This is a genomic window from Arthrobacter gyeryongensis (assembly GCF_039543785.1).
Lineage (GTDB): Bacteria > Actinomycetota > Actinomycetes > Actinomycetales > Micrococcaceae > Arthrobacter > Arthrobacter gyeryongensis.
In genome coordinates this window covers 113,577-169,435 of the sequence record NZ_BAABKK010000032.1, presented here as the reverse complement: position 1 = coordinate 169,435, position 55,859 = coordinate 113,577, and the positions used below count along the sequence as shown (strand labels likewise).

Below are 55,859 nucleotides of genomic sequence, written 5' to 3'. Positions count from 1 at the left end.
GTTCCCGCGGAATTGGTGGGCACGATCACCGCCGACGGGTTCACCACCAAGGAACCGCGGCCAGGAATGCGCCGCGGGATAGGCCTTGCGCTGGTGAGCCGGATCGTTCACCGTGCAGGAGGAACTATGGATGTTTTCCCCGGACCCGGGGGGCGCTTTGAAATCTGGTTGCCGGAACCGCGCTTGGGATCCGAAACCCCGGTCATGACAGGAAAGTCGATCGAATGATCCGCACCTTGGTGGTCGACGACGACTTCCGCGTAGCGCGCATCCACGCCAGCCGCGTGGCCAAAATCGAGGGATACGAATGCGTCGGCGAGGCGCACACCGCGGCGGAGGCCAGGGAAGCGGTACAGCGGCTCAAACCGGACCTTCTTCTCCTCGATGTCTACCTTCCCGATGAAGACGGCATCAGCCTCTTGAGGTCACTTCAGGGAGCCGGCGAAAAGCTCGACGCCGTCATGATCACCGCCGCGCGGGACCTTGAGACCGTGCGGGCCGCCATGCGCGGGGGAGCGGTGTACTACCTCGTCAAACCGTTTGGCTTCGAGCAACTGCAAACCCAGCTCGAGGCCTATCGGCGCTGGCGGCAGGAGGCGGAGTCCCGGACGGTGGCCGACCAGGCGACCGTGGACCAGCTCTTCAGTCTGCGCCGTACGGCTCCGCCTGCCAAAGGACCCCGGCGCCTGCCGCCCACGATGCAAAAGGTCCTCGACATGGTGGTTCACTCCACCGAGCCCTTGGGCGCCTCCGAAATTGCGGGCAGCGTTGGCATCAGCCGCCCGACGGCCCAGCGCTATCTCAGTGAACTCGAACGCAAAGGACTTGTTGACCTGCATTTGGCCTACGGTTCCACCGGTCGCCCGGTGAACACGTATCTGCCACGCAAGGGTTGAGGAATCTTATCTGCAACCTAGGGGTTGCTCTTTCTTTTGGTTAATGCAACCCTGTAGTTGCAGTAACTCACTGAAAGGAACAGAATCATGACTATGACTGCAAACCAGGCCTCTGTCGTCGATGCCGGCGAATTCACCGTGAGGCGCACCATCACCATAGCGGCACCAGTCGAGAAGGTTTGGGCCGCGATCACCGAGGCCGAGCACATCGCGCGCTGGTTCGGACAGGCCGCCGTCCTCGACGAAGTGGCCGTCGGCGCCGGCGGTGTCTTCTCTTTCGAAGGCTACGGCGCCTTCCCGGTGCGGATCGAGGAGCTCGACCCACCGCGAATGATCGCCTACCGCTGGAGCAACGACGACGCGCGCGGCACCCAGCCTGCCGAGGTTGATCCTGACCACTCGACCGTGTTCCGCTTCACGCTTGAAGCGCTCGACGGCGGAACGCAACTCACCGTCGTCGAGACCGGATTCGACACGACGAGCGATCCCGCGTTCAACATGGAGAGCCACCGCCAGGGCTGGGACTCGGAACTCGACGAACTGGCCGCGTATGTCGAGGGTGGATCGTGACCGCGAGCACCCTGGTTCCAGTGTTCGCCGCGCTCGGCGACGAGACGAGGTGGAGCATCCTGGCTGCCCTCGGCGAGGGCGACGCATCGGCGTCGGCCCTCGCCGGGCGGCTCCCGGTCACCCGACAAGCGATCGCCAAGCACCTCGCTGTGCTGCAGGAGGCCGGGCTCGTTGAATCGGTGCGCGTGGGCCGCGAACTGCGCTACAGGGTGCTCGGCTCGCAGCTGAGCGAAACGGCACGCAGCCTCGATCGCATCGGCGCAGAGTGGGACCGCCGCCTGGCCGCGATCAAGCGCATCGCGGAGGGGCTGTAATTCTTTGAAAACGGGCGCGTCTAAGTTGAGCGTCGGTTGCGCGCTTGGTGCGCCAGCTGGATGAATCCGTAGATGAAGGCGGCCTCGATGAGGACCATCAGTCCGAGCCACAGCAACTCGCCCGTGCCGATGAAGTCAATGATCCCGACAAGCACGAGTACGGTTCCGAGGACCAGTGTGTAGACGGCGAAACCGAAGGCCACCCTTGCGCTCCGCACACCCGTCTGGAAGCCAAATCCCAAGGGTTCTCCTCCGGGATAGCCCTGGACGCGATCGTGTCCAGCGGGCTTGAGCCTGTCGAACTCATCCCAAGGATCCTGATCCTGTTCGGCCATAGTTCCATTATCCCGCGGATCAGACCGGTTGCTTGAGGGCTTCGCAGCCGTTTCAGGGCGCGGTGCCCGAGTGTCACATTCGGGAAACGCTCGGGATAGCCATGAACAATGGGGTCCATGATGCCCGAAGAACTCACCGCTAGCCCGCGGACCAAGGACGCCGTAGCTGTTGGCGATCAACTGCAAATCGCCGTCTCCCGAGCCTCCGCCTCGAAAGTACCCGAGGTGACCGTCCTGTTCTGGGTAGTGAAGATCCTTACTACCGGGATGGGCGAGACTACGTCGGATTTCCTGGTCCACCGCTTTGAGCCCGAGATCGCTTTGGGCCTCGGTTTCGCGGCATTGGTGATTTCGTTGGTCCTGCAGTTCCGGGTCCGCAGGTACATCCCCTGGGTGTACTGGACCGCCGTCGCGATGGTCAGCGTGTTTGGGACGATGGCTGCGGACGCCGTCCACGTCGGACTTGGCGTCCCCTACCTGGCGTCGACCCTGTTCTTCACCGTGGCGCTCGCCGTCGTTTTCCTGCTTTGGCACCGGAGCGAAAAGACCCTCTCCATCCATAGCATCACCACCCGGCGTCGGGAGTCCTTCTACTGGGCCGCGGTGCTGACAACCTTCGCACTTGGCACGGCTACCGGAGACCTGACTGCCTACTCACTCGGCCTGGGCTACCTCGCCTCGGGAATCATGTTCGCGGTTGTCATCGCTCTCCCGGCACTGGCCCACTGGCGTCGCCTGCTGGCGGCGATCCCGGCCTTCTGGTTCGCGTACATCCTGACCCGGCCATTGGGGGCGTCCTTCTCTGACTGGACCGCTGTTTCCCCCGACCGAGGAGGACTCGACTGGGGCACCGGCCCCGTCAGCCTGGCCCTCGCCGCATTGATAGCCGTCCTGGTCACGTTCCTGACGATCAATTGGCGACGAGCCCTCAAGTAGCGCAATCCGGTACCGCTCAAGTTTTCGTACTGTTGTTCGTATGTCCTGACATATTTGCGTTAATTCTGTCTCCGGTTAACCCCGGATTCATGGGCCATGACCCGCTCCTTTACCTTGCCCTTGGATGGTAGTTCCTGCCCTTGGGGGACTTTTCGTTCAAGATGAAGGAACACCATGACCAACCGCTTTCTAGCAGCGGCCGCCGTCGCCGTTGTCGCAGCCACCGCTGTGACCGGCTGCGCTCAAAGCAGTACCGCTTCGGCTCAGAACAATGGCGCCAGCGCATCCCCGGACAAGACGATCACCGTCTTCATCAGCGGGGACACGAACGTCCAGAACCTGTGGGAGAAGAGCCTCGTTCCCGCCTTCGAGAAGGCGAACCCCGGCTACAACGTTAAGGTCACTCTCGATCTGCACGGCGAGCACGATGCCCAGACCCTGGCGAAACTGACCAGCGCCACGGAGCAGAACAAGGAACCCGAATTCGACCTCGTGGATGGCGGTTTTGTCTCCAAGGCCTCAGCAGCCAATCTGCTGACCTCCGTGAGCTCGCAGACGATTTCCGCCCTGAATGATGTCCCGCAGGACGTCATCAAGGCCGGCGGCACCGGTGGCATCCCGTACCGCGGCTCCGCAGTACTCCTGGCATATGACACCAAGACAGTTGCCACACCGCCGAAGACACTTGACGATTTGCTCGCCTGGATCAAGGCAAACCCGGGCAAGTTCACCTACAACTCGCCCAAGTCGGGAGGGTCCGGCGGTGCATTCGTTGCCACCGTTCTGGACAAGTTCGTCCCTGCCGACGCCCGCGCCAAGATGACGGTGGGCTATGAGAAGGACCTCGAGAAGTACTGGGACCAGGGCTTCGCGGCATTGAAAGACCTCAACTCGTCCGTCTTCCAGAGCGGCGTCTACCCCAACGGCAACCAGCAGACCCTTGACCTGCTCGCCAAGGGACAGATCTCCATGGCGCCGGTGTGGTCTGACCAGTTCATCACCGGCTTGACCAACGGCCAGATCCCGTCCACCGTGAAGGCCACCCAGATCAGCAACCCATCCTTCACCGGCGGTGCTGCCTACCTCGGCATTCCCAAGTCCTCGCCCCGCCAGGAAGCGGCGCTGAAGCTCGCCAACTTCGTTCTCTCGCCTGACGCGCAGACCATGATCATCAAGGTTATGTCCGGTTTCCCGGCCATCAGCCTGGACAAACTGCCGGCAGATGTGAAGGACAAGTTCAAGGACGCAGACACCAACAACCTGCGTAAGGGCTACTTCGACCAGATGGGCAAAGACCTGAACAACCTCTGGGACCAGAAGGTTCCCGGCCAGTGACAACCACGCTTCAAAAGCCGGCGGAACTGCAACAAACAGTTCCGCCGGCGGGTGCCCCGCGCCCCAAGCGCCTGGGCCAGCGCGCCGTCGGGTTCTTCATGGCCCTGCCGCCGATCCTGTTGATCGCGATCTTCGTTGGCTTCCCGATCGTGCTCGCCTTCGGCTTCAGCATCGGCTTGACCGGCGGGTTGAACCACACCATCGCCACCATCGGCCAGAACGTGCACGAGGCTGACGCCTGGTGGGGGACGCTGGCGGCCTACCAGGAGATGTTCACCAACAAGCGTTTCCTCGGGGACCTTCTGGTCACGGTCATCGTGACGCTCGTGAGCACGGCAACAGTCATCTTCCTCGCGCTGGGCATTGGGCTCTACCTCAAGCTCAAGGGCGGTCGAATGGCCCGGCTTCTCTCCGGACTGGCGATCGTGCCGCTTTTCATCCCCGTGGTCATCGCCTCGTGGGCGATCCTGACCTTCTACTCCGGCACGGGTTTCCTGCGGAGCGTCTTCGCTCTTTTCGGGCTTGACTTCCCCGTGTGGGCCTTCACTATGGTCACGGTCATCATCGGCTCGGTCTGGACGTCGCTACCCTTCGCTGTGCTCATGGTCTCCTCCGGACTGCAGTCCGTGCCGAACGCCATGATCGAAGCAGCCCGCGACGCCGGTGCCGGCTCCTTGCGCACGATCGTCTCGGTGATCGTTCCCATGGCGGCAGTTCCCATCATTATCGCGACGACATTTACGGCCATTGGAATTGTTGGATCGTTCACGGTCCCGTACTTCACCGGGCCCAATTCACCGAACATGCTCGGAGTGGACATGTCCAACTACTTCTCTGCCTTCAACCAACCCCAGCAGTCCGCCGTCATGGCCTTCACTGTCTTCCTGATTGCCTCCGGAATCGCCGCGCTCTACGTGTGGGCGAACTTCCGTTCCGCCAAGGAACAGGGGAAAGTCTGATGGCTGTCACCACCGCTTCCCCTGCTGTTTCCCGCGCCCGCCGGCCGCTCACGCTGGACTCGATTGTCCGTAGTGCGCTGGTGGGCCTGTTCGTGGTGCTCATGGTCGTTTTCATCCTGGGACCCCTGCTCTGGCTCGGTGTCCGCGCCTTCGCCGGTAACTGGACCTTCCCCAATCTCCTTCCCGATGACTGGACATTGCGCTGGTGGCAGGTTGTCGTCAACGACGGCGCGCTCGGCATCGCGGTGCAGAATTCCTTGTTCTTCGCCCCGCTGACGGTCCTCGTGTCTGCGATCATCTGCTTGCCCGCGGCCTACGCCTTCGCCCGCTTTGATTTTCCCGGACGCCGCTTCTTCCTGATCAGCCTGTTCGCGACGAACGCCTTTCCGAAGATGGGCTTGTTCGTTACCCTGGCGGCTCTCTTCTACGCGTTGAACCTGATGAACACCATTTTGGGAATCCTCGTGGTGCACGTGCTGGGCACAGTGGTCTTCATGACATGGATCCCCGCGGCAGCGTTCGCTGCCGTGCCGCGGAACCTGGAGGAAGCAGCCCGCGACGCCGGAGCCTCCAAATTGCGCGTGTTCGCCTCAGTGACGCTCCCCATGGCGCTGCCCGGGATTATCGTCGCGGCCGTGATGTCCTTCCTGGCGTCCTTCGACGAAGCACAAGGAACGTACTTGGTGGGCGCGCCGGCCTTCATGACCATGCCCACCCAGATGTACAGCCTGGTGCTGAACTACCCCACCCAGGTGGCTGCCGTCTTTTCGATCCTGCTGGCCATCCCCTCCGTTGCCCTCATGCTCGCGGCGCACAAGCACATCCTCGGCGGCCAGCTCGCCGAAGGCTTCCAGATCAAATAGCGCCCCGCGCTCAACGTCAGACAGAGAACCCATGACAATTCATGAACCATTGACTGAACCACCCGCCAGCACAACAAAGCCGGGAACTCCGGCGTCGGGCGGTGGGCTGGCTATCCGCGGCCTCCACAAGATCCTCGGCGGCCGCACCATCATCGACAACCTCGATCTGTCGGTCGAGGAGGGCGAACTGGTGTCCCTGCTGGGGCCCTCCGGCTGCGGAAAGACGACGACGCTGCGCATGATCGCCGGCTTCCTGGAGCCGGACTCCGGCTCCATCGAGGTGGAAGGCCAGGAGGTCTCGCACCTTGGTGCGGAGAATCGCCCCAGCGCCATGGTGTTCCAGAACTACGCGCTGTGGCCCCATATGACCGTGGCCAAGAACGTCGGCTTTCCGCTGAAGCTCCGCAAGATGTCCAAGGCCGAGATCAAGGACAGGGTGGAATCCGTCCTGGAGTTGGTCAGCCTTTTGCATCACAAAGATTCCAAGCCCGCCCGCATCTCCGGCGGCGAGCAGCAACGCGTGGCTTTGGCCCGGGCACTCGTCCAGGAGCCGAAGCTCTTGCTCCTCGACGAACCCTTGAGCAACCTGGACGCGAAACTGCGCGTCAAAGTCCGTGAAGACATCCGCAAGATCCAGCAGGAACTGGGCATCACCACGGTCATCGTCACCCATGACCAGGAAGAAGCGATGTCCATGTCGGACCGCATCGCCGTCATGAATGCGGGCCGGATCGAGCAATACAGTACCCCGGAGGCGCTGTATGCCCGCCCGGAAACCGAGTTTGTGGCCACCTTCATCGGCAGCATGAACCGCCTGGAGGGCTCACTCAACAACGGACTCATCACCGCGGGCCCGGACATTCTCGGGATCCGGCCCGAGGACGTCATCCTGGCAGACGCGCCCTTTGCGGGTGCGGTCCCGGCGACAGTCGAGAGGGTCGTCCCCCGCGGACACTTCCAGGAAGTGTACGTGCGCAGGGCCGACGCCCAGCTCCGCAGCTTTGTGAGCGGTGAGCTCATGCAGCCAGGCCAACAGACGTATGCGGGCATCCGCAAGGCCATGACCTTCCGGGACGGACGCCTGGTAGCAGAGGGAAGTGCCGCACTTTGAGCAACATCGTTGACACCAAAAGGACCCGCGCCACGGCCCATCGGGGCGACTCCAGTAAATATGTCGAGAACACTTTGCCCGCGATCGCGTCAGCCATCGACGCGGATGCGGACCTCGTGGAAGTGGACGTCCGGGTAACGAAGGACGGGCAGGTGATCCTGCTCCACGATGCCTCGCTGCTCAGGATCTGGAGCCTCGACGCCGACGCTGCAGACATCGACTATGCCCGCATCAGGCAACTGGGCGCCGGCGAGGAGCGGATTCCCCTGCTTTCCGAAGCCCTGGAGCTTTTCCGCGGCCGCCGGTCAACCTTGCTCATCGACATGGACGAGCCCGGCCCCGCAGAGGCGGCTGCCGCCGTCGTACGCGAAAGCGGCATCGAAGTGGCCTGGTGCGGGAACCTCGATGGAATGCGGACCATCCGCGCCCTCGATGAGGATGCCCGGATCTGGCTGCCCTGGAGCAAGAGGATCGCGCCGCCGGAAAGCCTCCTGGCCGAACTGAGTCCCGAGTTCGTCAATTCCGAGCACGTGGTTCTCAGCAAGGACATGGTCGAGCAGATCCATGCCGCGGGGGCTAAAGTTGCGTGCTGGACCATTGATGATCTCGAAACAATGCGCTGGGCCTTGGGACTCGGCGTGGATTCGATCACGAGCAATCAACTGGATCTGTTGCAAAGCGCCATCGCCGAAGACCCGCAAGTGTGGGCTTCGGCCCAGGCTCCCGGCGGGCTCGCCGGCGATGAGGTTCTTGAGTCCCGGAAAGTCGCCTTTGAGCTGGCCGAATGGGCCGTCGGGTACATGCGCGACGCCGATCGGGGCCAGATCTCGACCAAGGCGCACCCTGCTGATCTGGTCACGGAAGTCGATGTCGCCGTCGAGCGCCATGTCCGCGAAGTGATTGCCGCCCGCCTTCCCGGCCACACGGTGGTGGGCGAGGAAATGGGCGGAGTCTCCGTGCCCGGCGCACCGTGTTGGTACCTTGATCCGGTCGACGGAACCACCAACTACGTGAACCACATTCCCTGGACGGCGTTCTCGCTTGCCTTGGCTGTTGACCGCAAGCCGGCGGTGGCCGTCGTCGCAGATCCTTGGCGCGGCGAGATTTTCGAGGGGTGGTCCGGTCATGGTGCCTGGCTCAACGGAAAGCCGCTATCGCTGGCTCCGGCGGGAGTTTCGACGGCGGCCCTGGCCGGAACCGTGGTGGCAACCGAACTCGCGGGGCACTTGCCGTGGCCCGGAATGCTGGAACTGCTCGCGGAGCTCGGCGAGCGGCACAGCATCATGCGGATCATGGGATCGGCGACCATGACGGTGGTGGGCGTAGCAGCCGGGCGTGGCGCGGGGGCAATCATCGGGAGTTTCAGCCCGATCGATCACCTGGCGGCGATGCTCGTTGTTCAAGAGGCCGGAGGCATCGTCCTCAATGCCGAAGGCGAGATGGACACGTTCCCGGAACAAGGCGGAGTGCTTGCGGCCCGTCCGGAATATGCCGCCGAACTCTACGAACTGTGGAGGCAAGCACATGACGACGCGGGGGACTGAGCTCCTCAGCGACGCCGTATCCGCCCTTGACCGGCGGAGCCGCTTCGAACTGGTTGAGGAGATCCGCCTCGACTTCCCGACGTACCACCCGCAGGGCATGGCCTTCGCCAAGGGTCTGACGTTCTTGTCGTCCGTTGAGATCCTCGAAGCGCCGCGCCCTGCGGCGGATCCGGCGCTGCGCACTCCCGGACGGGGGAGCGGACACGTGTTTGTCCTTGACGCAGGCGGGCTGCTACGCGATATCCCCGTGGGCGACGGCTTGGCGTATCACCCCGGTGGTATCGACTTCGACGGCGACCACGTGTGGGTTTCCGTCGCCGAGTACCGGGCCGGGAGCAGAAGCATCGTCTACACGATCGATCCGGGCACCTTCGAGGTCCGTGAGCGGTTCCGTGTGGACGACCACATCGGTTGGATCGCCCGCGATCCCGGGCTGGACCTGGTGTTCGGCGGGAACTGGGGGTCCCGGCAGCTCTACACCTGGGACACGGAAGGCCACCTGGTGGATCAGTGGGAGAATCCAAGCCACTTCGTCGACTACCAGGATGCCCAGCTCCTTGGTCCGGGTCTGCTGCTGTGCAGCGGGATTTCACTGCTGCCGCAGGTTGATGGCGGTGTCGTTGAACTCGGGGGACTCGCCTTGGTGGAGCCGCTGCGGCAAAGAATCAGGCGGGACGTGCCCGTCAGCTTGTTCAGCGGTGCTGGTCACGTCATCACACGCAACCCTGTCACCGTCACCGTGGATGAATCCGGGCTGTTGATTCACGCGGCGCCGGATGACGGCGACGACGACGGCGGCACGCGGATACTGAGCTACAGGATCATTTAACACGGCCGTGACAGACCGGAAACCGGTCCTGAACGGGGCCCCGATAGCGTGGCCGCATGATCGTATCCATCATGTCCAAGGTCAGTGCCTGGATCGAAGCCGCCTACTTCTACGACGCCGCCGAACTGGGGGCCTCGGGAGCCACTGAAACTACCCGCTACGGCTGGCTCCCGGCCCTCAGCGGTGTGGCCATCGCCGACGCCCAGGCGCGGAAAATCCGGGCCGCGGAGTAGCTAAAACCCCGGGATTCCGGGGTTCTTGAATTGCTAGATGTCTTGTTGAACACACTATTCGTTGATGGCGTGTACTATGCCCTAAACTGCTTCACTGAGGTGCCTGAAATGGCGCTATGCAGCAACGAAAGTGAACCAATCAATGGCTACCGATTACGACGCCCCACGCAAGACCGAAGAAGAGTCTCCCGCCGAATCGCTCGAGGCCCTTCAGGCGTCGCGCGGCTCCGGTGCCCAGACTGCTGTCATCGACATCGACGAGAACGACACAGCCGAGGGCATTGACCTTCCGGGCGCCGATCTGTCCGGCGAAGAACTGACCGTCATCGTTGTCCCGGAGCAGTCCGATGAATTTACGTGTTCATCGTGCTTCCTGGTCCGTCACCGGTCGCAGATCGCGCTGGAAAAGAACGGCCTCAAGTACTGCCGCGACTGCGAAGGCTAAACCCGCACGCAAAGCAGCCCCTCTCGACTGGAAACCAGCAACGCCAAACCAGCCGGGTGGGGCTTTTGCATGCCTATCCGGCGTCGTTATCCGGGATAACGAACAGAGGCGCGCGACGGCGCCGAAACCGCGGAAAGCCGCGGAAACCAGGCCGTTGAATCACGTCCCCGTGACCCTTCTCGAGGTCCGCTAACAGTTGGGCGCCGAAGCGGATACGAAGCTCCTGAAAGGGCCCCGACGCCCCTACGCTTGAGGTATCGGATCGCTCAAGCACTCAAGGGGATGGGCCCAAGTGAGAAAGTTTCATGCGTGGTTCGCGGCTTTGGTAGTAGCCGCCGGGCTTGGTCTCGTGGCACCAGGGGAGGCGTCCGCAGCACCGTATTGCGGAATCGGCTGGGGATCGTTGGCGAAGTCCAACCCGGCGCTGACCCAGGCACAAGTGGTCAATGTCCGGACGGGCCAGCAACCCTGCTATGACCGCCTGGTGATCGACCTGAACGGCGCTGTTGCCGGTTATTCAATCCGCTACGTTCCACAAGTATTGCAGGACGGTTCGGGCCTTCCGGTCGAGCTGAGGGGCAATGCGTTCCTGCAGATCACAGTCAACGCCCCCGCATACAACTCCAACGGCAATGCCACGTACAACCCGGCCGACAAGAACCAGCTAACTAACGTCTCGGACTACAAAACCTTCCGACAAGTGGCCTTCGCGGGAAGCTTCGAGGGATACACGAGCATTGGCCTCGGTGTCCGCGCGCGGCTCCCCTTCAGGGTCTTCACGCTGGCCGGCCCGGCAACAGGCTCGCGGCTGGTGATCGACGTCGCCCACATGTGGTGAAGCAATCAACACAGAAGCCCTGCTCCGGGTGATTCCGGACCAGGGCTTCTGACATGTTGAGTTTTACTCCGGTACCACGAGGGCCGGCGTGTCCTTGCGGAGGGTTTCGCCGCGGAAGAAGCCGGGCCGTACGCGAGCCATGATCACCATGACCACCGCTCCGAGGGCCAGGATGCCCACGCCGATGATGAACACGAGGCCGACGCCGAAGATCTCGGAACCGCTGCCGAAGTCCGGGGACCAGCTGTCCACCGCCGTCTGGATGAAGACCAGCGTCAGCACGATGCCGCCGACCACCGGGAAGAGCAGGCGCATGAAGAAGTTGCGGACGCTGCTGAACACGCTGTGCCGGAAGTACCAAGCGCAGGCAAAAGCGGTCATCCCGTAGTAGAAGCAGATCATCAAGCCGAGCGCCAGGATGGTGTCGTTGAGGACGTTCTCGCTGACCACCTTCATGATCGCGTAGAAGCCGCCGGAGATAGCTCCGGCCATGATGGTGGCGTATCCCGGGGAACCGAAGCGCTTGCTTACGGTGGAGAACTTCTGCGGGAGGGCGCCGTAGTGGCCCATGGCGAGAAGGCTTCGGGCAGGGGAGGCCATGGTGGACTGCAGGGACGACGCTGTGCCCGCGAGTACGGCCAAGGACATCAGGATGGCCAAGGGACCCATCACCGGGGAAGCCAAAGCGGCAAAGATATTGGACTGGTTGTCCGGGTTGTTGAGCCCGATGCCGTCGCCGCCAATGCCGGCAACCATCATCGTGGCTACGATCACTGCGACGTAGAGTCCCAGCACGGCGATCGCCGTCGTGGTTCCGGCCTTGCCGGCGGTGCCCTTGCCGCCTTTGGTCTCTTCATTGACCGTCAGGCAGACGTCCCAGCCCCAGTAGACGAAGACCGCCAGGGACATGCCCGCAGCAAACTGCTCGAAGCTGCTGATCTTCGTGGGGTCGAACCAGTCCCAGCTGAAGGCGATGGCCGTGGGGGTGTCGCCGGAGGAAGCGTGGGTGAGGGCCATGACGATGAAAACGCCAAGGACCACCACCTGGAATCCCACCATGGCGTACTGTACGAGTTTGGTGGCGTGCAGGCCCCGGTAGCTGACCCAGACAGCCAGTGCCACGAAGGCCAGGCACGTGGCGATGTTCAAGGCCTTGTTGGAGGTGAGGTCGGCAAGATCGGGATTGCCGAAAACCTGCGCGAGGAAGAGGTAGAAGAAGTCCACCGCAACGCCCGCCAGATTGGACAGGACGATGATGTTCGCGGCCAGCAGCCCCCAGCCGCCCATCCAGCCGATGAACGGGCCGAAGGCCTTGGTGGCCCACGTAAAGGTGGTGCCGCTGTCCGGGGAGTCTGCGTTGAGCTCCCTATAGGCGAACGCCACGAGGATCATCGGGATGAAGGCGACGATGAAGATCGCAGGCAGCTGAAGGCCCACCGCGTTGACCGCCGGGCCGAGTGAGCTGGTCAGGCTGTAGGCGGGTGCCACGGAGGAAATACCCAGGACGACGACGGCGAGGAGCCCCAGCTGCCCCGTCTTGAGTCCTTTGCCGCTGATGCCGTGTTCGGTGCCAGCGGGATCGTGGGCCTCCACGGTTTTCCTGGCGCTTGGGCGGGTTAATTGAGTCATGTGCTTGGCTCTTTCTAAATGGGCCGAAGGTTTGTTGCTGGGTGATGCCGTGAAGCCGTCAGCGGGGTATGAGACGGGAGTCACTAAATGAATGACGTTCATTTAGTATGGGCGCGGAGAAGCCTTGGCGCAAGTGGTTTGGCGAAACAATTTGGTTCGAAGCGGATCATCTGAGCGAGCATCCGCCGGAAACGGCCCAAAAGTGAGCGAGCGTCGGGGAGGCCCAGCGGGTTGAAAGAGCCGAGATCCCGCGGCTCAAGAAAGGACGCTCGCTCACATATGGGGCCAAAAGTGGAGACGCCCGCTCAGATCATCTGAGCGAGCGTCTGCCGGAAACGGCCCAAAAGTGAGCGAGCGGCGGGGATCGGGCGCCGCTTAGTCGCTCAGCTCGGCCCGGAGGGAGTATTCCTTGCTATCGAGGAGAAGCTGCGTGCAGCGTCCTGTTTCCGCGTTCAACACGATGGGGGCCGCGAGATTGACCGTGGTCTTTTCCGGAGCCGGGTTGACCACTACCAAGGTGGTTGCCAGCTCAGCCCGGTCCAGGCCGAGATCGTCCAGTGTCGAGCGGGGGATTGCGGGCGCGTAGCCCGGAATGTAAACGGCCGCCTCTGCCAGGAACATCCGGATGCGCGGACTGGCCGACTCCATCGCGTAGAGTCCGGGGGCGCCGTCGATTCCCCGCAAAGCGAAGCCGTCGGAAGCTTCAAGCCCCGGCATGGGCGCAGTGAAGCTCAACTCCCGGGAAGCCTGTGCCGTGCTCATTTGAGGAAGTCCATGAGCGTGGGCTGGAGCGTCTTGGCGGTGACCGCGAGGGCAACCTGGTAGTTGGTTTCCTGCAGCTTCAAGTCCATGACGACCTTTCCGATGTCTGCATCTTCAATTCTGGAGCGCTGTGCGTCGAGTGAGGCCTTGAGCCCGTCGACGGAGTCCTGGGCGCGCATGAGCTTGTTCTGCCTGGCGCCGACGTCCGCACGTCCGTTGACGACCGACTTGATCTTGTCACCGATCGCCGCCAATCGGGCGCTGACATCAGCACCGGAGCGGATATCGGCGACGACGTTGCCCACCAAAGCGAAAACCGAGCCGGCGCCGTCCCCGAAGATCGCACCGCCGTCGGCGTCTACCCGGAGGGTCTGGGCTGCGTCAATCCGCCGTTCCACGGTGCCGCCCGGGGTTCCGTTGTATACAGGCGGTGTGGCGTTGCTGAATGCGCCGGCGGAATCGGAACTTCCAGCGAAGACATTGCGGCCCACGTACTGGGTGTTCGCTTGGGCGAGGAGGTCCTTGTTGAGGCCTTCGATTTCGACAGCGATCGCCTCCTTGGCGGTGCTATTGAGAGTTCCGTTGGCAGCTTGGACCGTGAGGTCACGGACCCGGTTGAGGATGTTGGTGGCCTGGCCGAGGGCCGAATCGGCCGTGGTGAGCCAGCCATTGCCGTCGTTGATGTTGTTCGAATACTGTCCGGCGGCGCTGAGCTGGCTTTGCGTAGCGAGCAGGTTCGCCGTCGCCGCGGGATCGTCCGATGGCCTGGTGATGTTCTTGAGGTTGCTGGCCTTGTCCTGCAGTGCGGCGAGTTTTGCCTGCCCGGCCTGCAGGTTCAATTGCGCGGCCGCGGACATTGTCTGGTTCGTGACACGGTTCAGCATGGCTTACCTTCCCACCAATCCGGTGTGGTTGATCAGGACGTCGAGGGCTTCATCCACGGCCGTCATGGCCCGGGCCGCCGCTTGGTAAGCGTGCTGGTTGCTCAGGAGGCTGATGTTCTCCTCGTCGAGGCTGACGGACGCGCCGGAGGAACGCTGCCCGACGGCGGCAGTGCTCGCCGCGTCGGCGAGCTGCTGGTGCTGCTGTGCGGACTGGGACGCGGTGCCGATTCTTGTGACGATCCCGGACCACAAGCCATCAGGGGAACCCTGCCCGGTGCCGATTTGGGCAACTGCGTCAGCGATTTTGCCGTCGAGGGCGCCGGAACTCGGAGCGCCGGTCGCGATTCCCGCGGCGCTCGTCGGGACAACGCTGAGGGACAGGGCCGCCGGGGCGCCCGGGGTGGTTGTGAAGAAATCGAGGTTTGAGGCGCCGGTGGTGGACTGCCCGGTGCGGTGTACAGCATTGACATCGTTCATGAGCTTGGTGGCGAAGGCGTTGTACGATGCAGCGGCCTCGGAGATGGCCCCTCCCGCGCCTCCTGCGGCGGGCGCGAGAAGGGAGACCGCGCCGGCGAGCTTTCCGCCGTCGAGCGGAACCGCCACACCGGGGCGGTCTGCCCATTCCAACTGCACTGGTCCACCCGACGGCAATGTCGAGCCCGACGCGCCCATGCTTGCCTGGCCGCTCAGGGTGAGCGCGCGGTGGGAAGTACCCGAGACGATGGCGTTGCCGCCGACGAAGACATCCGCCGTGCCGTCGGCGTTGTCCCGGACAGTTCCACCAGCCAAAGAGGCGATGGTTTCAGTCACTTTGCTACGTGCGTCGATGATCTCATTGGCGGAACCGCCCGAGGCCGTGACGGAACGGATGGTTGCGTTAAAACCGGCCACCCGGGCGGCGGCGTCGTTCAGGGTGGCGACGGTGCTTTGGGCTTCGCCGCGAATCCGTGTCCACTGTGAATCCAAGGCCTTGTAGCCCGCCGACACTGTGTTGGCGAGGGTGGTGCCAGCTTGAAGCAGCACGCCAGCCGGGGCTGCTTCTCCCGGGTGGTTGGAGACGCCCTGCCACGAGGACCAGAAAGTTTGGAGCGCCGTCGATAATCCGGCCGGACCGGGCTCGTTCAGGGAGCCTTCGAGTTGCTGGAGTTCGGTGGACCGATAGCCCGCGAAGCCTGCCTGGGCCGCACCGGAACGCACCCCGGCATCGAGGAAACTGTTGCCCAGGCGGGCGATCCCATCCACCGACACGCCTTGACCTGCCTGTGCGCCCGCCGCGAAGAGGCCCGTGCGGGCGGGTGCGCCGACGGCCGATTGCTCGATCCGCTGCCTCGTGTACCCGTCAGTGCCGGCGTTGGCGATGTTCTGTCCGGCAACGTTGATGCCCTGCTGTGCTGCGGTGAGGCCCAGGTAGGCCGTATTGAGTCCGCCGAATGTGCTCACTGCTGTGTCCTTTGGTGATCCGGGCCTGAGTCGGTGCGGCCTTTGGTGGTCCGTCTACGTTTGATGAGTTTCGGTCAGAGTTGCTGGTCGAAAAGGCGGGACGGGGTTGAGTCTGCGGTCCTGCCCTGGGAACTGGTCCGCCCGTGGGAGTCGTAGGTCCCGGCCGCCGGCTTTAGATCCGCCATGGTTTCCTGGGTGGAACGGACGGCGGCGCGAAGGAACTGCTCGTTCGAATCACGCAGTTCCTTGATGGTGGCGGTCTGTTGCTGCATCGCGTTCAGGTGCGAGGACAGTACATCAGCCCAGGCTTCTTCGGGAGCGGACGAGGCCAGCTCGCCCAGTGAAGAGTCGGCAGGCAAGCCCCATTGCTCTGCCACCGCCGCCACTTCCACCGCCCTTGCAAGCCCGGCCTTGGACAGGTGCCCCAGGACCTGTTCCACTTCCCGGGTGCCATGCGGCAACCAGCGGGATTTGCCTGCCGTGAGGAGCAGTTGCTCTTCCTCCAGCTTGAATGTCAGCAGATCCAATAGCTCACGTTCTCGCCACAGCAGGGCCGACAGTTCATGGATGGCCATGGCGGGTCAACTCCAGTTCCGGGTTCGTTTTTCGGGTGCGTTGCCGCGGGAAAGCACTTCCCCTGTGCCTTTGCCGCGCTGAAAACAACTATCGGCTGCCGCGGCCCATGCGTTAGGCGTTGTTTATGCATGATTTATTCGCTTTGTCCAGTCAAGTGACGGATGCGGAGTTTTGCGGGCCGTTGCAAATTTTCCTGCGGCGTTTTGCTAACCAAAGAGGCCATTGTTCCGATAACCAGAAATGACAGGCCACGGACGGCCTGGGAGTACCAGCAGACCCAATCATGGAGGAATACATCATGGGCATGGCAATCAACACGAACATCATGGCGAACAACGCCTACCGCAACCTCAACAACACGCAGGACGCGGTGTCCAAGTCGATGGAGAAGCTCTCCAGCGGCCTGCGCATCAACCGGGCCGCTGACGACGCAGCAGGCCTGGCAATTTCGGAAGGCCTGAAGTCCCAGGTCAGCGGCTCGGCAGTCGCCGCCCGTAACGCCCAGGACGGCATCTCGGTCATCCAGACCACTGAAGGCGCCCTGACCGAAGTCCACTCCATCCTGCAGCGTATGCGCGACCTCGCTGTCCAGGGATCCTCGGACACCAACAACACCGCTGCTCGCACCGCCATCAAGGGTGAAGGTGACTCCCTGGGCCAGGAGCTGGACCGCATCACGAAGTCCACCAACTTCAACGGCATCGACCTGCTCAAGGGCTCCGGCGGTACCGGCGTTTCCGCTGCCGGCACCCTGAACCTGCAGGTCGGCGCAGGTGGCACCGCCAACGACACCATCGCCGTCAAGGTCGGCGACGTTGCCACAGCAGTCGGCACGCTTTCCAGCGCCACGACCGCGGCAGGCTTCGACGTAAGCACGAGCGCCAACGCTCAGACCACGATCGCGTCCGTTGACACCGCCATCGCCGCGATTTCGGCTCAGCGTGCGGGTCTGGGTGCCACCCAGAACCGCCTGGAACACGCCACCAAGACCCTCCAGGTCTCCGGCGAAAACCTGCAGGCTGCGCAGTCCCGCATCACGGACACGGACATGGCTGCGGAAATGGTCAAGTACACCAAGGCCAACATCATGTCCCAGGCCGGTACCGCAATGCTGGCTCAGGCCAACCAGTCCGGCCAGGGCATTCTCTCGCTCCTGCGCTAAGACCTTCCAGAAGCAGACCGGTAATAGGCGAATGGCGGCCAGGACGGGAACACACCCTTGGCCGCCATTCGCGTTCGGAGCCAGCCGCCATAACCAGCACGTTCGGAAGGACCAAAAGTGGGAAGCTCGATCGACGGCCTCGCCAGCGGCTTGAACACCACCTCCATCATTGATTCCCTCATGGCGGTGGAAGCACAACCGCAGACGCAACTGAAGACGAAGCTTGCGTCAGACCAGACAATGATTTCGACGCTTCAGTCGCTCAACTCGAAGTTGTCATCACTGAATGACCTCGCAAGTGGCGACTCGGCCGTGAACGCCTTGAACTTGTTTAGCGCCACCACGAGTTCGCCGTCGCTCAGCGCGACGGCGACCACCTCCGCGACCGCGGGCTCTATCGACGTCACCGTCTCCCAGTTGGCACAGGGCCAAGTGGACGTCACCGCGGCCATGAGCAGCTGGCCCACCGACGGCTCGGGTGCACCCGCACACCTGACGCTCGTCGACTCCACGGGAAAACAGACCGAGATTACGCCGGCATCCACCTCTCTTGACGACGTCGTGACGGCAATCAACTCGGCTTCCGGCCCGGCGCGTGCGGTGAAGGTTCCGGCAGGCAATGGAACCTATCGCCTTCAACTGACTGCGGCCACTTCAGGCGCAGTTGGAGCCTTCAGCGTTTACCAGGGCACGGCCGCGCAGGTGAGCGCGGGCACCGCGACAGACCTGATGGCCGACCCTTCCGCAGCCGTCGTCAAGGCCGCCCAGGATGCCAAAGCGACGCTGTATGCGGGGACACCGGCAGCACAGACAATCACTTCCGGAACCAACACCTTCACCGACTTGCTTCCAGGTGTGTCAGTAACGGCCGCCGCCGTCTCTACCGGACCGGTGACCGTAAACATTGCGAGCGACTCCGCAGGGATCACCAAAAAGGCCGGGGATTTGGTGAACGCGGTCAACGACGTCCTCGGCTTCGTATCCATCTACAGCACGGTGACCCGGACGACCGACTCGAACGGCGCCAGTGCCTCAAGCGGCGGGATCTTCACCGGCAACGGCAGCATCCGCGCGGTCAACGATGACGTCTTCGCCGCGATGTCGATGCCCGTGAACGGAAAGTCTCCATCCGAGTACGGAATCAACGTGACGAGGGACGGCAACTTCACGTTCGACGCAGCCAAGCTCCAGTCCTCTTTGGCCTCGGACCCATCCGGGACGCAGTCAGCACTCCAGACGATCGCGTCCCGGGTGTCTGACGCGGCAAAGAATGCAACCGACCCGTTCAGCGGCTCAGTCACCGCGCTCATCAAGGGACAGCAATCCGAAGTGGCTGACCTGGGCAGCCAGATCTCCGATTGGGATCAGCGACTGGCCACCCGTCGTGCAACGCTCCAGGGCGTCTATACCAACATGGAGGTCCTGCTCGGCGGGCTCCAATCGCAGTCTTCCTGGCTCACCGGCCAGATCGCCAGCCTTCCCAAGTCTTCAACAGGAGCGTAAAGCATGACCTCCACAGCCCTCCGCGCCAGCCAGCTTTCCCGGTACAACGACGACGCCGTCCTTTCGGCCCCGCCGGCCAGGCTTCTCACGATGCTGTATGACCGGCTGCTCCTGGACCTGAACCGCGCCCAATTCGCCCAGGAGAATGCCAACTGGGGTGTCGCAAGCGAAAACCTGCTGCATGCCCAGTCGATCGTCACGGAGCTGTCCTCTACCCTGAAGACCGATGCGTGGGATGGCGCGCCTGGGCTGCTGAGCATCTATCAGTACGCGATGGAAGCCATGATCGGGGCCAACATCTACCGCGACGTCAACCGGACCAAGGAATGCATAGCGCTGCTGGAGCCGCTTCGGCAAGGCTGGCACGACGCCGCCTCGCAACTGCCGGTCCAGGCCGCGGTATCCGGCATGGCAAGGACGGACGGCACTCTCGGTGTCGGTTGATCCGGTTGAGCAATGGTCCGGAGTCCTGGACCGGTTTGAAGCGGACATCGCCTTGGCCGTCTCCGGCGGCGAGCCAGTGCCATGGAATCCGCCCGTCGAGGCCGAGGCCGGACCACTTCCTGAGGAGCTGGCGGACCGGGCGCGCAGGATCCTGGACGCGCAACTGGAGTCGATGGCCATGCTCGGCAAGGTCCGCAACGACGCCCTCGCCCACTTGGACGCCCTCAGTGCCGTCCCGGACAGCCAAAGTTCAGCGGGCCCGCTTTTCCTCGACGTGCAGGGCTGAAGAGAGTACCGAAAACAATCTTGTAATCGGCTAACGGATGCCCCATGCCGGCCGATGGTGGAAGTTGAGCAGGGATTGCTCGATGCACGGCCACGGATCGGCCTCTTCATACTATTCGCGAAGGCGGGCCGTCGTGTTCGAGTCAGTGACTTCTGTTGCCCTTGGTAGCGCCCTGGACGGGCTCTCATTGCGCCAGCGCACCATCGCCAACAACATCGCCAACATCAACACGCCGAACTACCACGCCAAAAGGGTCCAGTTCGAGGACGCACTCGCGGCCTCGGTGAGCGCCGGAGACGGGCAGGCCGCGGCTACCGTCACCACCTCCCAGGAACCCACCCAGCCCAACGGCAACAACGTGAACCTGGATACCGAAACCCTCTCGAACGTGGACACCGTCTTGCGCTACCAGTTCGCCTCCCGGGCCATCGGCGAGCAATTCACCGCACTCCGCACGGCCATGAGGACCAGCTGATGACTTTCGACGCGATCGGGATTGCCGGCTCCGCCCTGACTGTCCACCGAAAATGGCTCGACGCCGTTTCCGACAACCTGGCCAACATGAATACCGCCACGCGCACCAGCGGCAAGGCGTTCCAAGCCCGCTACATTGAGGCCGCCGAAGGCAGCAACGGAAACGGGGTGTACGTGAAAAGCACTCCCCAAGGCAGCGCGACCGGCAGGCTCGTGTACCAGCCGGACCATCCGCTTGCCGATGCCCAAGGCTATGTCCGTTATCCGGACATCGACCTCGCCGAACAGATGGGTGCCCTGATCGTGGCGCAACGCGGCTACCAGGCCAACGCCCAAGTGGTGGACCGCGCCCGTGAGACTTACCAGGCAGCGCTTGAGATAGGAAAATCCTGATGGCTTTGGACCCGATCGGCGCAATTCAAAGCGGCGGGGGGCTTTCCGTGCAGGGCGTTACCGGTACCGGCTACCTGGGCGGCACCGACAACGTGAGCGGAACCGCTGGGGCGGCGGGCAGCAACGGCTTTGCGACGGCGCTGACCGGCGCCGTGGACAACCTCCAGTCCCTGCAGTCGACGTCGAACCAGCTGGCAGTGTCTGCGGTGACGGGCAACCTTGACGACATCCACAAGGCGACGATCGCTGCGACGCGCGCCCAGATCACCATGGAGCTTGTCTCCACGGTGCGGAACAAGGGCGTTGACGCGTTCAACGAGATCATGAGGATGCAGGCCTGATGCCTCCACAGATTGCCGCCTTCTTCCGCAAGATGGGCGATGGATTCAAGGGGTTCACCGCCGGGCAGCGCACCATCGCCATCATCGGCATCGCAGTTCTGGTGCTCGGCGGGGTGGCCCTGTCCGCCTGGTTGGGCAAGCCGTCCTACTCGCCGCTGTTCTCCGGTTTGAAGGACACGGATGCCAACGGAATCGTGGAGCAGCTGCGCAAGGACAATGTCCCGTATGAGCTCAGCAATGGCGGTTCCACCATCCTGGTTCCCGATGACAAGGTCAACGACGAACGGCTGAAAGCCGCCGCAGCGGGCCTTCCTGCCGCCGCGGCCACGGGCTATTCGCTGCTCGACAAGCTCGGGGTAACCTCGTCCGAGTTCCAGCAGTCCGTGACTTACAAGCGTGCGCTCGAGGGCGAACTCGCCACCACCATCCAGGCCATGGACGGCGTGAAGACAGCCGCTGTGCAGTTGGCCATTCCGGCCAAGACAGTCTTCGTGGACAAGGCTCCAGACGCGACGGCATCCGTGTTCGTGGAAACGCAGCCGGGTGTCACCCTGTCTGCCGATAAGGTCCAGGCGATCGTGCACTTGACGTCCGCCGCGATCGAAAACCTGAAGCCAACAAACGTGACCGTGGTGGATTCCCAGGGCAACGTCCTCTCCACTGTGGGAGGTGGAGCCACCGGGTCCTCGTCCAAGCAAGCCGCCGATTACCAGCAGCGCACGTCCGATTCGGTGAAGGCCGTGCTGGACAGGGTAGTGGGACCGGGAAATGCCACTGTAGCCGTCGCGGCCGACGTGACCGCCGAGTCCGCGCAGCAGCGCAGCGAGACGTTCTCCACCGCCAAGGATGCTGCTCCGCTCAGCGAGACCACCAAGACCGAGAAGTACACGGGAACCGGCGGGGGCGCCTCCGGTGTCCTTGGCCCGGACAACATTGCCGTGCCGGGCGGCACCAACGGCAACGGAACGTTCGACTCCAGCGACACCACCAAGAACAACGCCGTCAACAAGGTCACGGAAGACCGCACCATTCCGCAAGGCGCCGTGAAACGCCAGACCATCTCAGTGGCGATCAACCAGTCGGCTGCGGCCGGACTCAACGTCAACTCGGTCAAGGCTCTCGTTACTTCCGCGGCTGGCGTCGATCCCACCCGTGGCGACGTGGTGACGGTTGAAGTGCTGCCCTTCAGTACCTCGGCCGCAGACGCGGCGGCTCAGGCATTGGGCGCGGCCAAAGCGCAAGCCGATGCCAAACAACAGTCGGAATTGATGAACACGCTCATCCTGGCAGGCAGCATCCTGCTGGCAGTTGTAGCGCTGATTGTGCTTGTGCTGATCCTCTTGCGGCGCAGGCAGCGACGTGAACCGGTTGACCTTGGCGAACGCCTTGACTACGAGATGCTGCCGCAAAGCGTCTCCACGCCTGCGCTCGAAGGGCCGCCTGCCACGTCGGCGATCGAACTGCCGCCTGTGCATCCCGTTCCGGCCTTACCGATGTCCGGCTTGCCCATACCAGGCGCCGAGGCTCTCGACGGCGAGCGGCGTCGGGCACAGATTGAGGCCATGGTTGCCGAGAACCCGGCCCGGACCGCCGACTACCTGCGCGGACTCATGGATGAAAGGCAGTCCGTATGAGGGCCGGGGAGTTGGACGTAAGCGGTCTGAGCGGTGCCCAGAAGGTGGCCGTCGTGCTGATGCAGATGAGCCCGGCCAGTGCGGCCTCCGTCATGACCCAGTTCTCCGAGTCCGAGGCCGAGGACATCGCCGCCGAGATCGTCCGCTTGCGCCGCGTCTCCTCAACCGTGGCGGACCACGTCATGACCGAGTTCCACGACCTTGCGGTCAGCGGCCGCCGCACTGCCCGCGGCGGCCAGGAATTCGCCGTCGGGCTCCTGGAAGCGTCCTTCGGCGCGGACAAAGCGGCCGGTTTCATGGACCGGCTCGCCTCCACCATGGCCGGGAAGTCGTTCGAATTCCTGGAAATGATGGATTCCGGACAGCTGCTGGCCCTCATCGACGGCGAGATGCCGCAGACCATTGCCCTGATCCTGGCGCATTTGCGGCCGGGCAAGGCTTCCGCGGTCATGGCCGGACTCGGCGACGTGCAGCGGAGCGAGGTGGCCCGTTGCATCGCCACGATGGGAATGGCTTCGCCCGAGGCCGTGGGCATCGTGGCCGAAACCCTCAAGGTTCGCGCCGGGGCGGTCATGTCGCAAAGGAAGTCGAGCGAGATCGTCGGCGGCATCCAGCCCCTCGTGGACATCATCAACCGCTCGGACATCAACACCGAACGCTCCGTGCTGGAAGGCCTGGAGACCCTCGATCCGGAGCTGGCCACGGAAGTGCGCGCCCGGATGCTGACCTTCGTGGACATCGTGAAATTGGAGCGCCGCGACATCCAACAGATCCTGCGCGGTGTCAATGCCGAAGTGCTCGCTGTCGCCATGAAGGGTGCCCCTGCCGTGGTGCTCGAGGCCGTGCGGACCAACGTGTCCGGCCGCAACCTCGAAATCCTGGAAGCCGAAATGGCTTCCGCCGGGCCAGTGCGCGCCTCCCAGATTGAAGAGGCCCGGGCAGAGATTGTCCGCTCCATCCGTGAGCTGGAAGCCGAAGGAGCCATCGTTGTCCGGCGCGGCGAAGAAGACGACTATGTCTACTGAGGCTGAATTCCAGAGGGTAGTCTTCCCGGACATCCAACCAGCCGCGAAGTCGCGCAAAGAGGACCGGGGCTACACCCAGGGACACTCGGCAGGTTACGCCGCCGGGATCCAGGCTGCCGCTGCGGAACAGCGCCGTCTAAGCGAACAGTTTCACGCCGAACACCGCGCAATGCTCGACGCCGGACGCCTGGCTGTCGCGCAAGCTGTCCGCGTACTCGAAGCGGCTACCGCCGCGTCCCGGGAGCGCCGCGGCGCGGTGTTGGAGGAGGCGCAGGAAGTGCTGGCAGCCAGCGCGATGGAGCTTGCCGAAGCCATCTTGGGCTACGAACTCAAGGACGGCGGGAACACGGCCCGCGCCGCGTTGGCCCGAGCCCTGGCAACGGTCTCCGACGTGCAAACGGTGACCACTGTGCGCCTCCACCCGGCGGACCTTGCCGCGCTAGCCGCCGTCGACGTCGGGAACGTGGCCGGCATCGAACTCAAGGCCGATCCCGCACTGAATCCCGGCGATGCGATCGTGGAATATCCGCACGGCTGGCTCGACGCCCGGCTCGGCACCGCTGTGGACAGGGCCAAGGCAGCCCTGCTGGGGAACGACTCATGAACCACACCGACTTCCGGCCGCACCCGGGCCGTTTCCGCGCAGCCCTCGCCGCCGCGGCGCCGCAGCGCGTGGGCACCGTGACGTCCGTGCTCGGCCTTGGCCTGGAGGTCTCCGGGTTGGACTGCGCGGTGGGCGATCTGGTGACCGTTGGCGAGGCACCCGGGCTCGACGCCGAAGTGGTCGCCTCCGTCAGTGGTGCCGTGCGCTGCATGCCGCTCGGACGGCTGACCGGGGTGGCCGCGGGAGACCCGGCACGTTCGAAGGGCGCTCCGATCCTGGTCCCCACCGGCCGTGGCCTTTTCGGGCGGGTGTTGGATGGGCTCGGGCGTCCGATCGACGGCAAGGGCCCGTTGCCCGCCAGCCCCATGGTCCCTTTGGATAACGAAGCCCCATCGGCGATGCACCGCGCCCGGGTGGACACGCCGCTTCAGACGGGGGTCCGCGTCCTGGACACAATGGCCACTCTTGGCCGCGGCCAGCGCATGGGGCTGTTTGCCGGCTCGGGCGTCGGGAAGTCCTCGCTGCTGTCCATGATCGCCCGCGGCACCGACGCCGAAGTGTCCGTGATTGCCCTGGTGGGGGAGCGCGGACGTGAAGTGCGCGAGTTCCTGGAGGACGATCTTGGCCCCGAAGGCCTGGCCCGTTCCGTGGTGGTGGTTGCCACGTCCGATGAGCCAGCCCTCATGCGCCTGCGTGCCGCGGTCACGGCCACCCGGATTGCCGAATCGTTCCGCGAAGCCGACCAGGACGTTGTGCTCATGATGGATTCGCTGACCCGCGTGGCCATGGCCCAGCGGGAAATAGGCCTGTCCGCCGGCGAGCCGCCCGCCACCCGCGGCTACCCGCCGTCGACCTTTTCCGTACTGGCCCGGCTCTTGGAACGCGCCGGCACCGCCGAAACCGGATCCGTGACCGGCATCTACACGGTCCTGGTGGACGGCGACGACCACAACGAACCGATCGCCGACGCTGCCCGCTCGATCCTCGACGGACACGTGGTCTTGGACCGGAAGCTCGCTGTCACGGGGCACTTTCCCTCGGTGGACGTGCTTGGTTCGGTGTCCCGGGTGGCCTCAAAGGTCAACTCCGCCGATCGCACGGCGCTCGCGGCATCCTTGCGCAGGGTCCTCGCCGCGCGGCGCAGCGCCCAGGACCTGATCGACGTCGGCGCTTACCACCGTGGCAGCAATCCCTTGGTTGACGCGGCACTGGACAACGAAGCCGCCATCAACGGGTTCCTGCAGCAAAGCATGGACGAATCCACCCCCTACAGCGAGTCCTGGCCGGAACTCTTCCGCCTCTCGGCAAGCCTCGAAGGAGCCGCGTGAACCGTCAATTCTCCCTGGCCGGGCTGTTGCGCTTGCGCCAAACACAACAAGACGCCGCCGCCAGCGGACTGGCCCGCGCCAACTCCCGGACCACATCCTTGCGGTCCCGCCGAGCCACCGCCCGGGAGGAACTGGCCGAGTCCGCCGGAACCGCCGGCAGCTCCGCGTCGCTCTTGGCCATCGCGGCCTCCCGCGCGTCCGCGCAAAGCATGTTGGCCGAGCTTGACGCCTTGGCCGCCAGTGCGGAGGCCGAGGCCGCAGAGGCCCGCGCGGAATACACCGAAGCCAAACGCCGCGCGGTAGGACTCGAGAAGCTCGAAACCCGCCACGGGGCCGCCTTCGAGGCTTTCGCGCTGCACGCCGAACAAAGCGTGCTGGACGAGATCGCGTCCTCCGCGTGGCACCGGAAGGCAACCTCATGAGCATGACCGAGGCCATCGGGCGCATCCAGAGCATCGAGTCGATGTTGCAGCAACTAAGCCAGGGGGTCCGTCCGCAGGCATCTTCCGCGAGCACAACCGCTTCCCCTGACACGGGCGCGGCCACTTCCACGGACTCGGCATCCTTCGCGCAAGCGCTGAGCTCCGCCGTCGGGGGCTCGACGACGCCGGACGTTAGCCAGCTCACTTCTTCTTTGGGACTCGGCGGCACCGCAGCGCTTTCCGGTCCTACCGGTACAGCGGGCGCCTTTTCGGGTGCCGGTACAGGCACGGCCACCGGAGCTGTCACGGGCGATGCCGTGGTGGCCGATGCCAAGAAATACGTGGGCGTGCCCTACGTCTGGGGCGGCACCAACCCGGCAGTGGGCATGGATTGCTCCGGCTTCGTGCAGCGCGTGTTCAAGGATCTCGGTGTCGCCCTGCCGCGCGTCGTCAGCGACCAAATGCGGCAAGGCACTCCCGTGGCGACCCTGGCGCAGGCCAAGCCCGGCGATCTGCTGGTTAGTTTCGGCGGCGAGCACATCTCCATCTACCTCGGCAACGGCAAAGCGATCGACGCCCCCGTTCCCGGCCAGACCATCCAGATCCGCGATGCGTGGGAACAGCAGTCCAACTTGACCGCCATCCGCCGCATTGTCCCCGCGGGAGGCTCGTGATGCAGTTGCCTTCGGCGGGTGTGGCTGCCCCGCGTCCGGTAGTTGCGGGCTCCCTGCCTGTGCCGCAGTCCGGCGGGGCTGCCGGGTTTGATGCCGTGATGAACGGCGTGCTGGCGTCCGACGCGAAGACCTCGGATGGGACCGTACAACAAGCGCCCGACGGCGGTGCTCAGGGAAAGCCTGCCGCCGACGGTTCGGTGACGATCGCCCGAGCCGCCAAACCGGAAGGGTCGAAGGTCGGGAAGGACACAGTTGATGCGTCGGGTTCGCTTGGTGCGCCAGGTTCGCTTGGTGCGGTTGGTGCGGGTGCTCTTGCCGGTGCGGCCGCTGTTGCGGGTGGGCTTCCGGCCGCCGGATTAGCAGTCGGAACCCCTGCTCCGCAGGCGAGCGGACCGGGCATCGCTGTGCCCGTCAAAGACGGTGTGGTTGACGGTACGGCCCCGGCCAAAACGATTGCCGGCATCTCGGAAACAGCAAGTCTCGTCGTTGGGATGCCTGCGCGCAGCGCTCAGGCGGCGCCGGCTGGATCGGGGGCAGGCGATGCTGTGCCGGCGGCGCTGCCACTCGGGAGCCTTGGTCAAAGCCCAACCCAAGCTGGTCCGATCCCGGTGAGCCCACTTCCCAACGGCTCACCTCCCACAAGCCCGCAGCCGGCCTCCGCTCCGCCCGCCAGCCCACTTCCCTCCGCTCTGCCAGGCAACCTGCCCGCCAGCCCGCTGCCCGTTGGCCTCGAACCTGCGGTCAACGTGACCGCAGCACAGCCACGCGAGTCCGGGACCGCCGTCGTAATTCCCACCGGGAAACCAGCGATGCAACACGACTTACCACGCGTCCCTGGGCAAGACACGCCGCCCGCCCCGGCATTTGGGCTTCCCGCGGGGATTCAGGCCGGAATTCCGGTGCTGGTGCAGCCGGCGTCGCCCCTCCAGCAAGCCCCTTCGGCAGCCGCTCCTGGCCTGGCTACGCCCACACCCCTGGCGGACCCGGCGAAACTGCTGCCCCAAGTGTCCGTGCCGCTGTTCTCGCTTGCATCCGCGGCGCCCGGCGCGCACGTGATGACCTTGAAGCTGTCCCCGGAAGAGCTCGGCCCGCTGACTGTCCGGGCGCATATCGAGGGCGCAGGGGTTCGGATCGAATTGTTCGCCCCCGGAGAAGCCGGCCGTGAGGCGGTGCGCAGCATCCTGCCGGAACTGCGACGCGGACTCGGGGAATCAGGCTTCGGTGCCAGCCTCGACCTGTCCGAGCATAACGCTCCGGCCGATGCCGGTGCGGGCGGCTCGGACCCCCGGGACCGGCGCCCGACGGAAAGCCCTGCTTTCCCACGGGGCAGCGACGGCGAGGTGGTTCGCCTGGCGCGGACCGCCGTCGTACTTCCCCGAAGCATTACCAGCAGCCTGGACATTCTCGTTTGATGAAGGAGCGCCAATAGTGACCATCCAAGCCATCACGGCAAGCAGCGGAGTCCAGCCCGGAACCATGGCTGGAGCCGCCGCGCCCAAACCCGCGCAGACCATGGACTCGAGCATGTTCATGTCCCTCCTGGTCACTCAGCTGAAAAACCAGGATCCGAGTGCCCCCATGGACACGAACCAGATGATGAACCAGACCGTCCAGCTGTCCATGATGGAGAAAATGACGGAGCTCACCGCAGATGCCAAGGAGAGTTTTTCGCTCCAGATGCGCAGCGCCGCGGCACAAATCATCGGGCACAACGTCAGCTACGCGCTCGCGGACGGGACAAAGGGATCGGGTCTCGCGAGCTCGGTTTCCTTTGCGGCCGGAACCCCCACTGTGGCGGTCGGAGGAGTGAACGTTCCGCTCGATTCCATCAGCGGGATGACGGCCGCTACTTCGCCCACCGCCTGACGCTCTACACCCCCTGAACCACCCGAAGAAAGGCAACACCATGCTTCGTTCGCTGTACTCCGGAATCTCCGGCCTCCGTGCCCACCAGGCCATGCTGGACGTCACGGGAAACAACATCGCCAACGTGAATACGGCCGGCTTCAAGGCTTCCTCCACCCAGTTCCAGGACACGCTCTCGCAGATGACCCAGGGCGCCGGCGCCCCGCAGGCCGAAACCGGTGGCACCAATCCCGCCCAAATCGGCCTTGGCGTTCGCGTGGCGGGAGTCAGCACCAACTTCAGCCAGGGTTCATCGCAGAACACCGGACGAGCCACTGACATGATGATCTCCGGCGACGGTTTCTTCATCACCAGCAAGGCCGGCCAGCAGCTCTACACCCGCGCCGGTGCCTTCGACATGGACGCAGCCGGCCGTCTCGTGAGCCCCGACGGCGGCATCCTGCAGGGCTGGTCCGCCGCCAACGGTGCGGTGAACCTGGGAGGTCCCGTTGGCCCGATCGCCCTCTCGCCCAATACGACGTCGGCCGCCGTTGCCACCACCAAGGCGTCGCTGGACGGCAACCTCCCGTCCGACGCGGCCGTCGGGACGAGCGTCGAGCGCCAGGTCAAGGTGTACGACGCCGACGGCGCCTCCCGCAGCCTGAACCTGACGTTCAGCCGCTCTGCGGGCGGCTGGGATGTGGCCGGGGCAGATGCCAACGGCGCCACGGGCAATTCGACGCTCACGTTCACGAACGGTGCGCTGACCTCGGGCGGTGCCATGACCGTCGGCGGTATCACGGTGGACATGTCCACTGTTACCGGCTTCGCCGCCATGAGCACACTCACAGTCGGCAGCCAGAACGGATCCGAGGCAGGCAAGCTGGAGTCCTTCACCCTCGGCGGCGACGGCTCACTCATCGGCTCGTTCAGCAACGGCAGCAAGCAGGTTCTGGCACGCGTGGCCCTTGCCCGCTTCACCAACCCCGGCGGCCTCGAGAAATCCGGTAGCTCGACATACGTGGCAACCGCCAACTCCGGCACGCCCCAGTTGGGCGCCCCGGGCGACGCCGGCCTCGGCACGTTGACCGCCGGAGCCCTGGAAATGTCCAATGTGGACCTCTCCCAGGAGTTCACGAACCTGATCGTGGCCCAGCGCGGCTTCCAGGCCAACGCCCGCATCATCACGACGTCGGATGAGGTTCTGCAGGAGCTGACTAACCTGAAGCACTAGTGATGCTGCCCATCCACAAACACAAGAGTGGCCGGCATCCTTGGACGCCGGCCACCCTTCAGCAATTACTGCATTTTTAAAGTCCGCCGACCCCGTTCGGAGTGCCGACGCCTGTGGGTCCGTCCCATCCAGTGCCGGAAAGGCACCATTGGCTCGAGGAGCACGTGCCCGTTGAACCCGAGGCGACGTCATTGAATTTCCCGGAGTTCGTGTACGGAAGCGAGTTGGCCAGCGCCGTCGAGCTGCCGGAGTTCCCGGAAAGCGCGTACATTGCCGCGATCAGTGGTGAGGACAGGCTGGTCCCTCCATACTGGGCCCACGACGAGGTGGTGCTGCTACTCGGCGCATACACTGCCAATCCCGTCTGCGGATCTGCGACGGCGGAGACGTCCGCCGAGGCGCGCTTGCCGCACCCGGTACCGAACGTGGCAGCCGCAGGCAACGCGGCATTGACACTGGAGCAGCCGGATCCAGAGCCGGACCAGGCAGACTCACCCCACCCGCGCGCACTGGTGTTCTTGACCAACGATGTGCCTCCCACCGCGGTGACGTAGCTCGAGGACGCGGGGTAGGACGACCCGGTATAGCCGTTGTCACCGGTTGACGCTGTCACCGCGATGCCCGGGTGGTTGTAGTACGCGCCATAGGTGGAGTCTGCCGAATCCCCACCGCCGTAGCTGTTGGAAATCGCGACGACCCCTGGTTGTTTGGCGGCCGTCGCCACGGCTGTACCAAGATTAGTGATACTGGCTGTTGTCGCTTGGACAACGAGGATCTTGCAGTCCGGGCAGGCTGCCGAGACGGCGTCGACGTCGAGGGCGGTTTCGTCGGCCCAGCCGGAATTGAACCTGGGAAGCTTATTGCCGCCGTTCTGGTCCTTGATGGTGAGGCAGCCGTTGCTGACCGTGCATGCCGCAAGGCCGAACTGTGCGCGGTAAACGCCGAGATCGCGTTCAAGGTTCGGATAGCCATAGGCATCTACGACTGCGACGGTGCGGCCGCCGGACGCGAGGCCCGTGATGTTGTAAGCGCCCTGTATATCCGCAGGGGTCTTGCCCGTGGCGGGCGGCGTGCTTGAAGCGGGCTTGGCTTGTCCTCCCTGCGGCAGCGACTTGGCCGGGCTCGTTGAATCATCGACGTACTTGAGCGCAAAACACGACGCATCGCCGGCCGGGACCTCGGCGCAGACCCGCTCCGCATGCCAATTGGCTGACGGAGCTGGTTGGGCAACTGCCGCCGGCGCAGTGGCTGAGACCGCACTCAGCAATAGCAACAACGCCCCGGAAACGCTAAGAATCTTCTTCACGAAACCTCCCTGAGGATCAATAAGATCCGAGTTGACAGAACGGTCACCTCAGCGTGACAAGCTTCGCACCAAACGCCACTATTGTCACCCACGTCACATCCATCCCCGCGGTCTCATGAGCCACTGGGGAGATTCGCAGTGGGACTATCGGTGGTCGGTGAGACGGGGGCTGTGGATGTGTTCGCGACGGAAGCCGAGGCCGACGATCCGGCCCAAGAGGCGTTTGATCAGTGGAGTGTTGCTGATGAGTCGCATGAGTTGGATGGGTGGGTTTCCTTGGGAGAGGCGGGCGAGTTGGCGGGTCTGCTGTCGCTGCAAGGCCTGTGCTCGGCGTACCGCGGGTTCGCGTCGTCGTTGCAGTCGCTGAAGGTCGGCGACGGCGATGGCTCCCGTTCGCAGTGGTAACGCGAGGTGATTGGCCGTGGCGACGGCATCGGCAATGGCGTAATTCACCCCTGCGGCGCCGGCCGGTGACATGGCGTGCGCGGCGTCGCCGATGCACAACAGCCCGGGTTCGTACCAGCGTTTCAACCGATTGGAGCGCACCGAAAGCAGCTTGATCTGGTCCCAGTCGGTCAGCGCAGCCAGGCCGGCGGCCAGGAATGGGGCGGCATGTGCCACCCTGTCGCGGAAGTCGGCCAGGCCCGCGGCCTGAACCCGCGGGAGTGTTCCTTTCCCGATGATCGTGCCGCACTGCCAGTAGTCGCCGCGGTCGATGGCGAGCACGATCTGCCCGCCGCCGAGGTAGCCCAGGGTCGGCGGTGCATCCTGGCTGCGCGGCACGCGGAACCACAGCACGTCGATCGGCATCGCGAACTCCCTTAGCGGCAAGTCCGTGTGTTCCCGGATAAGGGAGAACCGGCCGTCACACGCCACCGTGAGATCCGCACGGATCTCCACCTCGCCCTGGGCCGTGCGCGCCCGTACGCCGGTCACTTGCTCGCCGCGGCGGAGCAGGCCGGTTGCTTCGGTACTCATTTCCAGCCGGAAGGCGGGATATTGCCTGGCATGGCTGGCCAGGAAGTTCAGGAAATCCCACTGTGGCATGAACGCCATGAACTTGCAGCGGGTGGGCAGGTGCCGGAAGTCCACCAGCCCGAAGGTCTGTCCGTCGATGCCGAGGCGCAGTTCCGGTATCTCTGTGTGGGGCAGGCGCAGGAACTCTTCCAACAAACCCAGTTCGGCGAGTACGTCGGTGGTTGCTGGATGGATGGTGTCGCCGCGGAAGTCCCGGAAGAAGTCTGCATGTTTCTCCAGCACTGTCACCTCGACTCCCGCCCGGGCGAGCAGGTAACCCAGCATCATGCCGGCCGGTCCACCGCCGACCACACAACAGGATGTGTTCCAAGATCGCGGAGCGGGTGTGGCTTCGGGTTCGCCGGGCATCTCTAGCTCACCTCATCGAGCGGCTGAGGCCGTCAAGGACGAGGTTCAGCCCGAAGTCGAACTCGTCCCCGAAGTCGTAGCCCGGTTTGAGGACGTGTTCGGTGGCAATCTCCATCATGTGCGGGTATTGCCCGGTCGAAAAGCGTTCAACGATCGGCGCTGTGATCTCCGAGGCAGTGTCCCGGCCGTCAAAAGGCAGGGCGGCCTCCTGTAGGGCGAATCCGTAAATGTAACTATCGAGCAGGGCGTAGGCATGGGCCGTCATCTGAACCGAAAAGCCTGCTGCCCTCAACGTCCCCAGCGTCGCTTCGTGGTGGCGAAGGTTGGCTTCGCCCGGGGAAGAACGGCTTTCCAGCAGCCCGACTGCCCACGGATGGCGTTTGAGAGCGCTGCGCACGCCGTGCGCCCGTCGGTACATTTCCTCCCGCCAATCGCCCGCGGGGGAGGGCAGCTCGATTTCGCTGAAGACCATGTCCACGATGCCATCCAGAATCTCGTCCTTATTGGCCACGTAGTAGTACAGCGACATGGGCTTGGTTCCCATGCTTTGGGCGAGCGAGCGGATGGTCAGCGCTGCGATTCCGGACTCGTCAGCGAGATCGACAGCGCATCCGAGCACCCTTTCGCGGCTCAGCGGAAGGCGCCGCCGGGGGAGGGGCTGCGCAGTGTCCGGCATCGGGACTCCTTGGACTCTAGTTAGTACAGCTCTCTAGTGATTTAGTGCAGGGCTCTAGCGGTTTAGTACATTGTACGATAATCTCTTTTAGTACAGCGTACGAAAAGCGATGCGCCCCCATTGACTGGAAAGGAACTGCCATGACCGCTGGTCAGCATGCTGCGGAGACTCCGATTTCGGGCGGCTCGCCGGGCGGCTCGTCCGGGGCGCAGCCGCATTCGTCCGTCACGATGCGGGCCATCGTGCAGGAGGCTTATGGCTCTGCCGACGTCCTGCACATGGCACAGATCCCCAAACCGAAGATTGCCGAAAACGAGGTGCTGATCCGGGTCCACGCTGCAGGACTGGACCGGGGGACTTGGCATGTGACCCGGGGCCTGCCCTACGCGCTGCGCCTGGCCTTCGGCGTTCGCGCCCCCAAAAACCCTGTTCCCGGGATGGACCTGGCCGGCACCGTCGTTGCGGTCGGAGCTGCGGTGACCCGGTTCGCCGTCGGGGATCACGTCTTCGGCGTCGGTAAGGGCTCTTTCGCCGAGTACGCGACGGCCCGCGAAAGCCAACTCGCGTTCAAACCGGCGGACATCAGTTTCGAACAGGCCTCGGTGGTCCCGGTTTCCGCCTGCACTGCGCTGCAGGCTTTGCGTGCCGCAGGCCAGCTAGCGCCGGGACAGAAGGTGCTGATCCTTGGCGCCTCGGGCGGAGTGGGCAGTTACGCTGTTCAGCTCGCTAAAGCAGCCGGGGCCGAGGTCACAGGCGTTTGCAGTACGGCCAAGATTGACCTGGTGCGTTCGCTCGGCGCCGACCACGTCCTCGACTACGCCACTCAGGACTTCGCCGACGGCACTGAACACTACGAGCTGATCCTGGATATCGCTGGGAACCCCACCCTGGCTCGCCTGCGCCGGGCCCTCACCCCCTCAGGCACGGCCGTTATCACCGGTGGTGAAGAAGGCGGCTCCTGGACGGGCAGTATCGACAGGCAATTCAGGGCCCTGGCGCTGTCCCCGTTCATCAGTCAGCGGTTCGCCATGGTCATGGCCACGCAAGGCGCGGCGGACCTCGAATACCTTGCCGGGCTCATCGACGCCGGAACCCTCACTCCGACCGTCGACCGGAGCTATCCTCTGGAGCAGGTTCCAGACGCTATGCGCTATTTCGATGCCGGCAAAGTGCGCGGGAAAATCGCGATCACCATCCAAGGCGCCGGGGGCAACTGAAACAGGTACTGGCAGTACACGGTATGACAGGCACTCCCACGCGGACGCGGGGACTGGTTTTCTTGAATCAGTCCCCCTTTAGCGAAAGGAACGCACGATGAAACTCGTACCCCCTGCTCCCACGGCCAAAGCCCCCACGGAGAGATTCACGGGAGATGTCTACCTCAATCCCCTCCACAACGGCGAGGCGCCCTCGCGTCTCGTGGCGGCGATGGTCCGTTTCACCCCCGGTGCCCGTACGAACTGGCATTCCCACCCCCTTGGCCAGACCCTGCACTGCACCGATGGCATCGGGTTAGTTGCTACCCGGGACGGGAGTGTGATCCTCATGCGTGCAGGAGACACGGTCCACACGCCGCCCGGCGAGGAGCACTGGCACGGCGCTACCCAAGACAACATGATGTGCCACCTGGCTTTGGTGGAGCACGACAACGGGGAGAGCGCCACGTGGCTTGAACCCGTCAGCGAGCAGGCCTACGAAGCCGCGCATGCCCAAGCCAGCCGATAACCAGCATCCACAAAAAGGAAACCTCTTGAACACCGTCACCCTTAACAACGGCGTCGAAATGCCGATCCTCGGCTTCGGCGTCTTCCAGATCCCCGACGAGGAAACCCAAGCCGCGGTGGAGGCCGCCCTCGACGCCGGTTACCGCCACCTGGACACCGCTGCCTCCTACGGCAACGAGGCCGCCGTCGGCTCCGCGATCAAGGCGAGCGGCATCGCCCGCGACGAACTATTCATCACTACGAAGCTTTGGATCCAGCACGCCCCGGCAGGAAGCGTGCAAGACGACACGAAGCGCGCCTTCGACAACTCGCTGAACCGCCTCGGACTGGACTACCTCGACTTGTACCTGATCCACCAGCCATTGGGGGACTACTACAGCGAGTGGCGCGCCATGCAGGACATCCACAAGGACGGCCTCGCCCGCGCGATAGGGGTCTCGAACTTCCACCTGGACCGGCTGGTGGACCTCATCGACCACAACGAGATCGTCCCGGCCGTCAACCAGATCGAGACCCATCCCTTCCACCAGCGCGCCGCCGACCAGGCAATGATGCGCGAACGTGGCGTCCAGATCGAGTCCTGGGGACCATTCGCCGAAGGCAAGAACGGCCTGTTCACCAATCCTCTCCTCGGCGCCATCGCCGAAGCGCACGGCAAGTCCGTCGCCCAGGTGGTGCTGCGTTGGCTCATCCAGCGCGAAGTGGCGGTCATCCCCAAGTCGGTCCGGCCGGAACGGATGGCACAGAACCTCGACGTCTTCGATTTCGCCCTCACGGACGAACAGATGAACCAAATCGCCACCCTCGACACCGGTGCCAGCCTCTTCTTCGACCATCGCGATCCCGCCATGGTGAGCTGGCTGGGCGGACGCAGGATCGCCTGAGACCGCACTGAGTTCCCGCCCCGCTCTCTTACAGCAAACTTGCAGCTTCTGTCCGGTTCCCGCACTGTGTTCCGGTTCTATCCTGAGGGGGTGGAGCAGCATACGGAGTCTGGGAGTGGCGAGCGGGAAGACCGCGAATCCCGCTTCAGGGTGAGCCGGCGTAGGTTCCTTAGCGGGGCGGGAATGGCAGGGGCCGGATTGCTTGCCGGACTCGGGATCGCCAAGGCAGGCGTGTTGCCCGGGGGAACGGCCCCGGTCAGCGCAGCTACTCCGACGCCGGTGGCGTCACCGGCGCCGTCGGCCAGCGGCATGGCTTCCGCCCCTGCGATCCGCAGCTTCGTTTCGACCGCTTTGACCGCTGCCCGCGTTGCCAGCTGGGCTACCGGGCCGACGGGCGCAGGCCTCCTGTTCGTGGGACCGATGGGCCACGGCACCAACGGGCTGATCATGGACAACCACGGGGAACCGATATGGATGGAACCCACAGGTTCCGGCGTGACGGACCTTCGCGTGCAAGCCTTCGAAGGCCAATCGGTACTGACTTATTGGACTGGAATCGGAACCGGTGGCCACGGTGCAGGAAAGGGCGTCATCAAGGATGCCCAGTACCGCACCGTGGCCGAAGTCAACACAGGCAACGGGCTGCAAGCGGATCTGCACGAGTTCACCATCACCCCAGCCGGGACAGCGTTGATGATCTCCTACCCGACCGTCCGGCATGACCTGACGTCGGTGGGCGGACCTGCGCAGGGCTACATGTTTGATTGCCATGTCCAGGAAATCGACATCCGTTCCGCCAAGGTCCTCTTCGACTGGACGGCTTCGGACCATATCGACCTGACGGAGTCCTATTTACGCCCGTCCGACAACCCCAAGGCCGACGGCTCCGACGCCACGAAAGCGTTCGATCCGTTCCACCTCAATTCCGTGGACGAGAGCGGGGACGCAGTCCTCGTTTCGTCCCGCCACACGCACACCGCCTATCTGGTCGGCCGCTCGGACGGGGAGATCCGCTGGCGTTTGGGCGGGAAGCGCAGCGACTTCTCGATGACGCCGGAATCCGTCTTCGCTTGGCAGCATGATGTTCGACGCCGGCCCAACGGCATCATCAGCATGTTCGACAACCATTACAACCAAGGCACCACCGGGACATCGCGGGGGCTGCTCCTCGCCGTCGACGAAAAGGCGCACACCGCCGTCGTCAAGCAGGAGTTCAGCAGGGGCGGCCACCGGGGCGATGCCGAAGGGAACCTGCAGTTCCTGGATAACGGGCATGTCCTGGTGGGCTGGGGAGCGGACCCCGCGGCCACGGAATTCACTCCCGATGGGAAGGCCGTATTCGAGGCGACCGGCATCGGCGATGCCTCTTACCGCACCTACCGCTCGCCATGGACAGGCCGGCCGGACACCGTCCCCGACCTGGCATCGGTGCCCGGCAACGGGTCCACGATGCAGCTTTACACCAGCTGGAATGGCGCTACCGAGGTTGCCAAATGGAGGTTCCTGACCGGAACCGGCCCCGGGCCCCTGTCCGAAGCGGTGACGGTTCCGCGTCGCGGCTTTGAGACGTCGACGGCGGTGGCCGCCGCGCCGAGGGCCGCCGTCGAGGCTTTGGACAAGTCCGGCAACGTTTTGGCGACGTCGACGGTCATCGCGACAGCCTGACTCCAGGCCATTCCGCCTTCCGACGGAGTTACGGCAATATGTGTTGGTGCGCGGCCGCTTCCACGGCGGCAGCCTCTGCCTCGGCCATCCGGGTCTCTGCGTCGACGTCGATGCGCCGGGTCATCAACCAATACAGCCCAGCGGAGACGGGGAGTCCGATGAACAGTGAGATATCGGCGCCGTCGATGGCGTGGGCAATGAACCCGACGAAGAGCTTTCCGGCAGAGAAGAAGGGGATCATCACCACAAAGCCGACGAGGTAGGAGATGATGCCGGGCCAGCCCCAGCGTCCGTAGATCCCGTCCGGCTTGAAGATCTCGGCGATGGCGTAGTGGCCCTTGCGGACGATGAAGTAGTCGGTGAGGTTGACAGCCGTCCACGGAATGAAGAAGTACAGCACTAGCAGCAGGAAGTCGTTGAAGTTGGCGAGGAAGTCGGACGAGGCCAGGTTCGCCAGGACGACGGAAATGAGGGCGGTGATGGAGATCGTGATGATCCGGAGCCTCAGGGTCGGCCGGATCTGTCGCACGCTGTCGATGGACGATATGAGGGTCAGCGAACCGCCGTACATATTCAGGGCAGTCACGGAAACCAAGCCCAGGGCGGCGACGATCAAGGCGATGCCACCGAATCCGCCGAAGAGCTGCTCGGCCGTGGATTTGATCGAGCCGATGGTTTCGAAGTTTTCCCCGGCTGCGGCGCCAATGTAGGCGCCCAGGAACATCACCCAAATACCGCCTAGCGCGCTGCCCCAGAACGTCCACCGGAAAGTGCCCCGTCCGCTGGCCGGAGGGAGGTAGCGGGAGTAGTCCGAGACGTAGATGGCCCAGGAGATCTGGTAGCCGGCCGCAACCCCCAGCTGGCCCAGGAACGGCACCAGATGGAAGTCAGCCAGGTTGTATGCGCCCGCGGGTATGGCCAGCTTAACGGCTGCGATGGTGAGCAGCGCCAGCATGATGATGGTCAAGTAGGTCAGGTAGCGCTCAAAGGCGTGGATGAGGTCGTAGCCGAACAGCGCGATGACGACGGCGACAACCGTGACCACCCAGAACCACAAGTTTTGGGAGCCGAAGTTGATCGACTCCGAGATGGCTTGGCCGGCCAGGATGGTGTTGAAGATATTGAAGCCCGCGTACTGGAGGTAGGCAAAGAGCCAAACCAGCAGGGCACCGATGTAGCCGAATTGCGGCCGGGACTGGATCATCTGCGGCAAGCCGAGCTGGGGGCCCTGCGAGGAGTGCGCGGCCATGAACAGCGTGCCGACGAGCACCCCGATGGCGATCGCGAGCAGCGACCAGATCAAGTTGCCGCCGGTGGTGATGCTGATCAACCCCACTGCCAACGTGGCGATCTGGGCGTTGCTGACGAACCACAGCGGTCCGATGTGCGAAACCTTGCCGTGCCTCTCGTCCAAGGGAACGTAATCGATCGACCGGACCTCCAGCCCGCGGCCCGATCCTTTGTCCGTGGTAGTGCTCATGGTGGACCTCCTTCGAAGCGTCGGGGCATCTTGACTTTGGTTTAGCACAGAGTGGGGCGGCCTAGAAGAGCTCGCAGGATTCCTAGAGGAGCCGGTGGTGCTGCCACGTGGGGAACTGGTCCCGGGCTGCCTGGACGGCCTCCGGTGAGAGGTCCAGCGTCGCGGTCCCCGGCTCCGTGCCGAGCGTATGCAGGACAGTCCCGAGGGGATCAACGAGCATGCTGTAGCCGATGGACACAGGCGGGGTCTGGGAGACCGCCGCCACGTATACGCCGTTTTCTATTGCCCGGGCCTTGGCCAGCGTGGCCCATTGCTCGGTCTTGGCCGTGCCGGGAACCCACGAAGAGCAGACGAGGAGCACCTCGGCCCCGGCATCGGCCAGCATGCGCGCCAACTCGGGGAAGCGCAGGTCGTAACAGGTCATCAACCCGAACGTCATGCCGCCGCAGGAAAAAGTGACAGGCACTGGCTCAGGCGCGGCTTTGATGTAATCCGATTCCCGGAACCCTTGGCAGTCAAACAGGTGGATCTTCCGGTAGCTGGCAAGGCGCGAAGCGTCGGGAGCGATGGCCACCAACGTGTTGAAGGCCCGGTCCCCTTCCCCGGATGCTTCCAGGACGCCTGCTACGACGGCGATCCCGTATCGTGCCGCCGTCGCCTGGAGCTTGGCGGCCACCGGGCCGTCAAGGGGTTCGGCCATGTCCACGAAGCTCCGGTCCACCCGGCTTTTCTCGTACGTCGAGTACTCAGGGAACACAATGAGGTCGGAGCCCTCGCGGGCGGCCCGGGCACAGTAATCCGCGATGAGGTCGAGGTTACGGCGGACGTCAGTGCCGGAATCGATCTGGGCCAGGGTGATGCGCATGCAGTCCTCATTTCTCAGTGTTCCGGCAGCGCGCTGGGAGCTGTCGTCATACCAGGGCGGCTTCTTTTTCTTCCATCACCATTTCCGGCGGTGCCTTCCGGAACCCCTTTGTGATGATGCCCAGTACCACGACGCCGACGCAGAGCCAGATCAGCCCGAGCGTGATGGCGTTCGAATCGAGCTGGGAGAGCAGGAACCCGTCGATGATGGCGCCCACCGCCGGCATGACCACGTAGAACAATACGCTGAGCCGGTGTCCCGAGCGTCGCTGGCGCAGGTAGTAGGCAATGACCGAGATGTTGACGAGCGTGAACGCCGTGAACGCGCCGAAGTTGATGAACGACGTCGAGGTGGCAACGTCGAGGAACATGGCGATGAGTCCCACCGCGCCGGTAATGACGAGGTTGAATACCGGCGTGTGGAAGGACTTGTTCAACGCCCCGAAGACCTTCTTCGGCAGGACTGAATCCCGACCCATGGCAAAGAGCAGTCGTGAGGCGCTCGCCTGTGCTGCGAGCCCGGAGGCAAACTGGGACACCACGAGTCCCGCCAGGAAAACCGCGCCGAAGAATTGGCCGCCGATCTTCAGGGCAATGTCCGACGCCGCCGACGCCGAATCGTCGAACACCCCGCCGGGGTGGATCAACTGGGTCGTGTAGGACACGACGACGAAGATCGCGCCGCCGATGAGAGCCACGAGCATGATCGCCTTCGGCACGGTCTTCTTCGGCTCGATGGTCTCCTCTGTGAGGGTGGACACGGCGTCGAAGCCCAGGAACGAGTACGCCGCGATGGCAGCGCCGGCGGTGATTTTGTCGAAGCTCGACGTGTCGTTGAAGAAGGGAGCGGTGCTGATCAGGGCGCTCGCGCCGGAGGTTGACACCAAGGTTCCCACGGACAGGGCAACGAACAGGACTATCACCAGCAGCTGAAAAGCCATCAGGAGGTAGTTGGCCTTGTCCGCCACCTTGACGCCAACCACGTTGAGCAGCGTGGTGACGGCGATGAACGCGACGATCCAGACCCCGATGGGAATGTCGGGGAACTGCGCCGTGAGGTAGGAACCCCCGATCAGCCAGATGACCATCGGCAGGAACAGGTAGTCCAGCAGGACAGCCCAACCGGCCAGGAATCCGATCCGGGAATCGATGGAGCGCCGGATATAGGTGTACGCGGAGCCGGCCACCGGATAGGCAACAGCCATCCGTCCGTAGCTCTGCGCGGTGAAGAGCATCGCGACCATCGCCACCAGATAGGCCGACGGCGATGCTCCGCCAGTGGTTTCGGCGATCACGCCGAAGATCGCCAGGACGATGAGCGGGGTCAAGTAAGCCAGCCCGAACAGGACCAGCGAGGGCAGTTTCAGGGCGCGCGTGAGGCTCGGTTGTGTAGTCACCGGTGGTTCCTTAGGAGTTGGAGGACCGCGGGGTCCAAGTAGTCGGGTCGATGCGGCCTTGGTAGACGGGCAGCTCGATGGCCGGTTCGCCGGGACGGAATTGGGACCAGGGACGGTTGAGGTTTTCGGTCCCGTGCGAGCGGACGTGCTCGACGGCGGAGAGGTCCAGTTCCGCGGCGAGAAGAGCGGGGGCGTCGTCGTCGGCCTCGGCTATCGTGTTTCCCTCGGGGTCGACGATCAGGCTGAGGCCTTTGCCGGTAGGGCCCGCGCAGTTGACGCTGACCATGAAGACCTGGTTCACGATCGCGTTCGCCTTGGCCAGGACGAGTTCTTGCTTGCGGTCCGGCGTCGTGGTCTTGACAACGTTGAGGATCACTTCGGCGCCCATCCACGCCAGCTGGCGGGTTACCTCGGGGAACCAGGCGTCGTAGCAAATGTTCAGGCCGACCCTGCCGATCCCTTTCAGGTCGACGGTCGTGAATCGATCGCCGGGATCGTACGGCTCAAAGGGGCGCCAAGGGAAGACCTTGCGGTAGTAGCCGGCAAGGTCGCCTTCCGGGGAGAGGACCAACTGGGTATTGAACAATTGCCCCTCGGGGCCGCGTTCGCAGACGCTGCCTGGAACTAGCCAGATACCCAGGTCCGCTGCGAGCTGCCGCAGTTCCTTGACGCGCGGACCGTCCAGCGGCTCGGCTGAGTCCTGCAGGACTTCCGTACGCTGCAGGTCCGGGTTGGAATCCCCGAAAAGGTGCAGCTCCGGGAAGACCACGAGCTTGCTCTGCGGTTGGATCGCGACGGCGGCGGCGACCTCGGCTGCGAAGGCCTCGGTGGGCTCGCCGATCAGCCGGGGTGACGCTTGGGCGGCGATGAGGGGAAGGATGCGTTGCACTGGTTTCTCCACGTTGTCGTTGTGACTCGCCTCATATTAGATCATAATGATCAAATAAAAGAAAGGTGGATTTTGCCCCGTAAAGTAGCGGATATGACCCGTCAGCTTGAGGACACCACCGGCGACTCACCCATCGATGCTGCCCCTTTGCTCGGAATCGACCGCAGGAGCGCAATCGACGCCGTGCGGCTGCGGATCGGCATGGCGATATCCTTGGGGCTGCTTCAGCCGGGGGAGAGGCTGCCCGACCAGCAAGACGTCGCGCTGGGGCTATCGGTCAGCCCGATCACCGCCCGCAGGGCCCTGGCGAGCCTGGCTGATCAGGGCGTCGTCGTCCGCCGTCGTGGACGTGGCGGCGGAACCTTTGTCGCTGACGAGCCGCCGCAGAAGGTGCTTGAGCAACTTGCTGCGTCGCCCGCTGAATCACTTGCGGTGAACCGGCTTGTGGACCGTCGGCTGCTGTTCGAATGCGCGGTCACCCACTTCGCAGCAGTCAATGCCACGGCAGCACAACTTGATGAGCTGGAGCGGCTTACCCACGAAATGGCCGGATCAACCAATTGGTCCGAGTATCACCAGGCCGACGAGCAGTTTCACCGGTTGGTCGCGGCGTCCTCGGGCTTGGGCCCGGCTGTCGATGTCTACAACGAGGCATTGGCGGAGCTCTACGCCTACTTCATCCCGTACCCGATCGAGTTTCTCCATGAGTCCAATCGGGACCACATCGCGCTCGTGAATGCCCTGCGGGCCGGCGACGATCGCGGCGCGGTGGAGGTATCGCGGCGGCACGTGGACGTGTTGCACAAGACGATGTTCATGGGTCTGGCCGGCGGCGACGGCCGCCAATCAGGGTAAACGACCGCTCTTGGCTTATTGTCCGGGATATCGGACCAAAGATCGCCACCTTTCCGTGATCGGTGTCACTTCGCATGCTCTGATTGATTCTCAGTTGGGGACATCGGACTTCGGTTGTCAAAGTGAGGATTAGGCATGCAGGCCATAGGAAAAGCGGGAACGGGTGGGCCGCGCGTTGAGCGTCGTTCCATCGACTTTGTCCCGGAAAATGAACGCCATGGTTCGCCTGGCCAGCAGTTCACGCTCTGGTTCGGGGCGAACATGCAGATCACGGCCATTGTCGACGGTGCCTTGGCAGTCCTGTTCGGCGCGGATGCGCTGTGGGCGATCATCGGACTCTTGGTCGGAAACCTCTTGGGCGGTGCTGTGATGGCGCTCCATGCGGCCCAGGGGCCGAAGCTCGGCTTGCCGCAGATGATTTCCAGCCGGGCACAGTTCGGGATCTTCGGGGCGGTGATTCCCCTGATCCTGGTGGTCGTGATGTACCTCGGCTTCGCCGCCACCGGTACGGTCCTCTCCGGGCAGGCAGTCAGCCTCATCCTCCACACGGGCACCCCGGCAGTGGGCATGCTCGTCTTCGGGGTGCTGACCATCATCGTTGCGACCCTGGGCTACAAGTACATCCACATGTTGGGCCGCATTGCGACCGTCGTGGGTATCCTCGGCTTCACCTATCTGGGCATTCGGTTGTTGACCAGCCAGGACGTCGGCGCACTCTTGGGAGCCGGCGGTTTCGAGTTCCCCACCTTCCTGCTCGCCATTTCGCTTGGCGCCGGATGGCAGCTGACGTACGGTCCGTACGTGGCCGACTACTCCCGGTACCTGCCTTCCAACACGCCGACACGCAAGACCTTCTTGTCGGCGTACTTCGGCACGGTGATTGGTTCCCAGTGGTCCATGACCCTGGGCGCGCTCTTCGCCGCCCTCGCATTGCCCAAGGGCGCACGGTTCCTGGACGGCCAAGTCGCCTTCCTTGGGAACCTGAGTGGCGGCGGACTGATAGCGGTGGTCATTTACCTGGTTATCGTAACGGGAAAACTGACCGTCAACACGCTGAACGCCTATGGCGGTTACATGACCATGCTTACCTCGGTCACGGCGTTCACCCGCAAGTCTGCGGTAGCGTCATGGACCCGGTTCGCCTACGTGATCGGCTTTATCGGACTCTCGGTACTCATCGCAGTCCTTGCTTCCCCCGATTTCATCGCCAACTTCAAGAATTTCGTCCTTCTCCTGCTGATGGTGTTCATCCCGTGGAGCTCCATTAACTTGGTGGACTATTACCTGGTTTCCAAGGAAAAGGTGGACATTCCGGCCCTCTACGACCTGAACGGGCGCTACGGCCGGTGGAACAAGACCGCGCTGTTGAGCTATGCGATCGGCATCGTCGTCCAGATCCCGTTCCTGGCGCAGACCCTCTACACCGGCCCGATGACCGACCTTCTGGGTGGGGCGGACATCTCCTGGCTCGTAGGCCTCGTGGTCACGGCAATCGTGTTCTACCCGTTGGCGAAGAGGAACTCCAATGCTCCGGCTGAGATGGTCTACCCGACGGAACTCGACTCGGAGGCAGTAGCGCCGCTAGCCGGCTCAGCGTCGAACACCGCGGCAGTCTAGCCTTTGCCCCGTCCCCCCCTCGGACGCTCGCTCACTTTTGGGGTGTTTTCGGCGGACGCTCGCTCACTTGAGGTGAGCGAGCGTCCTGGCATTTGGCCCTATATGTGAGCGAGCGTCTCCACTGTTACCAGAGGGCACGACGTCGGGATCACGCTTGGGTGCCTAGCCTGCGGGAAATCTCCCTGGCACACCTGGTCACTTCCGGAATCCACTCCCGGGCGACGTCTTCGATGCGGACCGCCCTTTCCTCTGCGGTCTCGGCGTCCTTGGCCCGGTGCCGGGTGCTTCCGCCGGGAAACGCCCGGTTCGACACCGTCAACGTCACGCTGGCCACGGGATAGCGCTGCCGGTCGAGGACGGCGACTGCCACAGAAGAAAACCCCTCCGTGACCTCGTCCTGCTCCCACGCGTATCCGAGCGACCGTGCCCGCGCCAAGAGATCCTGCAATGCGGGCAAGGATTGCGGGCCTTTGCTGTGGCGCTCCGCGAAAGCCTCTGGCCCAGGGAAAAGCGCAGCCACCTGGGCGGGATCCATCTGGGCCATCATCGCCCTGCCGCTGGCCGTCAGGTGGGCCGGAAGCCGGACCCCGGTGTCCGTGACAAGTGGGCTTTGCCGCGGAGCCCGCTCCTCGATCACGTAAACGACGTCGCGCCCGTGCATCACAGCAAGGTGGGCAGTCCGGCGGGTTCGGGCTACGAGCCGGGACAGGGGGAACCGGGCAATCCGCTGGATCGGAGCCTGCCGCGAATACCCTGTCCCCAACTCATGGGCGGTCACTCCCAGGGCGTACTTGCGCTCTTCGGGAAGGTGGACAAGAAAGCCGTCATCGATCAGTGAGGTGATGAGCTGATACGTAGTTGACCGGGGCAAGCCAACGTCGCGCGCAATGATGGACGCGCTGACCGGGCCGGCCTGGCCTGCAACGTATCTGAGAACCGCCAGCACCTGGGCCGCAGCAGGTGCTTTCGGCCGCACGGATTGACTGTACATTCTCATAGAATACGCGCTGGAATGTCCGGTATATCGGACGTTGAAGCCACTAAGAGAGCCCCGCCAGCCGGACCCGCGCCGTTTCAGCGGTCCGGCGTTCCCGGGCGGCTAGCCGGGCTGCCAGTTTGCGGTTCCGCTCAGCCAGGGTGATCGCCCACTCCGTCGCTGCGAGTTCCTGCTGCAACGCCGCCAGCTTGTCCTTGGCGGCTTTGACGTCGACGGCGAGTTGCTCGCTCCGGCGTACGGCCTCCGACTTTTCGCGCTCGGCCTGGGCGAGTTCCAGGTCAGCCTTGTCCGCGTTGCGCTCAGCCTCCACGAGCGCGGTTTGTGCCTTCTCGCGTTCGCGCTCCGAGTCGGCGCGTGCGCCCTCCGAGTCTGCCCGCCCGCGCTGCCGGCCGCCGTCGTCGGGCTCTTCGTTGGTGGTACCCGCCGCGGGAAGCGCGCCCGCAATCGCCACGGCGCCCGAGAGATCCACGGGTTCCAATCCGTTCGTGGCGAGCGAGCGCACAAGTTGCCCGCTGCGGAGCGCCGCGGCGGCGCCGGGATCCGTCATGGCGGCCCTCAGCGTGGCCTCGATCTCCATCGCGGCGGCGCCACTGACCTTGACGCCCAGACCTTCCGCCACTGCCCGGGCCTGCTCGACGGCGGCGCCCAGGACGCGCGGGCGCTGTTGGCCGAGCGTACGGAGACGCTCGTGGTCCTGCTGCTCCTGGGCTCGCCCGAGCGAGGCCCCAAGCTCCAGGACGCCCGCGAATTCCTTGGTGCCGTGCCGGACAAGCATGTTGACGGCCCACGCCGCCGTCGAAGGCTTGGGCAACTGGGCGATCTGCTTCGCCAGTTCGGCGTCCCCCGCGGACTTGGCTTCCTTGGCCCGCGCGGTGCGGGCCGCCGTGAAGGCCGAGGGAACCAGCGTGTAAAGTTCGACGGCGATCGCGGCTAGTTCCATGGTGGAAGCGTGTGCCGTATTACTCGGCGAGGAATTCAGCGAGTGCGTCAGCCATGACTCCGGGTTCCCAGCCGTGGTTGGCGCCTGGAATGGTGGCTTTGCGGGCACTGGGGATGTTGGCCACGATGGAGTCGGCCGCTTTCGGCATGATCGGGATGGTCTGCTCGCCGACGATCGCGAGGGTGGGCTGGGTGATGCCGGACCACAGCTGGGCGCGTGGCGCGGACTGGGTCCACGCGAGGGATTCGGCGTCGGCAGAAAGGCTGGGGCCCAATTCGAGCATGGTGGGCCATCCTGGACTGTTCTTGGCGCCGGCCAGCCACTCCGGCGGCATGTCCTTCATGTAGTACTCGATGGTGGCGGCCTTGTCGCCGGATGCGATCTTTTCCTGGAGCCCGGCGAAGAATTCAGCCCCGCCGGTGCCGAGTTCATCGCTCAAGGGAGTCTCCCACAGGGCCAGCTTCGTGACAGGTAGGCCTGCCGCCGCCGCCGCCAGGGAGATCGAGCCACCGGACGAGCTCCCGAAGAGCGCAGCCTTGCCTCCTGCGATGTCGATGAGCGTTGCGAGATCGTCGATGTTGTCCTTCAGGCTGAATGACAGAGCCTCGGCGCTTTCCCCGCGGCCGCGCCTGTCGTAGTTGAGGACCGTGAACCCCTTGGCGGCCAGGAGCTTGGCCATTTCCACGGTGTTGGGGTCGAAACCCCTGAATTGCATCGCACCGCCAACCAGGATCACGGCAGGTCCCTCGCCGTATTGGTCATACCCGATACGGGTACCGTCTTTCGAGATCGCAAATTCGGACATCCCAGATCCTTTGATTTGGCGGACAGTAGGTTCCTAAACTCTGGGGCTCAGCCACTTGCGGGTCAAGGGGAGAGGGGCTCTGAGCAGGAGTTCTTAAGGGCTTCTTAAGCGCCGCCCGCGAGAGTGGAAGCAGGCCTCACAACGGCCTCCACACCCGAACTGGAGATTTCATGTCATCGCACGCCAAGCAGAACACTTCCGCGGAAGTCCGCACTTCCGCCGTCGTCGGTCACGGTGTGCCGTTGCTTCCGCAGCCTCGGTATTGGTTCCTGTGGGGCATTGTGCTCGCCGCGGCAGTCCTTGCCATTGGTTTCAGCGTGCAGTCGGTAGCAGGCGTGACCACCAGCGAATTCGGAGTTGACCAGGAGCTCAGCCGCCATCACGCGGTCGCGCTGACCACCGTGGCCATGGCGCTGAACTTACTCTTCGCCCCGGTAGCGGGGGTTTGCCTTGTCCTGGTGATCGGCTTGTTCGTTTTCCTGGTTCGGAAGTCCTTCGTGCGGGCGGTCATGTTTGTGCTCTTCGCATGTTCGGGCTGGGTTGCCAGCGAGGTGTTCAAACTTGTCGTTGCCCGCCACCGGCCCAATCCTGCGCTTCTTTTCGACCCCCTGGCCCCGGAAACGGGTTCCAACAGCTTTCCCAGCGGCCACACCGCCTTCGCCGTAGCGCTCGCCTTCGCCCTGTACTTCCTGGTCCGGGGCACCCGATGGGGTGTCATCACCGCGTGGGCCGGCGCCGTCCTGGCCGTGGTGGTGGCGTGGTCCCGGATCTATATCGGAGTCCACTACCCCAGCGACGTTGTGGCATCGTTCCTGGCCACCACAGCCATAGTCATCGTTTTGGCCGGGCTCTGGAACCGGTACGTACCGCGAGTCATCGGGAGGCGGCCATTTGGCGTTGCCTCAGAAGCAACCTCGTCAGAAGCAACCGCCTCGGACACGGCCGCAACTCAAGCACACGGATCCTGAGGAGGACCCCATGCAAGTTCTATCTGCCATGCCCGCGTTCCTTGATCCCACCACGCTCCTCCAGGGCTTGGGCCCTGCGGCGCTGGGCGTCGTGGCGTTGATCGTCTTTATCGAATCCGGTCTCCTTTTCCCGTTCCTGCCCGGGGACTCTTTGCTATTCACTACCGGCCTGCTTCACCAGCAACTGCAGCTCGAATTGCCGGTGTTGATCGCCGTCGTTTCCGCCGCTGCAATCGCCGGAGACCAGATCGGCTACATGCTCGGACGCAAGTTCGGGCGGCGCTGGTTCAAGGATGATGCCAGGGTCTTGAAGACCGCGCACCTGGATACGGCAGAGGAATTCTTCAAGCGCCGCGGCGGCCCCGCGATCGTCCTGGCCCGCTTTGTCCCCATTGTTCGGACATTTGCGCCGCTGAGCGCGGGCATCGCCCGCTACAACTACAAATCCTTTACCCTGTGGAACATCGCCGGCGCCGTGATTTGGGGAACCTCCGTGACCCTCCTGGGCTCCTGGTTGGGACACTACGAGTTCATCGCAAACAACATTGACGCCATTGCCGTGATCATGGTTTTGGTCTCCGTCCTGCCGTGGGGAGCCGAGTTCCTCAAAAAGCGGCGCAAGGCCAAGGTGGACGCCACGAACGGACACGCCGGGGAAGAATAGACAGCATGACAACAGCTGAGCGGCCGTCCCTCCTCCTCGTCGAAGACGACGCCGCCCTGGGACCGCTCATCAGCGAACTCCTGGAGCCGGACTTCTCCGTTCACCTGGCCGTCAATGGGCGTGACGGCCTCCACCTCGGCTTGACCCGGAGTTGGGATGCGATGGTCATTGACAGGGGGCTGCCCATCATGGACGGCATCGCCTTGATCAAAGCCCTTCGGGCCAAGGGGATCGCCACCCCGATCCTCATCCTGACGGCGCTCGGTGCCACCGATGAGAAGATCCGGGGCCTCGACGCCGGGGCGAACGACTACATGAGCAAACCGTTCGACGCCATGGAGCTGGCCGCCCGCTTGCGAGCCCTCACCCGGACATACGCCCAGCCGCCCACGACTCTGGGAATCGGGGATTGGGAGCTCGACGCCGCTGCCCGCTCCATGCGCTCCGTGTACGGTTCCGTGGTCACCCTGACAGCGAAGGAGGCCGGGCTCCTCGAAATCCTGGCCGGCGAACCCGAGCGTGTGTTTACCCGTGAAGACCTCATCAGCACTTTGTTCCACCCCACGGACCAGCCGGGCGTGATCGACACCTACGTCCACCACCTGCGCCGTAAGATCTCCAAAACGGTGATCCGGACGGTCCACGGCCTCGGATACCAGATCGGCGACCCCCATGACTGAGAACGACACCCATGACTGAGAACCCGGACCAGGCGACGCTCCGCAAAGCCTCCCTGAAGATCGCAGTGCGGATCAGCGCGGCATGCGCGGTTTTGGTTCTTTGCCTGCTTGCGGCCGCCGCGATCTACCTCTTCAACCAGGCGCAGCATCCAACGCTGCCGGGACCAGGCGAAACCGACTCCGTCTACGCATATCTGGACACAAAGGACCTCCTGAAGGCCATGATCGTTGCCGGCATTGCGGGGATCCTCCTCGCCGGTGCCATCGGCTGGCTCAGCGCGCGGAGCGCCATCAGGCCCCTTGGTGAAGCGCTTGCCCTGCAGCGACGTTTCGTTCAGGACGCCAGCCACGAATTGCGCACGCCCCTCGCCATCCTCGATGCGCGGGTCCAGCTCGCCCAGCGCGATGCCCCCGCGGACTCAAAAACGGGGGAAGCGCTCGCCCGCATCCGCAATGACACAGCTACCCTCACCGGCATCGTCAACGAATTACTTGTCGCAGCCACCGGCTCGCCCCCGGGCGCCGCCGCAGAGCCGAGCGACCTCGCCAAGGTGGCGGGCGCCGTCGTCGAGAGCTTGCAACAGCTCGCGGGGGAGAAGAACGTCCGCGTCACCCTGACGGAAAAGGACCGCCCCTTCGCGCTCATTGACAGCAATGGCTTCCGCCGTGCCCTCCTTGCCCTGGCCGACAACGCGCTGGCACACACCCCAGCTGGCGGCCAGGTGGGGATCACGACGGCGGTGCTCGGCAACCGCGCGGTGGTCACCGTCTCCGATTCCGGGGCCGGGATCAAGGGAGTTGACCAGACACGGATCTTCGACCGCTTCGTGAGGACACACAGCCCCGAGGGCGCACGTGGCCAGCGCAGCTTCGGAATCGGATTGGCGTTGGTCCGTGAAATCATCACCGGGGCCCGCGGCACTGTGGAGGTTGAGCGCAGTGGTCCGAGGGGAACGGTCATGAGGATCACGCTGCCGCTTGCCCGGAAGGACACGGCGCCGAATGACACGGCGCCGAATGACACGGCGCCAGGCTCGGCATAGCTTTCTTAGGCGAGCCGCAGGTCGGCGACGCGGGCGAATTTGAGCACTTTGGCGTGGAGGCGTAGCCTGCGGCGGTGGTGCCTGGAACGCGCAGGTTGAATTTCCGGCTCGTGGGTCCCGGGTAAGGGTGGGGCTGTTGATCGGTAGTGGTGTCCGCTGGGGGTGCGGATGTCGAGGACATGCCGTGTCCCGGGACTTGTTGTTGCTGTCCGGGTTTGTGTTGTCCAGCCGGGGAGTTCTTTGGTGTGGTTGCACGCTTCGCACAGGCCGGCGCCGTTGGCCAGGCTCGTCGTGCCGCCATGGTGCCAGGGGACGATGTGGTCGAAATGCCTGATCGGCGCGTCGCAGTAAGGTGTCCGGCAGGTGTCGTCGCGGGCCTGGATGAAGCGCCGCAGCCCTGCAGGGAAGAGCCGCGCCCGGGAATCGACGGCGACAAGCTCCCCGGTCCCGGGGGCGGTGAAGAGACGCCGGAGCCAGAGCTTGAGCTCCTGGGTCTTCCCACGCTGGCCGGGTTCGGCTTGGCCGGGCTGTTTTTCTCCGTCTTGGCTACCTTCGGCTTGGTTCTGGTTCTGGTTCCCGGCCAGGAGTTCCCTGGCCCAACCCGCGGGCACGATGCCGTAGCCGGGCAGGCGTGCCGGTTCGGCATCGCCCTGGAACAGGGTGCGGTCGGTCATGACGAGCTGCACCTCGACCCCGCTGATCCCTCCTGGGGTGCCGGTGGTGCGTTCGACCAGGGCATCGGCCATGAGCTGTCCTCGGCTGCGGGCGTCCCCGCCGGAGCGCAGCGAGTCTGCATGCCGGGACAGGGCCGCGTGCACGGCCACGCCCTGCGCGACGGGAAGAAGCGCGGTCAGATAGGTCATGGTGTCCGGTGCCGGGCGCAGGCTGACATGCCGCTCCGTGGCGGCGTGGCTGGCACGTTGGGTGACGGAGCGGGGGTCCCGCCGGTAGGCAGCGGCCCGCGCCGCGGCGATGATTGCCTTGTCTCCGGCGCCGTCGAAGGCCCCGGTGTCGGCGGCGAGTTCCTCGTCCACCGCGCAGCGGTCCTCGGCGGACAGGCAGGCTGTTTCCTTCACCAACAGCGTCGCCCGCCATTCGTTCAACCGTCCCGATTCCAAGGCGGCCAGGGTGCGCGGCATCTCGCTCACGAGCGCCTTGGCCAGGCCGTGGAGCCGGGATCCCCGGGCCGGTGACTCCCGCCGGGCCAACGCGATTTGGGCTCCGACCCCGCGTCCCTGTTCCTCGGCCGGGACACCGGCCGCCGCGTCGGCGCTGCGCTGGGCGGCATCGAACGCGACGGCGATCCGGGCCCGTGCAGCCGCGGCCGCGGACTTCAGATCCTCCAGGGCACGCAACTGGTTTATCAGTTCAGCACGGTCGGCGAGGTCGGTGCCGCCGACCAGCGCAAAGGCAGCGGCCGGGCGAAGCGATCTCACGGCATCGATCAATTCCCGTGCCCAGGCACTTGACACCGGAGCATCCAGGACCGCGCCGCCCGACGGCGCGCTTGATCCGATCAGCTGTGTTCCCCGGTTCCCGGCCATAACCAAAGCATCGCAGAGGGGTCTGACATTATTAGGTCGAAGATCACCTGCCCGCCGAAAAACCCGGAAATCGGCAGAACTTTTTTATAGCGGCCCGCTCCCGCCCAGCTCTGGCGTGCGTCGCCGAAGCAGACGAGAATGGCCTCGTGGTTCACCCTCGCCAAGGCGGGGCCGTCGTCCCGATGAACCCCGCCGCCCGAAAGATCCAAAGTGTCTACCTCACGTTGACCCTCGGCAATACCCTTGCGGCCTCGTTCATTTGGGGGATCAATACCCTCTTCCTTTTGGATGCCGGACTCAGCAACCTTGAGGCCTTTGCCGCTAACGCCTTCTTCACTGCCGGAATGGTGGTCTTCGAGGTGCCTACCGGAGTGGTGGCTGACGGTTGGGGGCGCCGGATTTCGTTCCTGCTTGGCACGGTGACACTGGCCGGGTCCACCTACCTCTACTATCTGCTTTGGCAGCTTTCCGCCCCGTTCTTGTGGTGGGCCGTGGTGTCGGTATTGCTCGGCCTGGGCTTCACCTTCTTCTCGGGTGCGGTGGAGGCCTGGCTCGTCGACGCGCTGCGCTTCACTGGATATGAGGGTGGCTTGGAGACGGTGCTCGGGCGCGGACAGATGGTGTCGGGTGCCGCCATGCTTGCGGGCTCAGTGGCTGGCGGGGTGATCGCGCAGGCCACCAACCTGGGAGTGCCGTTCCTGATTCGCGTGGGCGTGCTCCTCGCGATGTTCGTCGTGGCGTTCTTGCTCATGCGCGACGTCGGGTTCACCCCCGAACGCTCGGCCCATCCACTCAAGGCGACCCGCGCTGTCCTCGACGCCTCGATCGAGAACGGTTTGAAAAATCCACCCGTACGGTACGTGATGCTGGCGGCGCCGTTCAGCGCCGGCGTCGGGATCTATGTGTTCTATGCCCTGCAGCCGTACCTGCTTCAGCTCTTCGGCGACCGGCACGCGTACTCCGTGGCCGGGCTGGCCGCGGCCATCGTGGCCGGAGCGCAGGTGTTGGGCGGGTGGCTTGCGCCGCGTATCCGGCGCCTCGTTCGCAAACGCACTACGGTGTTGATTCTGAGTGGAGTGGTGAGCGCGTCGATTCTGGTGGTGCTCGGGTTCACGAATGTCTTCTGGGTGGCCCTGGCCTTGTTGACGCTCTGGGCCATGGTCGACTCGGCGGCCACACCGGTACGGCAGGCCTACGTGAACGACATGATCCCGTCGAAGCAGCGGGCAACCGTGCTTAGCTTCGACTCGCTGATGGGATCAAGCGGTGGAGTGGTGGTGCAGCCGCTGCTCGGCCGGGCCGCCGATGTGTACGGCTACTCCGCCTCATTGGCGATCAGCGGCGTTATCGAGTTGATCGCGTTGCCGTTCCTGTTGGCGAGTCGTAGGCAGGGCTCTTTGGCCGATCAAGCCAACGCATCGATCGCTCCATCCGACGCGGAACCCCGGCAGTTGTAGGAATCGGCCTACGGAAGCCGTGAAGCCCGGAGAAGCGTGGCTTTGCCGGCCTTGCCGGGGTCAAGCGGTACAGGGCTAATTAGCACAGCTGGGCCACGATGCAGAGTGCCATCCGAAAGCGGTTGGCAGCGCATTCCGCCCCGGCCGCGCATGGCGGCATGTGCGCCTGGAGCGAGGACCTGGTCCATCCACGCACAGGGGTGCGCCGGCCGGCCGCCACGGAACCGCACGAGGCCGCCCCGCGATTCCAGGGCGAATTCTTCGCCCAGCAGGGGAGCCAGTTGGGCTCCCCTGAGGACCACATTGCGGCGCGTGAGGAGCGGGTCAAAAAGTGCGACCCCCAGCTCAGCAGCCATCGCTTCGAGCGACTCGATGGCCATCAGGGTGACCGCTGCATCCATGTGCGCTGCCTTGCCGAAGAACCGGTCACCGACGATGCCCTTGCCGCTCACGACGTCGACCTGCTCGGCATCCGTGGTGGGCACCTCGGCGGCACCATCACGTGTGCGGCCGAAGTAGGCGTGGCCGGATGACACGAGAAGATGCAGTATCTCCACGTCGTACCTGTAGCTTGCGGTCATGCCATAAGGCTATGCCTGTCCCGGAGTCAGTAACCCCGGGCGCTCTAGGCTCAACCTTGAAAGCTAGTTCTTACGGCGTTGGAAATCAGCGAACGCTCCGATGCCGGTTCCCACAAGGGCGATGCCGGCAAGTATTGCCCACCATAGCTGCATGCTTCCGGCAGCCTTTATGAATAACAGGACTGCTACTAGCGCAAATAGAACCAGGGAAATGGGAATGTCACGAGTACGTTTAGGAGTCAAAACATGCTTCCTTGATCGAGGAGATGCCTAGAATCTTGCCGGCAAGACCGCCGCCGGACAAGAATCACCTTTCAGAGAGAGACAGGCGCTTCACGATCAAATTATGCATGTGGGGCAAATGAGGGCAATAGTTTTTATAAACAGGTTAGAGGAATCTTTTTAGATATTCTAAGGTAGAATTAGTGGACCACTTTTCTGTCGTATGTATTAACACTTTGATCCATAGTCGGTCGCAATTAAAGTCGCCAAGCTGACCCACAAAGGTGACCGAGGCGGCCCTTGACCGCCTCGGTCGGCCTCCTAGGCATGAACGGTTGTCGTCAGGCCTGCAGCGTCAAAAGGGTTCGATCCACTCAGCTCCAGAACTCGGAGAGCCGCCCGGCAAGGGCTCTGCCTTGCTCGTAACCGGCCTGCGCCGCGGGCGGACGCAGTGACAGATCCATGGCATTGGCGCCGAACATGTGCTCGGAGTCGCCGTCCGGGAAGATCGTTTCGACTCGGCTTCCACCTGCGCGTAGTTCGTCGACCTGCGTCGCCAGATGCGTGCCCCACTCCAGCGGTTGCAATGATCTGCCTCCGAAAGGGGAGAGCACCAGAACCCGTCCGTATCCGGCTGCCAGATCGGCGTTCTCGGCGTTGGAGCGGTAACCGCCGTCGAGGTACCGCTTGTCTCCGATCCTGTAAGGCAAGCCGCTGGAACAGCTGGCGGCGATGGCGTCCACCAAGTCGACTCCGCTACGGCGGTCGAACGTGACCGGTTCTCCGGTACGGGCATCGACCGCCGTGATGAACACCGTTCGTTCCGGCCAGTGCTGGTTGGGTAGCCGGGTGGCGACGGTACTGCGCCATTGTGTTGACCAGGAGCCATCCGACGCCGCATCCATCTCGAGCGCCGCCGCGCCCAGTCGCCGGCGCATGTCAGCCACATCCTGAGCATCGGCGATGATCTTGTTGATCCGCTCCAGGTGGTTCACCACTGGCCTGGCCGGTGCGCGTCCCGGTCCGGACCCGGCCGGAGCGGGACGTTGCTTTGGGACAGCGTCAAGGATGTTGGCGAACAGCTCGGTTGGGGTCGCGCCAGCTATCTGGGCCGCGGCCGTCGATCCAGCTGACGTGCCGACGGTCAGATCGGCGGCAGACACGTCCAGCCCGGCATCGAAGAGGCCAGCGAGGACGCCGATCAGCCAGGCATTGCCTGTCGATCCGCCGCCGCCGAGGACCAACGCCCGCTCGCGGGAGTTCAGAGGTAAAGAAGGTGTTGTGTTCATGGGAGTCGCCTTTCGCGAATTGCCTGTTTGGCGCTCCCGGTGGCGACTAAGTCAGTCG

General features: G+C 64.1%; 60 protein-coding genes (1 of these 60 only partly in view). 41 read left to right on the top strand and 19 right to left on the bottom strand.

The genetic code is table 11. The features are described from left to right. From ABEA18_RS21435 to ABEA18_RS21420, 4 genes are all read left to right on the top strand, one after another. Positions 1-228, top strand: partial view of an ATP-binding protein gene (locus ABEA18_RS21435; RefSeq protein ID WP_345452581.1) — the 3' end only. The gene continues 1,323 nt to the left of window position 1, outside the view; the window shows 228 of its 1,551 coding nt (coding positions 1,324-1,551); its start codon lies off the left edge, out of view; it ends in the stop codon at positions 226-228. Next, a complete protein-coding gene (locus tag ABEA18_RS21430; protein WP_284982098.1) occupies positions 225-896 on the top strand; it encodes a response regulator in 672 nt (223 codons plus the stop codon). The genes ABEA18_RS21435 and ABEA18_RS21430 overlap by 4 nt, the downstream gene beginning before the upstream one ends. Positions 897-983: 87 nt before the next feature. Next, the gene (locus ABEA18_RS21425) at positions 984-1,466 is read left to right on the top strand and encodes an SRPBCC family protein (protein WP_345452578.1); all 483 of its coding nucleotides are present in this window, start codon (positions 984-986) and stop codon (positions 1,464-1,466) included. Then, a complete protein-coding gene (locus ABEA18_RS21420) occupies positions 1,463-1,780 on the top strand; it encodes an ArsR/SmtB family transcription factor (RefSeq protein WP_236815476.1) in 318 nt (105 codons plus the stop codon). Before ABEA18_RS21425 ends, ABEA18_RS21420 begins: the two co-directional genes overlap by 4 nt. 20 nt (positions 1,781-1,800) lie before the next feature. Here the strand turns inward: ABEA18_RS21420 and ABEA18_RS21415 are convergent, their stop codons facing one another. Further along, positions 1,801-2,115 carry a hypothetical protein gene (locus tag ABEA18_RS21415; protein ID WP_345452575.1) on the bottom strand — a complete coding sequence of 105 codons (315 nt, stop codon included), beginning with the start codon at positions 2,113-2,115 and terminating at the stop codon, positions 1,801-1,803. 117 nt (positions 2,116-2,232) lie between these two features. On the opposite strand from ABEA18_RS21415, the gene ABEA18_RS21410 reads away from it, so the two are divergent. From ABEA18_RS21410 to ABEA18_RS21365, 10 genes are all read left to right on the top strand, one after another. Then, on the top strand, positions 2,233-3,051 hold the full coding sequence (locus ABEA18_RS21410) for a COG4705 family protein (protein ID WP_345452573.1): 819 nt from the start codon (positions 2,233-2,235) through the stop codon (positions 3,049-3,051). A 174-nt stretch (positions 3,052-3,225) separates the two neighbouring features. Next, complete coding sequence (locus tag ABEA18_RS21405; RefSeq protein ID WP_345452571.1) at positions 3,226-4,386, top strand: extracellular solute-binding protein; 1,161 nt, start codon at positions 3,226-3,228, stop codon at positions 4,384-4,386. Beyond that, positions 4,383-5,345, top strand: a complete 963-nt coding sequence (locus ABEA18_RS21400; protein WP_345452569.1) for an ABC transporter permease — start codon at positions 4,383-4,385, stop codon at positions 5,343-5,345. Before ABEA18_RS21405 ends, ABEA18_RS21400 begins: the two co-directional genes overlap by 4 nt. Further along, positions 5,345-6,208: an ABC transporter permease gene (locus ABEA18_RS21395; protein ID WP_345452567.1), complete on the top strand. Its 864-nt coding sequence runs from the start codon at positions 5,345-5,347 to the stop codon at positions 6,206-6,208. Before ABEA18_RS21400 ends, ABEA18_RS21395 begins: the two co-directional genes overlap by 1 nt. Before the next feature lie 49 nt (positions 6,209-6,257). Then, positions 6,258-7,319 carry an ABC transporter ATP-binding protein gene (locus ABEA18_RS21390; RefSeq protein ID WP_345452565.1) on the top strand — a complete coding sequence of 354 codons (1,062 nt, stop codon included), beginning with the start codon at positions 6,258-6,260 and terminating at the stop codon, positions 7,317-7,319. Next, entirely contained in the window at positions 7,316-8,863 is a 1,548-nt protein-coding gene (locus ABEA18_RS21385; protein ID WP_345452563.1) for an inositol monophosphatase family protein, read from the top strand. Before ABEA18_RS21390 ends, ABEA18_RS21385 begins: the two co-directional genes overlap by 4 nt. Then, complete coding sequence (locus ABEA18_RS21380; protein WP_345452561.1) at positions 8,844-9,692, top strand: DUF6454 family protein; 849 nt, start codon at positions 8,844-8,846, stop codon at positions 9,690-9,692. The genes ABEA18_RS21385 and ABEA18_RS21380 overlap by 20 nt, the downstream gene beginning before the upstream one ends. Before the next feature lie 56 nt (positions 9,693-9,748). Next, complete coding sequence (locus ABEA18_RS21375) at positions 9,749-9,925, top strand: hypothetical protein (RefSeq protein ID WP_236815494.1); 177 nt, start codon at positions 9,749-9,751, stop codon at positions 9,923-9,925. Positions 9,926-10,067: 142 nt separating this feature from the next. After that, positions 10,068-10,370 carry a DUF4193 domain-containing protein gene (locus tag ABEA18_RS21370; RefSeq protein WP_059388261.1) on the top strand — a complete coding sequence of 101 codons (303 nt, stop codon included), beginning with the start codon at positions 10,068-10,070 and terminating at the stop codon, positions 10,368-10,370. A 292-nt stretch (positions 10,371-10,662) separates the two neighbouring features. Continuing rightward, positions 10,663-11,208: an AMIN-like domain-containing (lipo)protein gene (locus ABEA18_RS21365; protein WP_345452560.1), complete on the top strand. Its 546-nt coding sequence runs from the start codon at positions 10,663-10,665 to the stop codon at positions 11,206-11,208. 63 nt (positions 11,209-11,271) lie between these two features. Here ABEA18_RS21365 and ABEA18_RS21360 read toward each other — a convergent pair whose 3' ends face one another. The 5 genes from ABEA18_RS21360 to ABEA18_RS21340 all read right to left on the bottom strand — a co-directional run bounded on the left by ABEA18_RS21360 (position 11,272) and on the right by ABEA18_RS21340 (position 16,498). Continuing rightward, positions 11,272-12,837: an APC family permease gene (locus ABEA18_RS21360; RefSeq protein WP_345452559.1), complete on the bottom strand. Its 1,566-nt coding sequence runs from the start codon at positions 12,835-12,837 to the stop codon at positions 11,272-11,274. A gap of 375 nt (positions 12,838-13,212) precedes the next feature. Beyond that, positions 13,213-13,599: a flagellar assembly protein FliW gene (fliW, locus tag ABEA18_RS21355; protein ID WP_345452557.1), complete on the bottom strand. Its 387-nt coding sequence runs from the start codon at positions 13,597-13,599 to the stop codon at positions 13,213-13,215. After that, entirely contained in the window at positions 13,596-14,483 is an 888-nt protein-coding gene (gene flgL, locus ABEA18_RS21350; protein ID WP_345452555.1) for a flagellar hook-associated protein FlgL, read from the bottom strand. Before flgL ends, fliW begins: the two co-directional genes overlap by 4 nt. 3 nt (positions 14,484-14,486) lie before the next feature. Continuing rightward, on the bottom strand, positions 14,487-15,923 hold the full coding sequence (gene flgK, locus ABEA18_RS21345; protein WP_345452553.1) for a flagellar hook-associated protein FlgK: 1,437 nt from the start codon (positions 15,921-15,923) through the stop codon (positions 14,487-14,489). Between the two features lie 74 nt (positions 15,924-15,997). Then, positions 15,998-16,498 carry a flagellar protein FlgN gene (locus tag ABEA18_RS21340; protein ID WP_345452552.1) on the bottom strand — a complete coding sequence of 167 codons (501 nt, stop codon included), beginning with the start codon at positions 16,496-16,498 and terminating at the stop codon, positions 15,998-16,000. Positions 16,499-16,797: 299 nt separating this feature from the next. Between ABEA18_RS21340 and ABEA18_RS21335 the strand changes: the two genes are divergently transcribed. From ABEA18_RS21335 to ABEA18_RS21260, 16 genes are all read left to right on the top strand, one after another. Next, the gene (locus ABEA18_RS21335) at positions 16,798-17,661 is read left to right on the top strand and encodes a flagellin N-terminal helical domain-containing protein (RefSeq protein WP_345452551.1); all 864 of its coding nucleotides are present in this window, start codon (positions 16,798-16,800) and stop codon (positions 17,659-17,661) included. Positions 17,662-17,778: 117 nt separating this feature from the next. Beyond that, on the top strand, positions 17,779-19,164 hold the full coding sequence (fliD, locus tag ABEA18_RS21330) for a flagellar filament capping protein FliD (protein ID WP_345452550.1): 1,386 nt from the start codon (positions 17,779-17,781) through the stop codon (positions 19,162-19,164). 3 nt (positions 19,165-19,167) lie between these two features. Then, positions 19,168-19,608 (top strand): flagellar export chaperone FliS, encoded by a 441-nt coding sequence (gene fliS, locus ABEA18_RS21325; protein WP_345452549.1) that lies wholly within the window; start codon positions 19,168-19,170, stop codon positions 19,606-19,608. After that, positions 19,598-19,894 (top strand): hypothetical protein, encoded by a 297-nt coding sequence (locus ABEA18_RS21320; protein ID WP_345452548.1) that lies wholly within the window; start codon positions 19,598-19,600, stop codon positions 19,892-19,894. Before fliS ends, ABEA18_RS21320 begins: the two co-directional genes overlap by 11 nt. 133 nt (positions 19,895-20,027) lie before the next feature. Continuing rightward, positions 20,028-20,369, top strand: a complete 342-nt coding sequence (locus ABEA18_RS21315) for a flagellar basal body rod protein FlgB (protein ID WP_345452547.1) — start codon at positions 20,028-20,030, stop codon at positions 20,367-20,369. Beyond that, entirely contained in the window at positions 20,369-20,761 is a 393-nt protein-coding gene (locus ABEA18_RS21310) for a flagellar basal body rod protein FlgC (RefSeq protein WP_236815521.1), read from the top strand. The genes ABEA18_RS21315 and ABEA18_RS21310 overlap by 1 nt, the downstream gene beginning before the upstream one ends. Further along, on the top strand, positions 20,761-21,102 hold the full coding sequence (gene fliE / locus ABEA18_RS21305) for a flagellar hook-basal body complex protein FliE (RefSeq protein ID WP_345452545.1): 342 nt from the start codon (positions 20,761-20,763) through the stop codon (positions 21,100-21,102). Before ABEA18_RS21310 ends, fliE begins: the two co-directional genes overlap by 1 nt. Further along, entirely contained in the window at positions 21,102-22,736 is a 1,635-nt protein-coding gene (fliF, locus tag ABEA18_RS21300) for a flagellar basal-body MS-ring/collar protein FliF (protein WP_345452544.1), read from the top strand. Before fliE ends, fliF begins: the two co-directional genes overlap by 1 nt. Continuing rightward, a complete protein-coding gene (gene fliG / locus ABEA18_RS21295; protein ID WP_345452543.1) occupies positions 22,733-23,761 on the top strand; it encodes a flagellar motor switch protein FliG in 1,029 nt (342 codons plus the stop codon). The genes fliF and fliG overlap by 4 nt, the downstream gene beginning before the upstream one ends. Next, positions 23,751-24,365, top strand: coding sequence for a FliH/SctL family protein (locus tag ABEA18_RS21290; protein ID WP_345452542.1), 615 nt, complete (start codon positions 23,751-23,753; stop codon positions 24,363-24,365). Before fliG ends, ABEA18_RS21290 begins: the two co-directional genes overlap by 11 nt. Then, positions 24,362-25,693 (top strand): FliI/YscN family ATPase, encoded by a 1,332-nt coding sequence (locus ABEA18_RS21285; RefSeq protein WP_345452541.1) that lies wholly within the window; start codon positions 24,362-24,364, stop codon positions 25,691-25,693. The genes ABEA18_RS21290 and ABEA18_RS21285 overlap by 4 nt, the downstream gene beginning before the upstream one ends. After that, on the top strand, positions 25,690-26,115 hold the full coding sequence (locus ABEA18_RS21280; protein WP_345452540.1) for a flagellar FliJ family protein: 426 nt from the start codon (positions 25,690-25,692) through the stop codon (positions 26,113-26,115). The genes ABEA18_RS21285 and ABEA18_RS21280 overlap by 4 nt, the downstream gene beginning before the upstream one ends. Continuing rightward, complete coding sequence (locus ABEA18_RS21275) at positions 26,112-26,789, top strand: C40 family peptidase (RefSeq protein ID WP_345452539.1); 678 nt, start codon at positions 26,112-26,114, stop codon at positions 26,787-26,789. The genes ABEA18_RS21280 and ABEA18_RS21275 overlap by 4 nt, the downstream gene beginning before the upstream one ends. Then, positions 26,789-28,201, top strand: coding sequence for a flagellar hook-length control protein FliK (locus ABEA18_RS21270; RefSeq protein WP_345452538.1), 1,413 nt, complete (start codon positions 26,789-26,791; stop codon positions 28,199-28,201). The genes ABEA18_RS21275 and ABEA18_RS21270 overlap by 1 nt, the downstream gene beginning before the upstream one ends. Before the next feature lie 16 nt (positions 28,202-28,217). After that, a complete protein-coding gene (locus ABEA18_RS21265) occupies positions 28,218-28,655 on the top strand; it encodes a flagellar hook assembly protein FlgD (RefSeq protein ID WP_345452537.1) in 438 nt (145 codons plus the stop codon). A gap of 40 nt (positions 28,656-28,695) precedes the next feature. Then, on the top strand, positions 28,696-29,868 hold the full coding sequence (locus ABEA18_RS21260; RefSeq protein WP_345452535.1) for a flagellar hook protein FlgE: 1,173 nt from the start codon (positions 28,696-28,698) through the stop codon (positions 29,866-29,868). Positions 29,869-29,944: 76 nt separating this feature from the next. On the opposite strand, the gene ABEA18_RS21255 is transcribed toward ABEA18_RS21260, so the two are convergent. The 3 genes from ABEA18_RS21255 to ABEA18_RS21245 all read right to left on the bottom strand — a co-directional run bounded on the left by ABEA18_RS21255 (position 29,945) and on the right by ABEA18_RS21245 (position 33,236). Further along, positions 29,945-31,174, bottom strand: a complete 1,230-nt coding sequence (locus ABEA18_RS21255; protein ID WP_345452534.1) for a S53 family peptidase — start codon at positions 31,172-31,174, stop codon at positions 29,945-29,947. Between the two features lie 144 nt (positions 31,175-31,318). Further along, a complete protein-coding gene (locus tag ABEA18_RS21250; protein WP_345452532.1) occupies positions 31,319-32,560 on the bottom strand; it encodes an FAD-dependent oxidoreductase in 1,242 nt (413 codons plus the stop codon). Positions 32,561-32,567: 7 nt separating this feature from the next. Further along, a complete protein-coding gene (locus tag ABEA18_RS21245; RefSeq protein WP_345452530.1) occupies positions 32,568-33,236 on the bottom strand; it encodes a TetR/AcrR family transcriptional regulator in 669 nt (222 codons plus the stop codon). A 140-nt stretch (positions 33,237-33,376) separates the two neighbouring features. Here ABEA18_RS21245 and ABEA18_RS21240 point away from each other — a divergent pair, with 140 nt between their 5' ends. The 4 genes from ABEA18_RS21240 to ABEA18_RS21225 all read left to right on the top strand — a co-directional run bounded on the left by ABEA18_RS21240 (position 33,377) and on the right by ABEA18_RS21225 (position 37,509). Beyond that, positions 33,377-34,453, top strand: coding sequence for an NAD(P)-dependent alcohol dehydrogenase (locus tag ABEA18_RS21240; RefSeq protein ID WP_345452529.1), 1,077 nt, complete (start codon positions 33,377-33,379; stop codon positions 34,451-34,453). Positions 34,454-34,550: 97 nt separating this feature from the next. Next, positions 34,551-34,961 (top strand): (R)-mandelonitrile lyase, encoded by a 411-nt coding sequence (locus ABEA18_RS21235; protein ID WP_345452528.1) that lies wholly within the window; start codon positions 34,551-34,553, stop codon positions 34,959-34,961. A gap of 25 nt (positions 34,962-34,986) precedes the next feature. Next, positions 34,987-35,844, top strand: a complete 858-nt coding sequence (locus tag ABEA18_RS21230; RefSeq protein ID WP_345452526.1) for an aldo/keto reductase — start codon at positions 34,987-34,989, stop codon at positions 35,842-35,844. A gap of 90 nt (positions 35,845-35,934) precedes the next feature. Beyond that, positions 35,935-37,509: an arylsulfotransferase family protein gene (locus tag ABEA18_RS21225; RefSeq protein ID WP_345452524.1), complete on the top strand. Its 1,575-nt coding sequence runs from the start codon at positions 35,935-35,937 to the stop codon at positions 37,507-37,509. A 28-nt stretch (positions 37,510-37,537) separates the two neighbouring features. On the opposite strand, the gene ABEA18_RS21220 is transcribed toward ABEA18_RS21225, so the two are convergent. From ABEA18_RS21220 to ABEA18_RS21205, 4 genes are all read right to left on the bottom strand, one after another. Next, entirely contained in the window at positions 37,538-38,989 is a 1,452-nt protein-coding gene (locus ABEA18_RS21220; RefSeq protein WP_345452522.1) for a purine-cytosine permease family protein, read from the bottom strand. An 82-nt stretch (positions 38,990-39,071) separates the two neighbouring features. Continuing rightward, the gene (locus tag ABEA18_RS21215; RefSeq protein ID WP_345452520.1) at positions 39,072-39,854 is read right to left on the bottom strand and encodes a carbon-nitrogen hydrolase family protein; all 783 of its coding nucleotides are present in this window, start codon (positions 39,852-39,854) and stop codon (positions 39,072-39,074) included. Between the two features lie 46 nt (positions 39,855-39,900). Next, positions 39,901-41,250 carry an APC family permease gene (locus ABEA18_RS21210; RefSeq protein WP_345452518.1) on the bottom strand — a complete coding sequence of 450 codons (1,350 nt, stop codon included), beginning with the start codon at positions 41,248-41,250 and terminating at the stop codon, positions 39,901-39,903. Between the two features lie 10 nt (positions 41,251-41,260). Next, entirely contained in the window at positions 41,261-42,139 is an 879-nt protein-coding gene (locus tag ABEA18_RS21205; RefSeq protein WP_345452516.1) for a carbon-nitrogen hydrolase family protein, read from the bottom strand. A 93-nt stretch (positions 42,140-42,232) separates the two neighbouring features. Between ABEA18_RS21205 and ABEA18_RS21200 the strand changes: the two genes are divergently transcribed. Together ABEA18_RS21200 and ABEA18_RS21195 are read left to right on the top strand one after the other, a co-directional pair. After that, complete coding sequence (locus ABEA18_RS21200; protein ID WP_345452515.1) at positions 42,233-42,994, top strand: FadR/GntR family transcriptional regulator; 762 nt, start codon at positions 42,233-42,235, stop codon at positions 42,992-42,994. Positions 42,995-43,129: 135 nt separating this feature from the next. After that, positions 43,130-44,611: a purine-cytosine permease family protein gene (locus tag ABEA18_RS21195; protein WP_345452514.1), complete on the top strand. Its 1,482-nt coding sequence runs from the start codon at positions 43,130-43,132 to the stop codon at positions 44,609-44,611. 148 nt (positions 44,612-44,759) lie between these two features. Here the strand turns inward: ABEA18_RS21195 and ABEA18_RS21190 are convergent, their stop codons facing one another. The 3 genes from ABEA18_RS21190 to ABEA18_RS21180 form a co-directional block, all read right to left on the bottom strand. Further along, positions 44,760-45,587, bottom strand: coding sequence for an IclR family transcriptional regulator (locus ABEA18_RS21190; protein ID WP_345452512.1), 828 nt, complete (start codon positions 45,585-45,587; stop codon positions 44,760-44,762). Positions 45,588-45,651: 64 nt separating this feature from the next. Further along, positions 45,652-46,548: a hypothetical protein gene (locus tag ABEA18_RS21185; protein ID WP_345452510.1), complete on the bottom strand. Its 897-nt coding sequence runs from the start codon at positions 46,546-46,548 to the stop codon at positions 45,652-45,654. A gap of 19 nt (positions 46,549-46,567) precedes the next feature. Then, positions 46,568-47,353: an alpha/beta fold hydrolase gene (locus ABEA18_RS21180; protein ID WP_345452508.1), complete on the bottom strand. Its 786-nt coding sequence runs from the start codon at positions 47,351-47,353 to the stop codon at positions 46,568-46,570. Positions 47,354-47,523: 170 nt separating this feature from the next. Between ABEA18_RS21180 and ABEA18_RS21175 the strand changes: the two genes are divergently transcribed. Genes ABEA18_RS21175 through ABEA18_RS21160 form a run of 4 tightly spaced genes read left to right on the top strand, consistent with a single transcriptional unit; the run spans position 47,524 to position 50,708 of the window. After that, entirely contained in the window at positions 47,524-48,321 is a 798-nt protein-coding gene (locus ABEA18_RS21175) for a phosphatase PAP2 family protein (RefSeq protein ID WP_345452506.1), read from the top strand. 10 nt (positions 48,322-48,331) lie between these two features. Continuing rightward, positions 48,332-48,985 (top strand): DedA family protein, encoded by a 654-nt coding sequence (locus ABEA18_RS21170; protein ID WP_345452504.1) that lies wholly within the window; start codon positions 48,332-48,334, stop codon positions 48,983-48,985. Positions 48,986-48,990: 5 nt separating this feature from the next. Continuing rightward, positions 48,991-49,665: a response regulator transcription factor gene (locus ABEA18_RS21165; protein ID WP_345452502.1), complete on the top strand. Its 675-nt coding sequence runs from the start codon at positions 48,991-48,993 to the stop codon at positions 49,663-49,665. A gap of 11 nt (positions 49,666-49,676) precedes the next feature. Continuing rightward, positions 49,677-50,708: a sensor histidine kinase gene (locus tag ABEA18_RS21160; RefSeq protein ID WP_345452500.1), complete on the top strand. Its 1,032-nt coding sequence runs from the start codon at positions 49,677-49,679 to the stop codon at positions 50,706-50,708. 5 nt (positions 50,709-50,713) lie between these two features. Here ABEA18_RS21160 and ABEA18_RS21155 read toward each other — a convergent pair whose 3' ends face one another. Next, on the bottom strand, positions 50,714-52,252 hold the full coding sequence (locus ABEA18_RS21155) for an HNH endonuclease (RefSeq protein ID WP_345452498.1): 1,539 nt from the start codon (positions 52,250-52,252) through the stop codon (positions 50,714-50,716). A gap of 182 nt (positions 52,253-52,434) precedes the next feature. On the opposite strand from ABEA18_RS21155, the gene ABEA18_RS21150 reads away from it, so the two are divergent. Continuing rightward, on the top strand, positions 52,435-53,709 hold the full coding sequence (locus tag ABEA18_RS21150; RefSeq protein WP_345452664.1) for an MFS transporter: 1,275 nt from the start codon (positions 52,435-52,437) through the stop codon (positions 53,707-53,709). Positions 53,710-53,717: 8 nt separating this feature from the next. Here ABEA18_RS21150 and ABEA18_RS21145 read toward each other — a convergent pair whose 3' ends face one another. Beyond that, complete coding sequence (locus ABEA18_RS21145; RefSeq protein WP_345452496.1) at positions 53,718-54,290, bottom strand: MOSC domain-containing protein; 573 nt, start codon at positions 54,288-54,290, stop codon at positions 53,718-53,720. Between the two features lie 596 nt (positions 54,291-54,886). Continuing rightward, positions 54,887-55,801 carry a patatin-like phospholipase family protein gene (locus ABEA18_RS21140; RefSeq protein WP_345452494.1) on the bottom strand — a complete coding sequence of 305 codons (915 nt, stop codon included), beginning with the start codon at positions 55,799-55,801 and terminating at the stop codon, positions 54,887-54,889. Positions 55,802-55,859: the final 58 nt, after the last annotated feature.

Bases quoted from the DNA above. Each gene is read 5' to 3' on its own strand.
- ABEA18_RS21430 (WP_284982098.1), top strand. From the start codon at position 225: ATGATCCGCACCTTGGTGGTCGACGACGACTTCCGCGTAGCGCGCATC.
- ABEA18_RS21425 (WP_345452578.1), top strand. From the start codon at position 984: ATGACTATGACTGCAAACCAGGCCTCTGTCGTCGATGCCGGCGAATTC.
- ABEA18_RS21415 (WP_345452575.1), bottom strand. From the start codon at position 2,115: ATGGCCGAACAGGATCAGGATCCTTGGGATGAGTTCGACAGGCTCAAG.
- ABEA18_RS21410 (WP_345452573.1), top strand. From the start codon at position 2,233: ATGATGCCCGAAGAACTCACCGCTAGCCCGCGGACCAAGGACGCCGTA.
- ABEA18_RS21405 (WP_345452571.1), top strand. From the start codon at position 3,226: ATGACCAACCGCTTTCTAGCAGCGGCCGCCGTCGCCGTTGTCGCAGCC.
- ABEA18_RS21395 (WP_345452567.1), top strand. From the start codon at position 5,345: ATGGCTGTCACCACCGCTTCCCCTGCTGTTTCCCGCGCCCGCCGGCCG.
- ABEA18_RS21380 (WP_345452561.1), top strand. From the start codon at position 8,844: ATGACGACGCGGGGGACTGAGCTCCTCAGCGACGCCGTATCCGCCCTT.
- ABEA18_RS21375 (WP_236815494.1), top strand. From the start codon at position 9,749: ATGATCGTATCCATCATGTCCAAGGTCAGTGCCTGGATCGAAGCCGCC.
- ABEA18_RS21370 (WP_059388261.1), top strand. From the start codon at position 10,068: ATGGCTACCGATTACGACGCCCCACGCAAGACCGAAGAAGAGTCTCCC.
- ABEA18_RS21360 (WP_345452559.1), bottom strand. From the start codon at position 12,837: ATGACTCAATTAACCCGCCCAAGCGCCAGGAAAACCGTGGAGGCCCAC.
- fliW (WP_345452557.1), bottom strand. From the start codon at position 13,599: ATGAGCACGGCACAGGCTTCCCGGGAGTTGAGCTTCACTGCGCCCATG.
- flgL (WP_345452555.1), bottom strand. From the start codon at position 14,483: ATGCTGAACCGTGTCACGAACCAGACAATGTCCGCGGCCGCGCAATTG.
- ABEA18_RS21340 (WP_345452552.1), bottom strand. From the start codon at position 16,498: ATGGCCATCCATGAACTGTCGGCCCTGCTGTGGCGAGAACGTGAGCTA.
- ABEA18_RS21335 (WP_345452551.1), top strand. From the start codon at position 16,798: ATGGGCATGGCAATCAACACGAACATCATGGCGAACAACGCCTACCGC.
- fliS (WP_345452549.1), top strand. From the start codon at position 19,168: ATGACCTCCACAGCCCTCCGCGCCAGCCAGCTTTCCCGGTACAACGAC.
- ABEA18_RS21310 (WP_236815521.1), top strand. From the start codon at position 20,369: ATGACTTTCGACGCGATCGGGATTGCCGGCTCCGCCCTGACTGTCCAC.
- fliE (WP_345452545.1), top strand. From the start codon at position 20,761: ATGGCTTTGGACCCGATCGGCGCAATTCAAAGCGGCGGGGGGCTTTCC.
- fliF (WP_345452544.1), top strand. From the start codon at position 21,102: ATGCCTCCACAGATTGCCGCCTTCTTCCGCAAGATGGGCGATGGATTC.
- fliG (WP_345452543.1), top strand. From the start codon at position 22,733: ATGAGGGCCGGGGAGTTGGACGTAAGCGGTCTGAGCGGTGCCCAGAAG.
- ABEA18_RS21290 (WP_345452542.1), top strand. From the start codon at position 23,751: ATGTCTACTGAGGCTGAATTCCAGAGGGTAGTCTTCCCGGACATCCAA.
- ABEA18_RS21285 (WP_345452541.1), top strand. From the start codon at position 24,362: ATGAACCACACCGACTTCCGGCCGCACCCGGGCCGTTTCCGCGCAGCC.
- ABEA18_RS21275 (WP_345452539.1), top strand. From the start codon at position 26,112: ATGAGCATGACCGAGGCCATCGGGCGCATCCAGAGCATCGAGTCGATG.
- ABEA18_RS21270 (WP_345452538.1), top strand. From the start codon at position 26,789: ATGCAGTTGCCTTCGGCGGGTGTGGCTGCCCCGCGTCCGGTAGTTGCG.
- ABEA18_RS21260 (WP_345452535.1), top strand. From the start codon at position 28,696: ATGCTTCGTTCGCTGTACTCCGGAATCTCCGGCCTCCGTGCCCACCAG.
- ABEA18_RS21250 (WP_345452532.1), bottom strand. From the start codon at position 32,560: ATGCCCGGCGAACCCGAAGCCACACCCGCTCCGCGATCTTGGAACACA.
- ABEA18_RS21245 (WP_345452530.1), bottom strand. From the start codon at position 33,236: ATGCCGGACACTGCGCAGCCCCTCCCCCGGCGGCGCCTTCCGCTGAGC.
- ABEA18_RS21240 (WP_345452529.1), top strand. From the start codon at position 33,377: ATGACCGCTGGTCAGCATGCTGCGGAGACTCCGATTTCGGGCGGCTCG.
- ABEA18_RS21235 (WP_345452528.1), top strand. From the start codon at position 34,551: ATGAAACTCGTACCCCCTGCTCCCACGGCCAAAGCCCCCACGGAGAGA.
- ABEA18_RS21220 (WP_345452522.1), bottom strand. From the start codon at position 38,989: ATGAGCACTACCACGGACAAAGGATCGGGCCGCGGGCTGGAGGTCCGG.
- ABEA18_RS21215 (WP_345452520.1), bottom strand. From the start codon at position 39,854: ATGCGCATCACCCTGGCCCAGATCGATTCCGGCACTGACGTCCGCCGT.
- ABEA18_RS21200 (WP_345452515.1), top strand. From the start codon at position 42,233: ATGACCCGTCAGCTTGAGGACACCACCGGCGACTCACCCATCGATGCT.
- ABEA18_RS21195 (WP_345452514.1), top strand. From the start codon at position 43,130: ATGCAGGCCATAGGAAAAGCGGGAACGGGTGGGCCGCGCGTTGAGCGT.
- ABEA18_RS21185 (WP_345452510.1), bottom strand. From the start codon at position 46,548: ATGGAACTAGCCGCGATCGCCGTCGAACTTTACACGCTGGTTCCCTCG.
- ABEA18_RS21180 (WP_345452508.1), bottom strand. From the start codon at position 47,353: ATGTCCGAATTTGCGATCTCGAAAGACGGTACCCGTATCGGGTATGAC.
- ABEA18_RS21175 (WP_345452506.1), top strand. From the start codon at position 47,524: ATGTCATCGCACGCCAAGCAGAACACTTCCGCGGAAGTCCGCACTTCC.
- ABEA18_RS21170 (WP_345452504.1), top strand. From the start codon at position 48,332: ATGCAAGTTCTATCTGCCATGCCCGCGTTCCTTGATCCCACCACGCTC.
- ABEA18_RS21165 (WP_345452502.1), top strand. From the start codon at position 48,991: ATGACAACAGCTGAGCGGCCGTCCCTCCTCCTCGTCGAAGACGACGCC.
- ABEA18_RS21160 (WP_345452500.1), top strand. From the start codon at position 49,677: ATGACTGAGAACCCGGACCAGGCGACGCTCCGCAAAGCCTCCCTGAAG.
- ABEA18_RS21155 (WP_345452498.1), bottom strand. From the start codon at position 52,252: ATGGCCGGGAACCGGGGAACACAGCTGATCGGATCAAGCGCGCCGTCG.
- ABEA18_RS21150 (WP_345452664.1), top strand. From the start codon at position 52,435: ATGAACCCCGCCGCCCGAAAGATCCAAAGTGTCTACCTCACGTTGACC.
- ABEA18_RS21145 (WP_345452496.1), bottom strand. From the start codon at position 54,290: ATGACCGCAAGCTACAGGTACGACGTGGAGATACTGCATCTTCTCGTG.
- ABEA18_RS21140 (WP_345452494.1), bottom strand. From the start codon at position 55,801: ATGAACACAACACCTTCTTTACCTCTGAACTCCCGCGAGCGGGCGTTG.